Origin of the sequence: Mitsuaria sp. GD03876 (assembly GCF_029840635.1) — a bacterium.
GTDB lineage: Bacteria > Pseudomonadota > Gammaproteobacteria > Burkholderiales > Burkholderiaceae_C > Roseateles.
The window spans coordinates 1-54,704 of record NZ_JAOCCU010000021.1; the positions used below are offsets into that span (position 1 = coordinate 1).

Sequence of the window (54,704 nt, forward strand, 5' to 3'; positions counted from 1 at the left end):
AGAGCCCCCCCGGCACCGATCTCCATGGCGTGCACGGCATCCGCCGCCACGACTGGCTGCCGCTGCCCACGCTGCTCGGCTTCGCGCTGGCGGTGATCACGATCGTGGTCAGCGCGATGTTCTCGTGGCGCTCGCAGCAGGCGCAGTCCGACTCCGCCGACGCGATGGCCCGCACGCTGGTCGTGCAGGAGCAGATCCAGGCGCTGGGCTCGGCGATGAAGGACGCGGAGACCGGCCAGCGCGGCTACCTGATCACCGGCACGGACACCTACCTCGTGCCCTTCAACACCGCCCAGGTGACCATCCCCGCGGCCACCGAGCGGCTGCGCGCCAGCTTCCAGAACTACCGCCCGCAGCTCGGCCGGCTCGAGACCGCGGAACAGCTCTTCAAGGCCAAGCTGGCGGAGATGGAGGAGTCCATCGCCATGCGTCGCCGCGGCGAGACCGAGGCGGCGGTGAAGACGGTGCAGGGCGACCGCGGCCGCATCCTGATGGAGCGCATCCGCACCCTGCTGGGCGAGATGGAGCGCGAGGAACGCGACCGCGCCGGCGAGCGCCGCGCGCTGTGGGATGCCTCGGTGCAGCAGACGGTGATGGTGATCTGGGGCGGCTCGGCGCTGCTGCTCGTGCTGACGGCCGTGGCCGCGGTGCTGAGTTCGCGCGCCTACCGGGCCGCGAAGATCGAGGAATGGATCAAGGCCGGCCAGGCGGGCCTGGGCGTGGAGCTGCAGGGCGACCCGCACGTGGAGCGGCTGGCGGACATCGCCACCAGCTTCCTGGCCCGCTGGACCGAGGCGCGCGTCGGCGCCTTCTACGTCGCGCAGGACGACGGCACTTTCCTGCGGGTGGGCGGCTACGCGCTGCCGATCGCCGCGGACGGCGCGCCGCCGTCGGTGCGCGGCGGCGACACGCTGGTGGGCCAGGCGGTGCGCGACCGCCGGCCCTTGCATGTGACGGGGCTGCCGGCGGACTACCTGCCGGTGAGCTCGTCGCTGGGCCGCGGCGACGCGACCGAGCTGCTGATCGCGCCGGCGGGCGTGGACCGCCGCGTGCAATGCGTGATCGAGCTGGGTTACCTGCACCGCGTCGGCGAGGCGGAGCGCGAGCTGCTCGCCCGCGTCGCCGAGCCGATCGCGATGGCGCTGCGCTCGGCCAAGGACCGCAGCCGGCTGGAGGCGCTGCTCGAGGAAAGCCGCCGCCAGGCCGAGGAGCTGCAGATGCAGCAGGAGGAACTGCGCGCCTCCAACGAGGAGCTGGAGGAGCAGGGCAACGCGCTGCGCGATTCGCAGCTGCGGCTGGAGCGCCAGCAGACCGACCTGGAGGAGAGCAACACGCAGCTCGAGGAGCAGGCGCGGCAGCTGGAGCTGCAGCGCTCGGAGCTGACGCAGGCGCAGGCGCTGCTGACCGAGCGGGCCGAGGCGTTGGAGCGCTCCAACCAGTACAAGAGCGAGTTCCTGGCCAACATGAGCCACGAGCTGCGCACGCCGCTGAACTCGACGCTGATCCTGGCCAAGCTGCTGTCGGACAACAAGGACGGCAACCTGAGCGACGAGCAGGTCCGCTTCGCGCAGACGATCACCTCGGCCGGCAACGACCTGCTGGCGCTGATCAACGACATCCTGGACCTGTCCAAGATCGAGGCCGGCAAGGTCGACATGCAGATCGAGCGCGTCTCGCTGCCGCGCCTGCTGCAGCAGCTCACGCAGGTCTTCGCGCCGGTGGCGGCGCAGCGCAACCTGGCCTTCGGGCTGCAGCTGGCGCCGGGCACGCCGGAGTGGATCGAGACCGACGAGGCCCGGCTCGGCCAGGTGCTCAAGAACCTGCTGTCCAACGCGCTGAAGTTCACCGAGCGCGGCTCGGTCCGCATGGAGGTCGGCGCGACCTCCGACGGCCGCGTCGCCTTCTCGGTGCGCGACACCGGCATCGGCATCCCGCCGCACCAGCAGGCGCTGATCTTCGAGGCCTTCCGACAGGCCGACGGCAGCACCCACCGCAAGTACGGCGGCACGGGGCTGGGGCTGTCGATCTCGCGCGACCTGGCGCGGCTGCTGGGCGGCGACATCCACCTGCAGAGCCAGCCGGGGCAGGGCTCGACCTTCAGCCTGGTGCTGCCGGTGAGCCATGAGGCGCCGTCCGAGGAGACGCGGCCCCGCCCGCTGTCGCCGGCGCAGGCGCCGCTGCCGGTGCCGCCGGCGTTCGACGCGGTGCTGCCCGACGGGGCCGGCGAGGCCGGCGAATCCGGCGAGCGGGGCGATGCCCAGACGATGTCGCTGCTGCGCGAGCCCGCGCCCGCGGCGCCCGAGCCGCGGCTGCCCCAGCTCGACGACGACCGCCTGTCCTGGGTGCCCGGCGACCGCGCGATCCTGGTCATCGAGGACGACCAGCGCTTCGCGCTGATCCTGCGCGACCTGATCCGCGAGATGGGTTTCGTCTGCCTGATGGCGCACACGGCGGAGAACGGCCTGTCGGTGGCGCAGCGCTACGCGCCCAGCGCGATCCTGCTGGACATGAACCTGCCGGACCACTCCGGGCTGGGCGTGCTGGACCGGCTCAAGCGCGAGCCGCTGACCCGGCACATCCCGGTGCACGTGATCTCGGTGGCGGACTACACCCACGAGGCGCTGGAGCGCGGCGCGATCGGCTACGCCTTCAAGCCGGTCCAGCGCGAGGAGCTCGAGTCGGCGCTCAAGAAGCTGGAGGCCAAGTTCTCGCAGCGCCTGCGCACGGTGCTGGTGGTGGAGGACGACGCGCGCCAGCTCGACAGCATCCGCCACCTGCTGGCCGCGGACGAGGTCCGCATCCAGGGCGTGGCCACCGCGGCCGAGGCGCTGGCGGCGCTGCGCGCGTCGACCTTCGACTGCATGGTCATGGACCTGAACCTGCCCGACATGAGCGGCTACGACCTGCTCGACCAGATGGCGCTGCAGGAGGACGTGGCCTTCCCGCCGGTAATCGTCTACACCGGGCACACGCTGTCGCCGCAGCAGGAGCAGCAGCTGCGGCGCTACTCGCGCTCGATCATCATCAAGGGCGCGCGCTCGCCGGAGCGGCTGCTCGACGAGGTCACGCTGTTCCTGCACCAGGTGGAGGCGCAGCTGCCGCCGGAGCGCCAGCGCATGCTCAAGGAGGTCCGCGCGCGGGACAACATGCTGGAGGGCCGGCGCGTGCTGATCGTCGAGGACGACGTGCGCAACATCTTCGCGCTGTCGGCGGTGCTGGAGCCCAAGGGCGTGAAGGTGGACATCGCGCGCAACGGCCGCGAGGCGTTGGAGCGGCTGGCCGCGCCGCTGTCCGGGCCGGACGCGAAGCCGGCGGTGGACCTGGTGCTGATGGACATCATGATGCCGGAGATGGACGGCTACACCGCGATGCGCGAGATCCGCGCGCGGCCCGAGCTCAAGCGGCTGCCGATCATCGCGCTGACCGCCAAGGCGATGAAGGACGACCAGGAGCGCTGCATGGCCGCCGGCGCCAACGACTACATCGCCAAGCCGCTGGACATCGAGAAGCTGCTCTCGCTGGTCCGCGTCTGGATGCCGCGCTGAGGAGCGCCGGCCGATGACGTCGCACGGCTCGTCGCAGGAACAGGACATCGAGGTCCGGCTGATCCTCGAGGCGATCTACGAGCGCTACCACTACGACTTCCGCGACTACGCCGGCACCTCGCTGCGCCGACGCCTGCGCGTGGCGACGCAGCGTTTCGGCTGCGCCAATCTGTCGCAGCTGCAGGGCCGGCTGTTGCGCGAGCCGGAGGTGTTCCGCTCGGTGCTGGGCGAGCTGACGGTGCAGGTCAGCGAGATGTTCCGCGACCCGGAGTACTTCCTGGCGCTGCGCGAGCAGGTCGTGCCGGTGCTGCGCACCTTCCCGTCGCTGCGCATCTGGGTCGCGGGCTGCAGCGCCGGCGAGGAGGCCTACTCGATGGCCATCCTCATGAAGGAGGAGGGGCTGCTGGAGCGCACGCTGATCTACGCGACCGACATCAGCCAGGAGGCGCTCGCGCAGGCGCAGGCCGGCGTGTACCGGATGGACCTGGTGCCGGGCTTCTCGGCCAACCACCGGGCCGCGGGCGGCATTGGCTCGCTGTCGGAGCACTACACCGCGGCCTACGATCATGTGCTGCTGGACAAGTCGCTCAAGGACCGCATCGTCTTCAGCGACCACAGCCTGTCCACCGACAGCGTGTTCGCCGAGGTGCAGCTGGTGTCCTGCCGCAACGTGCTGATCTATTTCAACCGCGCGCTGCAGGACCGCGCCTTCGGGCTCTTCACCGAGGCGCTGTGCCGCAACGGCTTCCTCGGCCTGGGCGCGCGCGAGACGCTGCGCTTCTCGCCGCACGCGCCGGCGTACGTGGAGATCGCCGCGAAGGAACGGATCTACCAGAAGCGCGCCGGGTGATCCGCCGGCCCCTAGAATCGCGCCCCATGCAAGCGACGCGGACCTCCATCAAGCGCCTGGCATGGCTCGTGGTCGCCACGATCCTGCTGGCGGCGATGCTGCCGTCGCTGTCGCACGCGGTGCTCGCCAAGCAGGGCGCCACCTACGCCGAGATCTGCTCGGCGACCGGCGCGAAGTTCGTGCTCGTCGACCTCGGCGCCGATGCCGGCGCCGACGCGGGGAACGCCCCGGCGCCGACGAAGGCGTCGATGGACTGCCCGTACTGCGCCATCCACCACGGCGCGCCGGCCTTGCCGCCGGCCCCGGTCGCGTGGACGCCGCCCGATGCGCTGAAGTTCGCGCAACCCCGGCTCTTCCTGACCGCGCCGCGCCCGCTGTTCGCGTGGGCGCCGTCGCTCGCGCGCGGACCGCCCGTCCTGGCCTGACCTCGCCGTGATTCCCTGAGCGCGGACGCGCGTCGCCGCGCGCGCCAGGGCCCCGAGTTCCGACCGGACATTTCCATGTTGAACACCGACATGAGCCGTCGCGCCGCGCTGCTGAGCGCGCTCGCGGCGCTCGCCACCGTGGCTGCCTGCCAGGCCAAGGATCCGCCGTTCCACGGCGTCAACCTCACCGGCGCGCCGTACGGGCGCGACTTCTCGCTCAAGGACCCGGATGGCCGCACGCGCCACCTCGCCGACTTCCGCGGCAAGGTCGTGCTGCTGTTCTTCGGCTTCACCCAGTGCCCCGACGTCTGCCCGACCGCGCTGACCCGCGCCGCGGCGGTGCGCCAGCTGCTGGGCAAGGACGCCAATCACCTGCAGGTGCTGTTCGTGACGCTGGATCCCGAACGGGATTCGCCCGAGGTGCTGCGCAGCTACACCGAGGCCTTCGATCCCGGCTTCCTCGGCCTGTGGACCGACCTGCCGGGCACGTCGGCTGTCGCGAAGGACTTCAAGGTCTACTTCGAGAAGATGCCGACCGGCTCGAGCTACACGCTGGACCACTCGACGCTGAGTTTCCTGTTCGATCCGCAGGGACGGCTGCGCGTGGCCGTGCGGCACGAGATGAGCGCCGCCGACGTCACCGAGGACGTGCGGCAGCTGCTGATTCCCTGACGCCGCGAGCGGGCGCGGTGCTCCGGCGCCGCGCCTTCCCGCGCATTGCCTTCATCCCTGTTTCATTCATTCGCATTCGACGTCTTTCGTCGACAAGGACCCACCATGCTGACCACCGCTTTCCGCTTCGTTCCCGCAATCGCCCAGGGCGCCAAGTTCGCCGCCATCGTCGCGGGCGCCACGCTCGCCTGCGCCGCCCAGGCGCAGGTCACCGTCACCGATCCCTGGATCCGCGCCACCGTCGCCCAGCAGAAGGCCACCGGCGCCTTCATGCAACTGGTCGCCGCCAAGGACACCCGGCTCGTCGCGGTCACCACCCCGCTGACGCCCAAGGCCGAGGTCCATGAGATGGCGATGCAGGACAACGTCATGCGCATGCGCCAGGTGCCGGCGGTCGAGCTGCCGGCCGGCCAGCTGGTGGCGCTCAAGCCGGGCGGTTATCACGTGATGCTGCTGGACCTGCCGCGCCAGGTGAAGGCAGGCGAGACCGTCGCGCTGACGCTGGTCTTCGAGGACAAGACCGGCGCGCGCCAGAGCGTCGAGGTGAAGGCGCCGGTGCGCGCGCTCAACGCGACGATGAAGATGGCGCCGATGGCGCCCAAGGCCGACAAGGAGGCCGGGCATGGCGAACATGCCCATTGAGCCCGCGCCTGCCCTCGATCGCGGTGGCGCGGTCCGGGACGGCCCGGCGCGCGACGCGCGGCAGGCGACGGACTCGTCACTGTACCGGCGCGTGTGGCGCTGGCACTTCTACGCGGGACTGGTCTGCCTGCCGTTCCTGTTCCTGCTGGCGGTGACCGGGGCGCTCTACCTGTACAAGGATCCGATCGAGGCGTGGCTGCAGGCGGACCTGCGCGTGGTTCCGACACCGGCTCCGGCGACGCGAGGAGCCTCGGCGGCCGCAACCGCAACCGCAACCGCAACCGCAACCGCGGCAGCGGTGCCGCTGGACGCCGAATCGCTGGTGGCGCGCGCGCTCGCCGCGCGGCCCGGCGACGCGCTGAAGCTCATCCCGGCGCCAGCGCCGGGACGGAGCGCCGAAGTGGTCGTGCGAACCGGCAAGGGCACCGTCTCCGTCTACCTGGACCCCGCCAGCGGGACGGTGCTTGGCGAACGGCGCGAGGACCGCCAGCCGATGACGCTGATCAAGCGCGTTCATTCGCTGGCCATCGCCGGGCCGCTGGCCAACCACTGGATCGAGATCGTGGCCGGATGGGCCGTGGTGCTGGTGGTGTCGGGGCTGTTCCTGTGGTGGCCGCGCGGCCGCGCCGGCGGCGTCGTGTCCGTGCGCGGGCGGCCGTCGCAGCGGTTGTGGTGGCGCGACCTGCACGCCGTCACTGGCGCGATCGCCGCCGTGGCGATCGTGTTCCTGGCGATGACGGGCATGCCCTGGTCGGCGTTCTGGGGCCAGCAGTTCAGCCGCCTGACCAACGACTGGGGCGTCGGGCTGCCGCGCTACCTGTGGGCGAAACCGGCCTCGACGCCGCTGCTGTCGGACCTCGGCGACACGCCGTGGACGCTGGCGCAGGCGCGGCTGCCGGCGTCGCCGGACGGCGGTGACGGACACGGAGGACACGACGGCCATGGCGGACACGACGGCGGCGGTGGGCGCGACGGCGGCGGTGGGCGAGGCACGGCCACCCCCTACGTCGAGCCCACCATCGGGCTGAACCAGGCGATGGGCCTCTTCGCGCGGCTGGGATTGCCGCAGGGAACGCCGATCGGCCTGCCGCAAGGCCCGAAGGGCGTGTACACCGCGATGTCGATGCCCGACGACGTCACCGGCCAGCGCGTCGTGCACCTGGACCGCTACACCGGCGCGGTGCTGGCCGATGTCGGCTACCGGGACTACGGCATCGCCGGTCGCGCCGTGGAGTGGGGCATCCAGATCCACACCGGACGGCAGTTCGGCGCGGTGAACCGGCTGGTGATGCTGGGCGGCTGCGTGGCGATCGCGCTGCTGTGCGTGTCGTCGCTGGCGATGTGGTGGAAGCGCCGTCCGCGCGGCCGCCTCGCGGCGCCGCCGCGGCGCGCGGGCGACCGCGCCGCCTGGGGCGCGATCGCCGTCGGCGCGGGGCTCGGGTTGGTGTATCCGCTGCTGGGCGCGTCGATGCTGGTGGCGGCCGTGGTCGACGCCGTCGTGCCGCGTCGCTGGCACGAGCGGTTCGGCCTCTGAGGTCGCGTGCGGACGTGGGCCCCGAGCTTGCCGAATCTCCTGCAACGGACCCTCCGGTCCTTGCAAAGGAGCACCTCATGGCGACCAGCAGCATCCTCGGCGGCACCCCGGCCCCCGAGCAGTCCAAGGGGCACGGCACCGACGCGCTCGGTCCGAGCGACAGCTCGGACAGCGGCAGCGACGTGCTGGGCGAACGTCAGATGAGCACGGGCGCGGACGATCCCGATGAACTCGGCGCGACGCCGGCGGAGAAGGGCAGCGACACCGATCGCTTCGGCACCGGCGAGCGCGCCTCGGCGACACCCGGCAGCACGCCGGACGCGGCGGACATCCTGCCCGACCGCGTGAGCCGCGAGCCGTCGGCGGATGACATCGACGCATCGATCGACGTGGAGGACCTGGCCAGCGGCGACGACCCGTCGGCGGGGCCGGATCCGGAACATGCCGATGACGCCGATGAAGCCGAGGACGACGACGGTCAGCGCTAGCGACGAACTGGCAGGCGGCTCACTGGCTCACTGTGGGGCCGCTCCCGCTCCTCGAACTTCCTCGCCCCGCTTGCGGGGAGAGGGCCAGGAGTGAGAGAGAAGCTGCCGGCAGCGCCCGCGCGCCGCCGGCGCCGCTCAGCCGCGACGGGTGCGGGCCCGGCGCGGCGAGGCCGTCCATCCGCCGCACCGGGATGTCGGCGACGAGGCGCACTCACGGGCGAGCGGCAGGTCGACGGCAGAGGTGGCGATGTGGCGAATGGCTGGCATCGCGGCAACGATGGCAAGCACTGTGCCCAGGAGGGCCCTTGCCCAGGCCTGCAATCAGGCCTGCGATCAGGCCTGCGATCAGGCCTGCGATCAGGCCGGCGATCGGGCCTGCAGGGCCTGCGATCAGGCCGCGCCGACCGCGTAGATCGACGCCAGCACGCCCAGCGCGAGCGCCGCGAGCCACAGCCGCATCGGCGCGGGTTCGTTGCGCGGACGGCGTTGCTGATGGCGATGGGCGAGGAAGCAGGTGACCGACGCGCCGCCGGCCAGCAGGAACACGAGCGCGAAGCCCAGTCCCTCGACCGACCGCCCGTGATGCGCCGCCAGCGCCAGCACGATCTGGCCGAGCATGAGGCCCGCCACGCCCGAGGCGGCGGTGGAGGAGAGGGCGGAAGCGGCGGCGGAACGGGGGGAGGGCGACATGACGAGGACTCGGGGCGACGTTGCGGGAGGCGACGCGCGATTGTCCCGTCGGCCTCCGCTCGCGATGCGTTCGAAAAGCGCTCGCCAAGCGCAGTAATTCGCGTCCACCCGATCCGGTTTTCGTGCCGTCGCCATCGAAGTGAAAGGCCTTTCAGCGTGGTGGCCGGCCCCCTTGAATGCGGGGTCGTTCCAGGCACGCCCGGGTCGATTCGTCGCACCTTCGCGGTACATCGGCGGCGGGGCCCGTTTTTATGTGGGTGGACGCACAGACTCCCTCTGGAGGGGGTGGTGAACTTCGGCGTCCGCGATGTGCGGACATCTCTCTATCGGAGCAACCACCATGACCCTGCCTTTGCTCTCCCGCAAGCCTGTGGCGTTCCAGCGCACCCTGCTGGCTCTCGCCCTGGCCGCTGCCAGCGCCAGCGCGTCCGCGCTGCCGCAATTCACCTGGGACCCGGGCGTCGCCGGCCTGAACGGTAGCGCGTTCACCGCCGACAACCTGCTGGTGTCGAACTACTCGACGATCACCTTCGGGGCCGGCAACTCGTTCACCGAGTCGGGCTACCTGGCGATCAGCGCCGCCCAGCTCGGCGGCCTGACGCTGCCCTCCAACGGCCTGAACTCCGACTACGGGTTCTACATCCAGTTCAGCGGCGCCGGCACGCTGCAGGAAAACGGCAACCCGGGCTCGGTGTCCACGCGCGGCACCCTGACCTCGCTGACCTACACCCTGTACGGCTACAACGGCACCTCGACCTTCGGCTTCACCGGCAACACCCCGACGGAGAGCGCCTCCGGCGAAGTGGCGCTGGCTTCCGGCCAGCTGGTGCTGGGCACGGTGGCGACCACGCCGCTGGGCGACGGCACGTTCAACCCCTCGGCCAACGCCAAGCTGACGATGAACTGGCTGGTGGACGGTTTCCAGACCTCGCTGCCGCTGTACAACATCGCGCTGACGTCGTTCTCGAACACGACGTCGCAGGTGGAGCCCTTCGCGGGCGGTTTCCGCATCCGCCAGGGCGGCGGCTCGATCAACTTCGCCGCGGCCGTGGTGCCGGAGCCCTCGACCTACGCGATGCTGATCGCCGGCCTGGGCGCGATCGGTTTCGTGGCGCGTCGCCGCACCCGGTCGGAGAAGTGATCGCGGGACCGGCCTCGACGAGAGGCCGGTTCAAGGCAAGCGCCGGGACGTCACAAGGGCATGCGGGTGCCCGAAGTCCCGGGGCTTGTGGTCCTCAGGCCTGCACGGCGGCGGACGCGAAGGTGGCAGAGGTGGCCGCGTTCGCGCCGTCCGGGTCCTGGGGCAGCAAGCGAAGGAAGTCCTGCTTGAGCAGGGCGTAGCACTCGCAAGCCCGGGCCTCCAGCCCCGGCCGGTCCAGCACCGCGATATGTCCGCGGGAGTAACGGATCAGGCCGGCGGCCTGGAGGCGCTGGGCGCTTTCGGTGACGCCCTCGCGGCGCACGCCCAGCAGGCTGGAGATCAGTTCCTGCGTCACCGACAACTCGCAATGCCCATGCTGACGGTCCAGGCACAGCAGCAGCCAGCGGCACAGCTGACGTTCCAGCGAATGGTGACGGTTGCACACCGCCGTGTGCGCGACCTGCGTGAGCAGGGACTGCAGGTAGCGCAGCAGGCGCTGCGTGGCGGCGCCGCCCCGGGTCAGCTCCTCGCGCACCATCGGCACGCGCATGCGGAACGCCAGGCCGGCGCGCTGCACCACGGCGCGGCACGCGGGGGACTCCCCGCCCATCGCCGCGGCCAGGCCGGCGGCGCCTTCCGAACCGATCATCGCGACCTGCGCCGAGGCGCCGGAGTGTGTCGTGTGGATCAGCGACACGATCGCGGTGATGGGGAAGTAGACATGCAGGGCCGGGCTGCCGGCCTCGAACAGCACGCGACCCTTCAGCAGCTCGACGGTCTCGAGCTGGCCGGACCAGCGCGCCTGGTCTTCCGGCGGCATCTGCGCGAGCAATTGGTTGGCGCGCGGGGACGACGCGGAAGGAGTTGCGGCAAGGGACAGGGACATCGAATCGCTCCTGGAACGGGACATCTGTTCCAACCGAAACCCATGGCAATCCCCGTGCCCATTGGCATCACGCCGTCGTGACAGGTGTGCCAAGAGGTTTCTTCATCCCCCACCAACGACCGAGGAAAGACCCATGAATCGATCGATCATCCGGTTCCCCCGCGCGCTGCAGGCCGGCGTCGCGGGCCTGGCGCTCGCGCTGTCCGCCGGCGCGGCGCGCGCGGAGAGCATCCTGTTCGTCGGCAACAGCTTCACCTACGCGCAGGGCTCGGCGGTGATGCAGTTCAGCCCGGGGTCGGTCACCGACCTCAACGGCTCCAACATCGGCGGCATCCCGGCGCTGTTCAAGGCCTTCACCGTGCAGGCGGGGCTGGACTACGACGTGAGCCTGGAGACGGTCGGCGGCAGCGGGCTGGACCTGCACTACAACACCAAGATGGCCTTGATCGACAAGCCGTGGGACCGTGTCGTGCTGCAGAGCTACAGCACGCTGGACGCGGCGCATCCGGGCGATCCGGCGACGCTGATCAAGTACTCCGGCCTGCTGGCCGACGCGCTGCACGCGCGCAACGCCAACGTGAGGATCGACCTGATGGCGACCTGGTCGCGCGCGGACCAGACCTATCCGCCCAGCGGCGCCTGGTACGGCCAGTCGATCTACCGGATGGCCGAGGACGTGTACGCCGGCTACCGGCAGGCGGACCTGGCGTCCGACCGCATCCAGGGCGTGATCCCGGTCGGGCTGGCCTGGAACCGGGCGATGGCGCAGGGCTTCGCCGACACCAACCCGTATGACGGCATCGAACCGGGCAAGGTCAAGCTCTGGGCCAGCGACAACTACCACGCCAGCGTCTACGGCAGCTACCTGGAGGCGCTGACCGTCTTCGGCAAGATCACCGGCCTGGATCCGCGCAGCCTGGGCGCGGGCGAGACGGCGGCGGCCCAGCTCGGGCTGACGCGGGCGCAGGTGACGACGATGCAGCAGCTGGCGTTCGAGCAGCTCGCGGCGCCGGTGCCGGAGCCGGCCAGCTGGGCGCTGGCGATCGCCGGCGTGGGCGCCTTGCTGGCCTGGCGCCGGCGTCAGCCGGCGGCGGGCGCGCGCGCCTCGAGCACGTAGCCCATTCCGCGCACCGTGTGAAGCAGCGGCTCGCCGAAGGGCTTGTCCAGCTTGCCGCGCAGGCGGCGCACGGCGACCTCGACGACGTTGGTCTTGCTGTCGAAGTTCATGTCCCAGACCTGCTCGGCGAGCTCGGTCCGGGACAGGACCTGGCCCTCGCGGCGCAGCAGCAGCGTGAGCAGGCTGAACTCCTTGGGCGTCAGGTCCAGCCGCTGGCCGCAGCGGTGGACCTTGCGGCGCAGCAGGTCGACCTCGAGGTCGGCGATCTTCAGGACCGTCGCCTCGGCCGGCGGCGGCGCGCCATTGGCCCGGCGCAGCAGCGCCTGGATGCGCGCCACCAGTTCGGAGAACGCGAAGGGCTTGACCAGGCAGTCGTCGGCGCCGGCCTGCAGGCTGTGCACGCGGTCCTCCACCTCGGGGCGCGGGGTCAGCATCAGCACCGGCAGCGCGCGGGTGTGGTCCTGCTGGCGCAGCGCGGCCAGCACGGCCAGGCCGTCGATGCCGGGCAGCACGCCGTCCAGCAGCACCAGGTCATAGGGCGACTCGCTGGCCAGGTGCAGCCCGTCGACGCCGTCGCGGACCACGTCCACGACGAACCCCTCCTGCGTCAGGCCGCTGCGCAGGTAGTCGCACAGGGCTTCCTCGTCCTCGATGACGAGCAGTTTCATCGTGATGTTCAAAGCAAGCGTTGGCGTGCTCCGGCAAATCGCGCGCCATGGCGCCCGGACAGGGTCGCTGCGCTATCGGGTCAGCACGAGCACCATCACCCAGTCGTTGGACGATCCGCTCTCCGTCCGGCTCTCGTCGATCTTGCCGGTCGCCGTCTTGCGCCGCGTCCGTGTCACCGAGTTGCCGACATTGCCGCCCACGGATTCGAGCGTCTTGCCATCCGGGCTGACCTTGCTGACGACATCGCAATGCGAATCGAACGGGTACAGGCCTCGATCGCCGTCGTACCGCGACATCACGTCGGCAAAGCTGCGCACCCGCGGCGTGCGCGAGTAACACACCAGGTCGCCGACGCGGGGCTTGATCCATCCCGGATCGCAAGGGAGCTGCCGATAGGTCGTGTCGGGCCGCCCGACATGGTCGATTGCGCTGCGCATGTACATCGCGTGCGAGGGCGACCCTTCGAACTCGTTGGCGTCCAACCCGTTGATCTTGAACATCGTGCTGATGAAGACGGCGGACCACGCCGTGGAATTGATCGCCGAGCGCCTCAGCGAAGCGACGATCCTAGCCAGCCGGTCGGGATCGCCGACGAAGGCGGCCGACACGGCGGCGATCTCGTTCTGCGCGTTGGCCATGCGCTTGGCCGGCGGCGTCCCCTGCTGGACCGCGTAGGGATAGGAAAGCACGCTCACGCTGTTCGTCGCGACCCAGTACTGATAGACCTTGTCCCAGCTGAGCAGGTGGCTGGTCGGGGTCTCGGCCACCAGGTCGTCGTCGGCGGCCTCGGTGATCTTGCCGCGCCCGAAGCGGACCCACTCCGCCTCGGCGAAGCTCGCCAGGCCCTGGGCCAACGGCGAGGCCGGCGCCCCGGCGGCGTGGGTGCAGGCGGTCTTCAGTTGATCCAGGTCGGGCGCGGCCATCAGCGGCGAGGCGACGCAGAGCAGGAGGAGGGCTGGTTTCATCGTTGCGGTCCCGGGCAGACGGGCATGGCCCCGCAGATGTCGAAGGGACGGTCGGAGAGACCGACGTCGGATGCGCGCACACGGCTCTGGGCGATCCAGCCGGCGAGGGCGCCGCGGTCCTGGCGCAGCTGGTCGTCGCCATCGATGAAGTAGGTGGCATCCCGCCCGGACAGGTAGCTGCGCGACCCGGGCTGGGTCAGGTTGAAGATCCCCGAGGCGACCTTCCTGACCTGCCAGGGCTTGGCGTCCGCCGGCACCGCCTTGACGAACCGGGCGACGAGCGCGCGGTCGAGCCGCGGATATTGCAGGGAGCGCTCGACGAAGAACGCGAAGTCGATCTCCGTGACGGTGGCGCGCCCCGCCGCCTTCCAGGCGGCCACGTAGTCCGCGACTTCTCCGAGCCGCTTGCCGCCGGGTCCATAGAAGAACTGGTCGTAGATCAGGCGCGCTCGCGGCTGCTCCGCGAGTTGCGCGAAGATCAGCTGGAAGCGGTCGCGTCGCGCGGGATCGCTCGCCAACGGTTGGAGGAGCTGCCTGGCGTCCTCGCAACCGCGCGCGCCCATCAGCGCCGCGAACAGGGGCTGTTCGGGAAGAAGCGCCTCGTGCAGCGCCGGACTCAACGACGCGTCGGCCGCCAGGACCTTCAGGACCTTCTGCAGGGTGCAGCCTCGACCCGCGGTCGCGCGGAACGGGCCCCAGGTGAACAGCGAATCCGGATCGGCGCTGCGTCGCTCGCCGTCGCCGCTCATGTCCCAGAAGCTGCGGTCGTAGTCCGGCGTCAGCGGCGACGCCCGCATGTACAGGATCCGCGCGCGCTCAGGCACGGTGGGTTCGTCCTGCGGCAGCAGCTGGGCGTACGCCGCCTCGAGCGCGGCCGGATCGGCCGACGGGGCGCCGGTGCAAGTGCTCAAGGCCTTCATCGCGTCCATCGTGGTGGCGCCGAAGCGCTCGGGCGCGATCCGGACCATCGCGGCGAGGCTGGGATCGGCCGCCGGGCACTGGTCCAGGCGTTGCGCGAGCGCCGTGTTGTAGCGGGACAGGTAGCCCCAGCGGCTGTCGACCAGGGACCAGGGGCGGACCTGCCCGTCGCGCTCGTAGCGAGGCAGGCGGGCGACGATCGATTCGGCGGCGAGTGCGGCGCCGCAGGTCGCGAGCATCAGGCTCGCCAGCACGATTCGCGAGGCAGGCACGGTGGGCAGCTCCTCTGGGCGGGCAGGGCTCACTCGGGCCGAAGGAAACACTCCATGTCGGCCAGGAACAGCGCGGCCTTCATGCGCATCAGCCGCGTGGACGCGTCGGCATTGGTGTCCTTCATGGCGGCGCCGTACTCGGACAGCGCCGCCCTCACGGCCGTCACGACCTTTTCGCGGGAGGTCCTCGAGGACTGGGCCGTCAGGCCTTGTTCCGCGACCACCGTCTGTGCCGTGTTCGCCACCCCGGACACGCCGCTGAAGAGCGCCGCGGTGACCTTGCTGCCGCCCCCGGAAAGAATCCCGGGAGCGATCACGCTGCCGGCCAGCGCGCCGGTCAATGCGATCCAGACGGAGTAGCGCGCGCGTTCCTTGGCGTCGCCCGACAGGCTCGCCAACGTCTTCGTGCAGATGTCCTTGACCAGGAGATAGGCGTTGTCGAGCTTCTGCTGCGCATCCGCCGGAATGTCGTTGTTGACCGTGGATGTCGTCGCCACGGCCGCCAGGGCGCTGGTCTTGAGCTGGAGTTCAGCGAAGCTCACGGCCGGGGTCGACGTGCCGCTTGTCGTGGCCGGGGACGGGTTGGACAGGGCGGTCGAACTCGTCGTCGTGGACGGCGTCACTGGCGGCGGCGTCACCGTGGGCGTCGCGACGGCGCCGGAGGCCGGCACCGGCGCGGCGGGCAAGGCCTCGACCCGCGGGGCGGCGGGTTCCGCCTGCGCGAACGCCGTGCCGCCGTTCATGGCGGCGAGTAGTCCGACGGCCAGGACGGCATGCATGCTGTTCATCGCGCCTCCTTCTCGACGCGCGATGATGCCGAGCGCCTCCCGTCCTGGCATCCCCTCCCTTGATGAGGGGTTGGCGGTCACGCCACCTTCGGCAGCTCCTTCAACAGCTTGTCCAGCGTGACCGGGTAGTCGCGGACCCGCACCCCGGTGGCGTTGTAGATCGCGTTGGCGACCGCCGCCGCCACGCCGCAGATGCCCAGTTCGCCGACGCCCTTGGCCTTGAGCGGCGAGGAGATCGGGTCGGTCTCGTCCAGGAAGATCACCTCCTGGTGCGGGATGTCGGCATGGACCGGCACCTCGTAGCTGGCGAGGTCGTGGTTGACGAAGAAACCGCGCCGCTCGTCGACGTGCAGCGCCTCCATCAGCGCCGCGCCGACGCCCATCGTCATCGCGCCGATCACCTGGCTGCGCGCCGACTTCGGATTGAGGATGCGCCCGGCCGCGCACACGGCCAGCATCCGCCGCACGCGGACCTCGCCGGTGTACGCGTCCACGGCCACCTCGCAGAAGTGGCCGCCGAAGGTCGACTGCTGGTACTTCTTGTCGAGGTCGCCGAACTCGATCCGGTCCTCGGCGGCGAGGCCCTCGACACCGGCCACCTCGCCCAGCGGCATCCGCTTGCCGCCGCCGCGGATCTCGCCGTCGGCGAAGACGGCGTCCCTGGCGTCCAGGCCGGCCTTGCGGGCCACCGCCTCGCGCAGCGCCACGCAGGCCGCGTACACGCCGGAACACGAGCTGTTGCCGCCCCACTGGCCGCCGGATCCGGCCGAGACCGGCAGCGCCGAGTCGCCCAGCCGCACCACGACCTGCTCCAGCGTCACGCCCATCATCTCGGCCGCGGTCTGCGCCAGGATGGTGTAGCTGCCGGTGCCGATGTCGGTCATGTCGGTCTCGACGGTGACGATGCCGCGCCGGTCCAGCCGCACGCGCGCCGCGGACTTCATGACCAGGTTGTTGCGGAACGCCGCCGCCACGCCCATGCCGACGAGCCAGCGCCCGCCCGGACCCTCGCGCCGCTGGCCGGGGCGGCCGCGGCGGCTCCAGCCGAAGCGCTCGGCGCCGGTGCGCAGGCACTCGGTCAGCCGGCGCTGCGAGAAGGGCCGCTCCGGCTTCTCCGGGTCGACCTGCGTGTCGTTGACGATGCGGAACTGCACCGGGTCCATCCCCAGCCGCTCGGCCATCTCGTCGACCGCGATCTCCAGCGCCATCAGCCCCGGCGCCTCGCCCGGCGCGCGCATCGCGTTGCCCTCGGGCAGGTCCAGCACCGCCAGCTTCATCGCCGTCATCCGGTTCGCGCCGGCATACAGCAGCCGCGTCTGCGCGACGGCGGTCTCCGGGCTGCCGCCGGGCAGGTCGCCGGACCAGCTCTCATGCGCGATCGCTGCGATCCTGCCGTCCTGGCCGGCGGCGATGCGGATGCGCTGGATCGTCGCGGGCCGGTGCGTGGTGTTGTTCATCATCAGCGGGCGCTGCAGCGCGACCTTGACCGGCCGGCCGGAGGCCTTCGCGCCGAGCGCCGCCATCAGCACGTCCGCGCGCAGGAACAGCTTGCCGCCGAAACCGCCGCCGACGAAGGGCGAGATCAGCCGCACCTTGTCGCGCGGCAGGCCCAGCGTGCGCGCCAGGTCGCCGCGGCCCCAGTCGATCATCTGGTTGGCGGTCCAGACGGTGAGCCGGTCGCCCTCCCACACGGCCAGCGTCGCGTGCGGCTCCATCATCGCGTGCGACTGGTCGGGCGTGGTGTAGGTCTGGTCGATCTTCAGCGGCGCGCGCGCGAAGGCGGCGTCGAAGTCGCCGACCTTGGTCTCGGCCGGCGTGCCGCCGGGGCCGTCGTCCGCCTTGGGCGGCTTGGCCTGGTCCTTGGCCTTGGCCAGGCTGAAGGCGCCGGCCTCGGGCGCGTAGTCGACGCGGATCAGCGCCGCGGCCGCGCGGGCCTGCTCGAAGCTCTCGGCGACCACGACGGCGATCGCCTGGTGGTAATGCGCGATGTCCGGTCCGCCCAGCAGCGCGGCCGTGTTCATCCTGCCCTTGCCGAGCTTGCCGGCGTTCTCCGCGGTGACGACCGCCAGCACGCCGGGCGCGTGCTCGGCGGCGGCGACGTCCATCCTCGCGATGCGGCCCTTGCCGATGCCGGCGCCGACGACGAACCCGTAGGCGGGATTCTTCGCGACGTCATGGCGTTCGTAGGCGTAAGGCGCGGTGCCGGTGGTCTTGCGGGGGCCGTCGATCCGGTCGGTCGGCTTGCCGACGACGCGGCCCTGGTCGATGGGGTTGGTGGTGGCGGGCGTGTCGAATTTCATGCGGTCCTCCCGGCCTTGGCCTGGGCCAGCACCGCGGCGAGCGTGCGCTCGACCAGCGGCAGCTTGAAGGCGTTGTCGGCGGTCGGCGTGGCGCCGGCGAGCAACGCGCGCGCGGTCGCCGCCGCGCCCTGGCGCAGCGAGGGCTCGGCGGCCTCGACCCGCCAGGGCTTGGGCGCGATGCCGCCGACGGCGATCCGCCCGCCGCCGTCGCGCTGCACGATCGCGGCGATCGACACCAGCGCGAAGGCGTAGGACGAGCGGTCGCGGACCTTGTGATACAGCTGCGTGCCGCCGGCCGGCTTGGGCAGGGACACCGCGGTGATCAGTTCGCCGGGTTCGAGGGCCGTCTCCACCTGCGGCGTCGCGCCGGGCAGGCGATGGAAGTCGGCGATCGGGATGCGCCTGGGCTGGGCGTCCGGACGCATTGTCTCGACGGTGGCGTCGAGCGCGCGCATCGCGACCGCCATGTCGCTCGGATGCGTGGCGATGCAGGCATCGCTGACGCCGATGACCGCCAGCTGGCGGCTCATGCCGCCGATGGCCGAGCAGCCGCTGCCGGGCTGGCGCTTGTTGCAGGGCTGGTCGGTGTCGTAGAAGTAGGGGCAGCGGGTGCGCTGCAGCAGGTTGCCGGCGGTCGTCGCGCGGTTGCGCAACTGGCCGGAGGCGCCCGCCAGCAGCGCGCGCGACAGCACGCCGTAGTCGCGCCGCACCCGCGCGTCGGCGGCCAGGTCGGTGTTGCGCACCAGCGCGCCGATGCGCAGGCCGCCGTCGGCCGTCGGCTCGATGCGGTCCAGGCCGAGGCCGTTGACGTCGATCAGGTGCGCGGGCGTCTCGATCTGCAGCTTCATCAGGTCGAGCAGGTTGGTCCCGCCGGCGATGAAGCGCGCGCCGGGCTGCCTGGCGGCGGCCGCGATGGCCGCGGCGGGCGACGCGGCGCGTTCGAAGGTGAAGGGCTTCATGCGGGCCTCCGGTCGCTGGCGCCAGGGGCGGGGATGCCGGCCACCTCGGCCATCGCGTCGACGATGTTCGAGTAGGCGCCGCAGCGACAGAGGTTGCCGCTCATGCGCTCGCGCAGTTCGTCCAGGGAGAGCAGGGGGCGCGCGACGAGGTCCGGCGTGACATGGCTGGGGATGCCGGCCTTGATCTCGTCGAGCACCGCCACCGCTGAGCAGACCTGGCCCGGCGTGCAGTAGCCGCATTGGTAGCCGTCATGCCGCACGAAGGCGGCCTGCATCGGATGGAGCTTCTCCGGCGTGCCCAGGCCCTCGATCGTGGTGATCGCGGCGCCCTCGTGCATCACCGCCAGCGTCAGGCAGGCGTTGACCCGGCGTCCGTCGAGGTGGATGGTGCAGGCGCCGCACTGGCCGTGGTCGCAGCCCTTCTTGGTGCCGGTGAGCTGCAGGTGCTCGCGCAGCAGGTCGAGCAGCGAGGTGCGGTTGTCGACGACCAGCGTGTGCGGCTGGCCGTTGACGGTGAGCGTGACGCGGGTGCTGGCCACGAGGTTCTCCTGAGGGGGCGCGCCGGGGCGGGACGGGATTTGCGCGACGGCCTCGAGCGGCGCGCCGGTGGCGGCCGCCGCGCCCGCGCCGGCGATCAGCAGACCGCGGCGCGAGATCGCGCCGGCGTCAGCGTCGCACGGGCGGGCTTCGGGGGGAGACAGGGAAGACGCGAGGTCCATGCTGGGGGCTCCTGGCTGGGCGGGGAGGGGCGAATCCCACGGGCGGCAATCCCGATGCCCGCGGCCGAGGCGGCGCCGGCGTCGAGGCCCGGATTGGGCGAATGGCGGACGATCGGGCGCCTGCCGCGTCGGTGTCATCCCCCGGGTTGAGGATCTGGGGATGGTCCGCGGTGACCGCGATCGCGCAAGATCGCCTCGGGCCCCGAGCCCGCCGAAGAACGACACGAACACCAGGAGGGAGTTCCGATGACCGATCCGCAAGGCGTGCCGGTGGACGATCCGGCGATGACGCGATGGAACGACGCGCTCCGCGCGCGGGACCGGCTGCATGAGGCGATGGGCCTGCAGGGGGACCGGCACGGGGCGGTGAAGCCGGCGTCCGACACCCCGGCCGCCCCCTACGACCTGGAGCCGGAAGCGCCCCGGGCGCTGTCCCTGGCCAAGCTGCTGCAGCTCAGCGGCGCGCCGATGCCGCCGGAGATCCAGGCGACCGTCGGCGAGCACGAGGCGCTGATCGTGCTCCATGGCCTCACGCCCTTCCATGCCGAGGGCGCCCGTCCGCAGGAGATCTGGGGGATGGGGTACTCGGCGGTGCCCAAGGACTGCGACGCGGCGCGCACGGTGTCCTTCGAACCCTCGGACCGGGTGATCAAGGCCATCGAGGTCAACCAGACGCTGGCGATCGACCTGGACGTCCATGGCCGCATGGTGGCCGGCGTGCCCGAGGCCGGCGCCGGGCCGGCGCTGCCGCTGGCCGCCGGGCTGGCCGGCGGCGCCAGCACGCGGCAGGGGTTCGCGCTGTCGCTGCAGCTGGAATGGTCGGCCGTCGAGGTGCAGGCCGGGCCGGTCGGCAGCGGGGGCGTGCGCTGGAACCTTTACCGCCAGGGCCGGCGCATCGACCGCTATCACCGCCTGATGCACACCTTGCTGGTGCCCCGCGGCACGCGCACGCTGACCTTCGAGGTCGACACCTGGGTGCGGCGGCAGGGCCTGTTCGGCGGCTTGCTGGGCACGCGGCACTGGCAGTCGCCCCGGCGCGAATTCACCCTGAACGTCGAGACGGTGCCGGCGTGACGGTCGAGGACGGCGGGGATCTCGTCGCGCTGCTCACCCGGCTGGTGAAGACGCCGCCGGCGGAGCGGGATCGGCTGGTGCGGCTGGTGCCGGGCTACCGCCGCCTGGCGTTCATCGATGCCTTGCTGGCGGCGGCCGCCGAGACGCCGGAGCTGCAGGAACTGGCCCATGCGGTGCTGCGGGTGACCGCGCCGCAGGAGCCCGAGCACCTGGCGCGCTACGCCAACCTGACCTTCGACTGGCTGCGCCAGCTGCCCGCGGGCGACGCCCGTGTCGAGACGGCGTTGTCCGAGCTGGAGCAACTCGCGCTGCGCGACGGGCACGCGATGATCGCCGCGCATGTGCAATGGTGGCGGCTGGACGAGGCGCTGGACCGGGGCGACCGGGCCCGCATCGACGCCACCGCGGATGCCCTGGCGATCCGGTGCGCCGAGATCGCCGCCGAACCCGAGGAGGTCTTCCCCACGTCGGCGCGCAAGGTCATGGCGAACCATCTCTATGGGGCCGCCCGGTCCGGCTACTACGCGGAACGGGATCCCGCGGCGGTCCTGCGGCTCACGACGGCCGCGCGGCGGCTGGCCGACCTGCCCGAGCCGACGCGGCTCTCGGCCATCGTGCACATGCGGCTCGGGCAGCACGAGCTGGCGCGCGACGCGCTGCGGCGACTCGTGGACACGGGGGAGGCCAGCGGGATGGATGCGTTCAACCTCGGCTCGACCCTGACGGCGATCCCGGGCGCGACGGGCGCCGCGGAGGCGTTCGCGCTCGCGGTCTCGCTCGTGCCCGGCGACGCGCTCTACGCGCTGCATCACGCCAGCGCGCTGGCGGACGAAGGCCGGCTCGACGAGGCGGATGCCGCCGCCCGGCGCGCGCTGCCGGTATGCGCGCGGATGGTGCTCGAGGACGACCGGGTCGCGCCCGTCGACCGCCGGCGCTTCTCCGGCAAGGGCAAGGAGCGGCGCACGTTGCGGGAACAGATCCTCACGATGCGGGTCATCGTGCTGGACCAGATGCGCACGCATGACCGGCCCGATCTGGCCCGGCGCCAGGCCGAGGATCTGATGCGGGACGAGGACGAGCCCGCGCGCCTGGCGGGACGCAGCCGGATGTCGCTGCTGCAGTGGGAGCAGGGCGAGCACGAGGCGGCGCTGCAGGGCTTGGACGCCCTCATCGAGGAGGGCCTCGATGCCGCCGGGTTCCTGGCGCTGGGCGCGCGCTGGCGTTGGGATCTCGGCCGGACCGACGAGGCGCTGCGGCAGCTCGAGCGCGCGGTCCGTCTGGGCGAGCACGCCGAGGACGTCGAAGCGTTGCTGCGCGAGATGCGAGCCGCGATGCCCGGCCACGAGGGCGTGCGCAAGGCGCTGGGCTGCCTGTTGGCCATCCCCGGCAGCGGGCAGCGGGCCGAGGCGCTCGCGCTGCTCGAGGAGATCCCCGAGGCGGAACCGTCGGATGCGCTCGCGCTGTTCCGGCGGGGCCTGGCCCGCTGCTGCGCCGAATCGTTCCCCGACGCGGATCGTCCGTCCATGCCCGAGGACCTGCACGACGCGCTGAAGGACATCGGCACCGCGGCGGTGCTGGACCCCCAGGACGCCGAGATCCGGCTCGCCTGGCTGTGGCTGGTGGACCGCCTCGCCTGCGAGCCGTTGTGGCTGGGCCTGATCACGGAACTCACGCGGGCGCCGTGGGGCGCGACGGCGGTCTCGCCCGCGGTCGCCCAGGCTCTGCGGGACCTGCGCGACACCAAATGGCGGGGCGTGCGCAAGCGCCACCGGGAGGCCGCGACCCAGCTGACCGAGGTGCAGGCGCGCCTGCGGGCCGAGGGCCTGCTGACGCTGGCGATGACCTGCCACCTGTGGATCGCGGACAACCTGATCCGCCTGCATGAGCTGGAGGAGGCCGGCGACCACCTCGCCGCCTATGACCGCGGCTTCGACCGGGTCTGCTACCGGCCGCTCTCGCCGGCCCTGCGGCCCGTGGTCGAGCAGATGCAGGACGAACACGCGGGATCGCTCGCTCCCGTGCGGACGCTGGACATGGAGTTCATGCATGTCCAGACGATCGCGGCGACGGCCTACGCGGTGAACCGGACGATCATGAAGGCCGAACTGCTGTCGCGGCTGGGACGTGCCCGCGATGCGCTGGCGGTCATCGAACCGCTGGAGCGCGAGCTGCTCGAGGGCGACGCGGGCGTGGTGGCGCGGGTGCTGCCCGGCGCCGAGAACATCGCCATCCTGCTGCGCGAGGCCGGCGAGCACGCGCGGGCCCTGGCCGTCATCGACAAGGCGCGCCCGCTGGCGCAGGACCTCCTGGGCGTCAAGCTGGACTTCTTCCGGGGCACCCTGCTGATGGCGCAGGATCGCGAGCCGGAGGCGATCGACTGGTTCGAGGCGATGCTGGCCCGGACCGCCGAGGACGAGGCACACCGCGACGGCCTGCTGTTCAACCTCGCGGAGCTGCATGCCCGGCAGGATCGGCCCGGGCGCGCGCTCGAGCTGCTGGCGCCGGTGCTGGCCAAGCCCCGGGCCTCGGACCGCTTCGCGCTGATCATCGAATCGCTGGCGATGCGGATCCAGGCGATGCTCGAACGGCTCGACCTGGCGGTCGGCCATGCGCGCGAGGTGCTGGCGGCCTTCTTCCGCATGCGCGACGCGTTCGCGCGCATCGAGGACCGGCAGCAGCTGGCCGGCGAGCATGGCGAGCAGATCGACCTGGTGCTGCGCGTGCTCGTGATGTCGAAGCGCCCGCACGAGGTGTTCGCGGCCGTCGAATCGCTGCGTGCCCGCTCCTGGGAGGAACTGCGGCTGCATCGCTCCGAGACGCCGGGCGAGCAGGACCTGGCGCTGGACGGGCAGATCGACCGGCTCGACCGCATGGACGCCTTGTTGCGCCGGCTGCGCCGCGGCCTGGAGCGGCTGGGGCCGGACTATCGCGACACGGTCGCGCTGGCGCGGCTGCGCGACCTGGACCCCAAGCTGTCGCTCTTCGAGCGCGAGCCGGCCTCCGCGCCGGATCCTGAACCCGGCGCGCCGGACCGTGCGCGCGTGCGGTCCGAGTCGATCGACCACTACCTGACGCTGTGCGAGACGGAACGGACCCGGCTCCAGCGCGAACGCGACCGGCGCCGGCGCGGCCGCCGCGCCGACGGAGACCACGCCCGCGATGCTGTCGCAGGCGCTCGCGACGGCGAGCGCCGATGGGCCGCGCTGCGTGTTCGTGCAGATGCTGGTGTTCGGTAGGACCTTGGCGATCCTGCGGGTCGCCTCGGACGACCCCGAGCCACGGCTGTCGGCCTCGATCCAGTTGCCCGACGAACTGCCGTCGCTGGACGAGCTGGCCGCGGATCCGAACCTGCCCGACATGCTCGATGACGGGCTGGGGCGCGCGCTGGCCGCGGCGGTCGTCGATCCGCTGCTGGCGGACATCGCGCCGGGCGATCGCGTGGTGCTGTGCACGACGGCGCCGGCCTCGCGCGTGCCCTGGCATGCCTTGCCGCTGGCCGATGGCCGGCCCTGGGGAGCGCGCAACGTGATCTCGCAGGCGCCCAACGCGACGGTGCTGGTGCGCTGCCTGTCGCAGGCGCGGCCCGACGGCGCCGCGCTGGTGATCGGCGATCCGACCGGGGACCTGCCGCGCGGACGCGACGAGGCGCGCGCGATCGCCGAGGCGCTGGGCGTGACGCCGTTGCTCGGGGGCGAGGCCACGCTCGGCGCGGTGGCCGCGGCGCTCGCGGGCCAGGCGCCGGCGCTGCTGCACTTCGCCTGCCATGGCGACGTGGACGAGGTCGACAGCACCCGTTCGGCGCTGTTGCTGGCGCCGGAGGATCCGTCCGACGACGGCCGGCTGACGGTGACCGCGCTCGGCGGGGCCGCGCTGGCCGGCACGCGCGCGTTCCTGAGCGCCTGCGACCTGGCGGTCGCGGACGGCCCCACACGCACCGAGGTCTTCGGCATGCCGCGGGCCTTGCTCGCGGCGGGGGCGGGGGCCGTGGTGGCGGGCATCTGGCGCGTCGACGACACCGCCACGCAACTGCTGATGCAGCGATGCCACCGAGACATGGCCACGCAGCCGCTGGCCGATGCCCTCGCAAGCGCGCAGCACTGGCTGCGCGGGCTCACGGTCGCGGACGTCGTGGCGATGGCCGAGGCGGCGCTGGCCGCGGAGCTGCCGCAGGACCGGCGGGCGCGGCTGCTCCGGCACATCGCCGTCGAGCAGGTGCGGGCGGGCGACCTGCCGGCGGCTGGCGCCACGCTGCGACGGCTGCTGGCGGACACCGACGAGGACCTCGCGCCCGCCGAGCACGCCCAGGCGCGCCACTACCTGGCCCTGCTGGCCGACGTCGGCGATCCGCTGGCGCCGCCGGACTACGCGATGCGGCCCTTCGCGCCGATGCGCCTGTGGGCCCCCTTCGTCGTGACGGGGGACTGGCGCTGACGCCTCAGCGATGCGCCTGCAGCCATTCCTCGACGGACTTGGCGCTGGTGCCGACGGCGTCGACCGCGTGCCGCAGCAGCTCCGGCGACACGCCGAAGCGCTCGCCCCAGTAGCGCAGTTCGTAGTCGTCCTGCACGTTGACGCGGTGCCGGTCGCTGCTGTGCGGGCTGGACGTTTCCTCGGTCATGACGATCTCCCTGATGTCATCGGGTCCCGGCCGTTCGCGCCAGGGGCGCGTCGCCTCAGGCCGGCTTGCGCGACGGCGGCACGCGGCTGCTGTCCTCGCCGTCGAGCGTCGCCCCGGGATCTTCCTCCCCGGCGACCGATTCGTCGAACGAATGGTCGGGCACGGCCGGCGGACCCGGGTCGTGCGGCCGGGGCGGGGCGGGGCGGGCGCCCTCGGTGCCGGGCGCCGGCGCGGGGCCGGAGGGCGTGTCGATCGCGTCGACGGGCGTGGGCGCGTCGGACCCGACGGAGGTGGACGGCGCGTTCGTGGCGTTCATGGCGTTCCCCGGGATGCTGGTGGCCGAGACGAAACGCCGCTTGCCGGCGCGCTTGGCCATGGTCATCGCCGTCTCGGCCAGGCGCATCAGCGACTCGGACTGGCGGCCATGGTGCGGGGCAAACGCGATGCCGATGCTGGCGGTGATGCTGGCATGGGCGCCGTCGGGCAGCCGGACCGGTTCCGCGACGGCCTCCAGCATGCGGCGCAGCGCCGGCTCGGCCTCGTGCTCGGCCCGCAGCGCGCCGAGCAGGATCGCGAACTCGTCGCTGCCCATGCGGGCGACCAGGTCGTGGTTGCGCACGCCGCCGAGCAGCCGCTGGGCCACGACGCGCAGCACGACGTCGCCGGCCTCGTGGCCGAACTCGTCGTTCAGGTCCTTGAAGCCGTCCAGGTCGACCCAGCACACGGCCACCAGCCCGACGCGCTCGCCCAGCAGCGTGAGCGCGCCGGCCAGCCGCTCGGTGAAGCGCACGCGGTTGGGCAGGCCGGTCAGCGCGTCGTGCACGGCCAGGTGCTGCGCGGTGGCTTCGCTTTCCTTGAGCGCGGTGATGTCGACCATCATCCACAGCGACTCCTGGGCCGACACCGACGCGCCGCTCAGGTCGATCCACACCGGCGTGCCGTCCTTGCGCCGCATGCGCAGCTGGCGGCGGTAGCGGCGGCCGGACTCGATGGCCGGGTAGGCGGCCTCGCCGACCTCGCGGAAGGTGGTGTCGTCCAGGTAGAGCTGGCGGGTCGGCTGGCCGATCAGCTCGCCGGGCGCGTAGCCGAACAGCGAGGCCAGCGCGCGGTTCTTCCAGACCACGGTGCGGTCGCGCAGCCGCATCATGCCGACCATGTCGTTGTCGAGCATCAGCGCCTGTTCCAGCGCCAGCCGCTGCAGGCCCGCGGCGGCGCGCCGGTCGCGGCGCTGCTGCAGGAACACCAGCGCCGAGCAGCCCAGCACCGTCAGGATCACCAGGCCGGCCAGCGCGCTCTGCTGCAGCGCCTCGCCGCGCCAGGCGGCGAGGAAGTCGGCGGTGCTGGCGCCGGTGAAGATCGTCAGCGGGTAGCCGCGCACCTGGCGGTAGCAGGTGATGCGCTCGATGTTGTCGAGCTTGGTCTTGGTCATGTACCAGCCCTGCTGCGGGTTGGTCGCCATCTTGCGCATCAGGTCCTCGGACACGATCACGTCGCCGACGCCGCGGATCGAGTGCGGTTCCGCCGCCGAGTAGCGCGCGATCAGGCGCTGGCTGCGGGTGCGCAGCGAGATCGCGCCCTCGGCGCCGATGGTCAGGCCCTTGAAGCTCTCGATGAAGTGCTCGGTCGACATCGACGTGTAGACGACGCCGGCGAAGACGCCGTCCTCGGTCTCGAGCCGGCGGGCCACGACGATGGCCCATTTGCGCAGCACGCGGCCGAACAGCGGTTCGGAGATGACGGCGGCGTCGCTGTTGCGGGCGCGCTGGAAGTAGTCGCGGTCGCCGACGTTGACCGAGTTCTCCTCGCCGGCCAGGCCGTAGATGACCTGGCCCCGCGCGTCGGTCATGCGGATCGCGTCGACCTGCGGCAGCAGGCTGCGCTGGTCGGCCAGGGCGCGTTCCATCGCGCGCTTGAGCTGCTCGGGGCTGCCGGGGGTGCGGCGGTACTGGAGCGCCAGCGTGGCCAGCGCGTTGTCGACCTGCTTGAGTTCGGCGCCGATCTCGATGCTGAGGCTGGCGGCCAGGTTCTCGGTGGTCTCGCGGGCGCGGGTCAGGTCGGACTCGCGCCCGGCCTGCAACGCCAGCCAGGTGGCCGCGACGATCGCCCCGGCGATGACGAGGTTGCCCGCCGCCAGCCACAGGGCCAGCCGGGTCAACGGTCGGGGGGCGTAGGAGGAGGGACGTTCCATCGGAGGGCGCGCGGGCGAAGCGGCCATCGTAACCGGGACATACAAGCTCGTGACTTTGTTCACTGGCTGCCACCGGTGGTGGTCACCTACCGTGCCTGCCAGACACGACCAACACGCCTGGGCCTTCGACGGACAAGACCGTCGAGCACCGGGTGATCAGGGGAATCACTGCGGATGGACAGGGCCATTGGATTCAGGCCATGGGAAGTCACGGCCATGACCAACGAGGCCGTGCTGGCGATGCACGCCGAGGAAGCTCCCTTCCTCTGGGCGTCGCGCGATCACGCCGTCCAGGCTGCCCACTACACGCTCGACGCGCTCGTGCGCCTGGATGACCGTGTGCAGGCGCATCTGGAGGGTCTGCAGGTGGATGCCGGCGCCGGCGCGCGACATGCCCGAAGGGCCCTGGCGACACTGGACGCCGGGACTGTCTTCATGGTGGGCGCGCTGGCGTTCCAGGGCGATGAGCCAGATCGGGTCCGTGACGCGTTCGCGGCCGCCAGCGGCTTGCCGGACGGCCGTCGGCCGCTGGCGAGCGCCCTGGCGTGGCAGGACGATGCCGCTTCGCGGCGCTGGCGCGACCGCCTGCTGACGTCGTCTTCCCCGCAAGCCCGCCGCGTCGCCATGGACGCGTCGCGTCTGTGCCGGAGCACGACCGTCGCCGAGGTGCTCGATGCCCTCGCCGACCGGGACGCGCACGTCCGCGCCGCCGGTGCCCGAGCGGCCGGTGAATGCCGCCTGGAAGGTGCGATCGGGGCGCTGCGTGCGCTCCTCCGGGACGCTGACGATCTCTGCCGGTTCCGGGCCGCCTGGTCGTTGACCTTGCTCCACGATGCCGATGGTCTCGCCGCCCTGATTCCATTCTGCGAGCACCCGGCGGTCGCCTGGGGGGCGATCGAACTGAGCCTGCGCGTGCTTTCCCTTGAACGAGGTCGGGAGCTGGCGCGCCGGCTGGCCGGGGCGCCGTTCGCGCGAGCGCTGGTGATCGGCGCCACCGGCGTCATCGGCGACCCGCAGGCGCTGCCGTGGTTGCTGGGCCAGATGAACGATCCGGCCGTGGCGCGCGTCGCCGGCGAGGCATTCAGCGGGATCACCGGCGTCGATCTCGACCGGGACGACCTGTCGAAGGACGCCCCGGACATCGATGACGCGCAGGCCGCCGACGACGCGCAGGCGTCCGACGCGGTGGACGACGACATCGCGGCGATGCCGCCTCGTCACCAGGACAGCCTGCCCTGGCCGGACGTGGACAAGCTCAAGGCCTGGTGGGACCAGCACCGGGATGAGTTTCATCCCGGACAGCGCCATCTGTGCGGGCAACCGGTGTCGGCAGCCCAGGCCCGGCGTGTCCTGAAGCAGGGCCGTCAGCGCGATCGGGCCGCCGCGGCACTCGAGCTGTCGCTGCTGGAACCGTCCACGGTGCTGTTCGACGTCCGCGCGCGCGGACGTCTGCAAAGGAAACGGATGGCGCCATGGAGTTCGTGAACGAAACCGGCGTGCAGGCCGGATGGACCCTGGGTTTCGATCGCGAGGGTCGCGAGTTGATCGTGGTCGCCATCAAGGCGACCTTCGACATTCCGCGCGCCGGCGAGGCGCCGATGCTCTCCGCGGTGCAGGTGCCGCTGATCGAATCCGACGAGTTCAGCGGCGATCCCGGCTGGAGCGCGCCGGTGAGGGAAGTGGACTTCGCGCATCGCAAGCCCCGATGCGACGTGCTGATCCACGGCAGCGCCTACGCGGCAGGGCAGGGCACTTCGCGCGTCGTCGTCGGTGTCGGCGTGTCGACGATGAGCAAGGCCTTCATCGTGACCGGGCCGCGGCAATGGCGCCGAGGGGTGCTCGGCATCACGCCGGGCCAGCCGGAGGCGTTCACCCGCGCGGCGATCAGCTACGACAACGCCTATGGCGGCACCGATTCCGCCGAGGACTCCAGACCGGTCAAGGCCTACCGGACCAACCCGGTGGGCCTCGGCTACCGGCCGTACCAGCACGGCATCGACGGCACGCCGATGCCGGTCACCGAGGAGCTCGACGCTCCCGTGACCGAGACCGACGGCCGCTACCGGCCGATGTCCTTCGGTCCGATCGGCCGGAGCTGGTCGCCCCGGGCTGCGCTGGCGGGCACCTATGACGACGCCTGGCGAGATCGTCGCGCGCCGTTCTGGCCCGCCGATTTCGACGATCGCTACTTCCAGTCGGCGCCGCAGGACCAGCAGATCGCCCATCCCGTCGGCGGCGAGGTGGTGACGCTGCGCCACCTCACGCCGGATGGTCATGTCGCGTTCGCGTTGCCGAGGATGCCGATGCCGGTGCGCTTCGTGCCGCACAAGGGTCGCGAGCAACTCATGGCCGCCGTGATCGACACGCTCGTCATCGAACCTGACGAGGGGCGCTTCACGATGACCTACCGGGCCAGCCAGACGATGCGCCGCAGTTGCTTCGACCTGCGCCAGGTCATCGCGGGCGAACCCACCGCCGCGTGGTTCCGCGCACGCCGTCTTGGCAACAAGCCCTACTACAGGAGCCTGGCCGATCTGGTCAGGAGCCGCCGATCATGAGCGCGTCGACCCTGCCGGCGCTCTCCGTCCTGGCCAGCGGCCTGGTGACCTGCCTCGGCTTCAACGGCCCGGCGAGCCTCGCGGCCATGCGGGCCGGCGTCCGTCACGTGCGGCTCACCAACCTCTGGGATGCCTCCGCCGGCGAGTACGTGGCGGCGGGCAAGGTCGACCTGCCGCAGTGGTGGCCCGGCGCCGGCAAGCTGGCCGACCTGGTGGCGCCGGCCATCGGCGAATGTCTCAAGGCCGCGACGGACGCCACGCGGACCGAGGCCAGGCGCATCCCGCTGTTCCTTGTCTTGCCGCGCCCCGATCGCCCCCATCTCCAGGCGCGGCTGGACGAGCGGCTGCTGGAAGAGATCGGCTTCAAGCTGGGTCTGCCGCTGCATCCCGACAGTCGCCTGTTCCCGGCGGACCGGGCGGCCACGGTCTCGGCGCTGGTCGCGGCCCGGCAGTGGCTGTCGGACAGTGCCGAGCCGTACTGCGTGATCGCCGGCGTCGACAGCCTCATCGAACCGAAGCTCGTCGACGAGCTGTTGAGCCGCCGGCGCATTCTCAGCGGGGACAACTCCAACGGCTTCTCGCCGGGAGAGGCGGCGTCCGCCGTGCTCGTCGGCCGCGAGGGCCACGGTTTCGCCGACGAGCTCCAGATCCTCGGGTGGGGCTCCGGCCACGAGCCCGCGACGCCGGATTCGGAGGTGCCCCTGCGCGGCGACGGGCTGATCGAGGCGATCGGACAAGCGCTCCAGGCGAGCGGCCTGTCGATGCAGGAGTCGCATTTCCGCATCTCCGACCTGAATGGCGAGCACGATCGCTTCAAGGAGATGACGTTCGCGATGCTGCGCTACGAGCGTCACCCCCGGCCTCTGCTCAACGAGCTGTGGCATCCCGTCGAGCACGTCGGTGAAGTGGGCGCGGCGATCGGCCCGCTGCTGCTGGCCGTGGCGCTGCATGCGGGGCAGAGGGACTACGGCGTCGGATCGACCGCGTTGTGCACCTTGTCCAACGACGACGGTGCCAGGGCCTGCGTCGTCACGCGCTTTCGCCGACTGGCGGGTCACCTTCCGGCCGGGAGTCCGAGATGAGCAGGAAGGTTTACGCCAACGGCCGCGAGATCTCGGCGAAGAAGGACGACAACAAGGCGATCTGCTCCATGCCGGACGTCTGCCTGTCGCCCCCCGGCCCGCCGGCCGGTCCGATTCCCATCCCGTATCCCAACACCGCGCAGGCGAGCGACACCGACGGGGGATCCCGCAGCGTGAAGATCGGCGGCGGCGAGGTCGGGCTGAAGAACGTCTCCACCTACAAGAAGAGCACCGGCGACGAGGCCGCGACGAAGTCGTTCGGCATGAGCGTGATCAGCCACAACATCCAGGGTCCGCTCAAGCACGCGGCCTGGTCCATGGACGTGCGCATCGAGGGTCAGAACGTGATCCGGCACATGGACATGACCACGCAGAACCACTCCAACCCGGGTTCGGTGCCTGGCATCGACATCGCGAGCATGGCCGCGCCAGGCGGGGACGCCGAGTGCGTGGAGCTGGAGAAGATGGCGCGGCAGGCGGTCACCGACGATTTCGTCGACAAGGAGATCCCCGGCAACGTCGCGCTGGTGAACAGCAAGACTTCCGGGGGAGCGTTCTACAAGGCGGTCCAGCCGGACAATGCGCAGATCATTCACTCCGGCAAGGCCGCCGGGTACGCCAAGCCGCATGGAGAAGCCAACCACCCCTGCGACGGCAAGGCGCACAACTCCAATTCGCAGGGCAATCGCGATCATTGCGAATGCAAGATCCTGCACAAGGCCAGCGGCGAGGGCATGAGCGGTGGCGGATCGATCACCATGCGGATCAACTGGAACACCGACGGCGCCCTGTCGGACAGTCCGTGCGGCGCCTGCATGGGGTCGTTATGCGATGCGGCAGCCAGCTGCGATGTCGAGATCTACCTGTGCAACGGGCCGCCTGACAATATGAAGAAGCAGAAGGCCCCTTGCCACACCGTCAACCACAAGGACGGCTCCCAATCCCACAAGTGGCAGTCCAAGCGCTGGACCAAACACAAATGAATCGTCGACCCCCTCCCCATATCGCGGAAGCTGGCGTGCCGTTCACGCCGCCGGACTACCCCTGGACGCACCAGACCAGCGAGGAAGTCCTGTTCCACCAGCCTCGCATCGCGCACAGGATCGGTGAGATGTCGGCCCGCGCGGCGCTGGCGTTCTCCCTCGGCGCGCTGGAATGGACGCTGTGGCGCCTGCACAAGGCGCTGCCCGACGACCGGACGTTCCAGTTCCTGGATGCCGCCTGGGCGGGCCTCGTCGACTGGCGCTATCTCGATGCCTTCATCGACTTTCCCTGGGAGGAGACTTTCGACCGCGAGATCGCCGGGCCGCTCGCCGCGTCGTTCTTCTGCCTCGAGGAGGCCTTCGCGGATGCCCGGGACGACAAGCCCTTCATCCACCATCCGGTCTCGATCTCCGAGGTGGCGCTTCGCGTCTGCGGCGTGCCGGACGCATTCAAGTCCTGGCGCCGCGTCACCATCGACCGGTTGATCGAGCGGGATCCCAAGGACTACTCGGCCAGACTTGGTCACGCACTGCCGCGCGACATCGTCAATCCGACCTATGCCAATTCCGAGCCACGGGACGGCGAAAGGATTGCCGCCTACCTGGCATCGCTGGACTGGCAAGCCAATCCGTACCTGGGCAAGCCTGACGAGATGAAGGCCGACGGCTTCGAAGGAGAACCCTATCGCTGGCCCGCGAACGGCTCGCCGACGCCATGACGCTGCCCATTCCTTCGTACGTCCGGATCGAGGGCATCGGCACGCCGGAGATCCGCTTCCGATGGGATGACTGGAACGTCGAGGCGGTGGACATGCCGGTCGATGAGGCGCTGCAGGCACGTCTGGCCGCGATGTCGCAACGCGCGGTGGCCGCCTTCACGATCGGGGCCAGCGAGTGGCTGATCCATCGGTTCTCCGGCCTGGCGAGCGACACCTTGCCGCGCCAGTATCTGGAAGCCGCCTGGGCCCAGCTCTGCGACTTCCACTACTCGACGCACTTCGACGTCGATACCGATCAATGGCGGGGACCGGTCCGAGGGCCGATGGGGACCGCGATTCGCCGGGTCAAGTTCGCCTTGCGGCAGGCCGACGTCGAAGGCAACCCGGAGTGGAGCGCCTGCCGGCTGTCGAAGCTGATCGAGCACGTGCTGCCCGATGCCACGCCCTACCTGGCCTGGCGAGACCGGATCATCGACCGGTTCGTGGCGCTCTATCCGTTCAAGAAGGGCGATTCGCTGGGAGATCCCGTGCCCTGGCAGTTCGCCGATCCGGCGCATGACGCGCGACTGGACGACGCGGAGGCGCTGCTCGCCGAGTTCATCCGCGGACTGGAGGGCAGGCAGAACCCGTTCATGAACTCGCCGGAGGTCATGGTGGCGCAGGGCTTCAAGCGGACGCCCTATCGCTTCAGCCTGGCGGAGGATCGGCAGGCCCGCTGGGAGTGGTAGGCGCGCCAGCCGCGGAGACGCCGGTCGACGCGTCAGTTCAACTGCACCGACCCACCGCGGATGCGGTTCACGCCGGTCGAGCGGGTCGAGACGTAGCTGCCTTCAATGAACACTTCGCCGGTCCGGGTCAACGTGATGCTGGCCTTGCCGCAGCGCAGGACCATCTCCTTCTGCGCGCTGACGACCAGGCGTTGACCATCGGCGTCCACCTGCACCTCATCCGGCCGCTCCCTGAGCGGCCAGGCCTCCTGGCCCCGCAGGACGCCGATCACGATGGGCTTGGCAGGATCGCCCCCTTCGAAGGCCAGAAGGACCTTCGTGCCGATGTGGTCGGCGTGCAGGTCGACGACGCTCCGGGCACGCAAGGCCGATCCGAGCGGCAGGCTCGGATCGATCACCATGGGCGTGGCGCCTTGATCCGCCAGGGCGACCAGTTCACCCACCTGGACAGCCAGGCCGGAGACCGCCGCCGCTGGGGTCCAGCCCGTTTCGAAAGGCTCTCTGCCGCTCATATGCTTGCCTTTGGTAGTACCGGGTCACGGTACTGGCAGCCGCCCGAGGGCAATAGCGACCAAAGTCACGCGGCGGTGGCACGCCGGAACGTGTCGCCAACTTCAACCCCTTTCCCTTGGATCACCATGCCCACGCTCACCTCTCCCGCGTACATCCGGCAATCCGGCGCCGCCGATCAGGCGATCGGTTATGAATGGCGCGGCACGGCCGACTTCAACAAGGAGAACGAGAAGCTCGCCAAGCAACTCGTGACGATGAGCGCCAGGGCTTGCCTGGCATTCGCGGCCGGCTTGGCCGAATGGGTCGTCTGGCGGCTCGAGGGCCGGAGCGACTTCGGCGCGCCGTTGCAGATGATCGAGGCGGCCTGGGTCGCGCAGCTCGACGCGCGCTACGTCAAGATCCCCACGGAGTACGAGTTCGCCGAGCGCAGCGGCCCGGTGGACGGTGTCCTGCTGGCGACGAAGGACCTGCTCGAAAGCGCGCTCCGGTCCTACAACACGCCTTCCGCGAAGAACCTGTTCGGCAAGACCGTCTACCTCTATCAACTGGCGCGGCATGTCGTGCCGGACACCAAGCCGTTCGACGTCTGGGTGAAGGCGTCGATCGCGCGCCTGAACGCGATCTATCCGAGGGTCGATACCGACGTCAAGGGCGAGCCCGTGCCCCGCGAAGCCGTGGACACGACGGCCGAGTTCGGCAAGGAGGCCGCGCCGGAGCAGCTGTCGGCCTTCCTGCGCGGCATCGAGCCAGCCTCGAATCGCTACCTGCGCACGCCGGAGGAACTGGTGGCCGCGGGCTTTGCCGGCACGCCTTACCAGCTGGGCTGAGGCGCGCTGAAACGCCTCGCCGATCGGGCGATCAACCGCGGCCCAACTGCCTCTCCAACCCCTCCAGCACCCGATAACACGGCAGCACCTGCGCCACGCTCGCGTTGGGCTCGCGGCCCTCGCGGATCGCCGCGACGAATTCGCGGTCCTGCAGCTCGATGCCGTTCATCGACACGTCCACCTGGCTGACGTCGATCCTCTCGTCCTTGCCGGTCATCAGGTCGTCGTAGCGCGCGACGTAGGTGCCCGTGTCCCCGATGTAGCGGAAGAAGGTCCCCAGCGGCCCGTCGTTGTTGAACGACAGCGAGAGCGTGCAGATCGCGCCGTTCGCCGCCTTGAGCTGCAGGCTCATGTCCATCGCGATGCCCAGCTCGGGATGCACCGGCCCCTGCAGCGCGTTGGCCTGCACCACCGGGCTGCCGCATTGGTACGCGAACAGGTCCACCGTGTGCGCCGCGTGGTGCCACAGCAGGTGGTCGGTCCAGCTGCGCGGCTCGCCCAGCGCGTTCATGTTGGTCCGCCGGAAGAAATAGGTCTGCACATCCATCTGCTGGATACGCAGATCGCCGGCCGCGATGCGCCGGTGCACCCATTGATGGCTCGGGTTGAAGCGCCGCGTGTGGCCGCACATCGCCACCAGCCCGGTCTCGCGCTGGCGCCGCGCCACCGCCTCGCCGTCGGCCAGCACGTCGCACAGCGGGATCTCCACCTGCACGTGCTTGCCGGCGTCCAGGCAGGCCAGCGCCTGGCTCGCGTGGAGCTGCGTCGGCGTGCACAGGATCACCGCGTCGACGTCGTCGTGCCGCAGCGCCTCGTCGAGCTCGGTGCCGGCGTGCGCGATGCCGTACTTCGCCGCCGTCTCGCGGGTCTTGCCCAGGTCCCGGCTGATCAGCGACACGACCTCGACGCCGTCGATCAGCCGCAGCGCGTCCAGGTGTTTCTGGCCGAAGGCGCCGGCCCCGGCCAGCGCGATGCGAAGGGGTGCGTTCATGCGTCCTCGAGGATGAGATGGCCCACCGCCGTGTTGGACGCGGGCACGTGATAGAAGCGGTGCGCCACGCGCGGGGCCGGGCCGCCGGCCAGGTCGCCCATCGCGCCGCGCGCGATCAGCCACATGACCAGCTCGATGCCCTCGGACCCGGCCTCCCGGACGTAGTCCAGGTGCGGCAGCTCGGACAGGCCGCGCGGGTCGGCGATCAGGCGGTCGACGAAGGCGTTGTCCCACTCGCGGTTGATCAGCCCGGCGCGCGGGCCCTGCAACTGGTGGCTCATGCCGCCGGTGCCCCAGACCTGCACGTTCAGCGGCTGGTCGAAGGACTCGACCGCGCGCCGGATCGCCTGGCCCAGCTGCAGGCAGCGCCGCCCCGACGGCACCGGGTACTGCACGACGTTGACCGCCAGCGGGATCACCGGCACCGGCCAGGTCGGCGCGTCGACGGGCTGCTCGCCGAACAGCAGCGACAGCGGCACCGTCAGGCCATGGTCGACCGTCATGCGGTTGATCAGCGTCAGGTCGAAGTCCTGCTGGATCACGCTCTGCGCCAGGTGCGCGGCCAGCTCGCCGTGGCCGGTTACCGGCGGCACCGCGCGCGGCCCCCAGCCCTCGTCGGCCGGCTCGTAGCGGTCGGCGGTGCCCAGCGCGAAGGTCGGGATCATGTCCAGGCTGAAGGCGTTGGCATGGTCGTTGTAGACCAGCACGATCGCGTCGGGCCGGTGCTCGGCCATCCAGCGCCGCGACGGCGCATAACCGGCGAACAGCGGCGCCCAGTACGGCTCGGCCGTGCGGCCCTGGTCCATCGCCACGCCGATCGCCGGCACGTGGGAGGTGTAGACGGAAGCGCTGATGCGCGCATGCGTGCTCATCGGCGCGGTCCTTTCGTGTCGTGTCGCGTGTCCTGCCGGGTGTCGCCGGCCGTGGCGCCGGTCGCGTCCGCGGCCGCCTGCGGCGTCACCGGCGCGCGGCGGGGCGTGCCGTCCGGACGGCGGCCGCCGGCCAGCATCATGTCGCGGTAGTCGCCTTCGCTCATGCCGGTCATGCCGGCGGCCATCTGCTGGTAGCTGCGCCCGTCGGTCGCGCCGATCTTGGCCAGGAAGTAGATGTTGCCGCCCAGCCGGATGCACTGGTTCAGGTCGCGTGCCAGCACGGCCTCCTTCTGCGCGGCGGTCATCGGCCATTCGTCGAGGTAGGCGCGCTCGTCGGCCTTGAAGCGCGCGCGGTTCTCCGCCTTCATCAGCGACATGCAGAACTGGTTCAGCCAGTACCCCTTGCGCGCCTGGTCGGCATCGAAGATCGTGGTGCCGGGAATGTCCCGGTAGGGCTTGTCGAGCGGCATGGGGGTCTCCTGCGGTCTCCTCGGGGTGTCGGTGCCACGCATCAGCGGATGGCCTCCGGCCAGTACAGCCGCATCGGGTTGTCCACCAGCAGGCGCTGGCGCAGCGCCTCGGTCGGCGCGATGCGCGGGATCACGTCGACCAGCAGCCCGTCGTCGGGCATGTGGTCCTTCAGGTTGGGATGCGGCCAGTCGGTGCCCCACAGCACGCGGTCCGGGAAATCCTCGACGACGCGCCGCGCGAAGGGGACGACGTCGCGGTAGGGCTCGCGCTCGCCGGCCAGCGCGGGCGGCCCGGCGACCGACAGCCGCTCCGGGCAGGTCACCTTGCTCCAGACGAACGGGTGCTCGCGCAGGAAGCGCAGGAACAGCGCGAACTCCGGGCCGTCGACCGGCTTCGTCACGTCCGGCCGTCCCATGTGGTCGACGACCACCGTGGTTGGCAGCGCGCTGAAGAAGTCCCACAGCTCGGGCAGGTCCGGCGCCTCGAAGTAGAGGACGACATGCCAGCCCAGCGCCTTGACGCGATGCGCGATCTCCATCAGCTCGTCGCGCGGCGTGAAGTCGACCAGCCGCTTGACGAAGTTGAAGCGCACGCCGCGCACGCCGGCCTCGTGCAAGGCCTCGAGCTCCCGGTCCGTCACCGCGCGCCGCACCGTGGCCACGCCACGGGCCCGGCCGCCGGAGGCCCGGCAGGCATCGACCATCGCGCGGTTGTCGTCGCCATGGCAGGTCGCCTGGACGATCACGTTGCGGCTGAAGCCCAGCCGGTCGCGCAGCGCGAAGAGCTGGTCCTTGCCCGCGTCGCAGGGCGTGTACTTGCGCTCGGGCGCGTAGGGGAACTCGGCGCCCGGGCCGAAGACATGGCAGTGCGCGTCGACCGCGCCGTCGGGCAGCTGGAAGCGGGGCACCGAGGGATCCTGGTACCAGTCGAGCCAGCCCGGCGTCTTGTCGAAACCGCCGGTGGTGGGAAGCGTCATCGCGGGGTCCTTGGTCGAGATCAGGTCTTGGGGCGCGCGAGGTGCGCGAGCAGCCGGTCAGCCTCGGTGCGCCAGTCCGGACTGCGGCCGAAGCCGGCATCGGCGCGCTCGCCGAAGACGCCGTCCTCGGTCAGGTCGGCCATCCAGGCCTGGCGCTCGGCGGTGCCCTCGGCGCTCCAGGGCGTGAGGCCGGCGTCTCGGACGGTCTCGGCGACCTCGCGCACTTCCTCGCCGCGGCGCCGGCCGTGCTGGATCACGCGCTGGAAGAAGTAGGCCGCTTGCTTCTCCCAGTCGATGCCGGGGAAGGTCTCCCGCAGCGAGGCCAGCACCGCGTCCTCGACGCCGTAATGGCGCGCGCTGGTCAGGCTCTCGATGACCATGGCCTCCAGGCCCTTGATCATCACCGAGCGGCACATCTTGGTCGCGCTGACGACGCCCAGCTCGGCGCTGCCCACGGTCGGCGCGAAGCCCAGCCGCTTGAGCAGCGGCTCGATCGCGGCGGCATGCGGGCCGCCGAGCAGCAGCGGGACCTTGATGCGGTACGGCGGCACGCTGGTCATCACCGCGCCTTCGACATAGCGGCCGCCTCGCGCATGGACCGCCTCGGCCGCCTCGCGCTTGGCCTTGGGCGAGGCCGAGTTGAAGTCCAGCACGACCGTGCCCGGTGTCAGGCCGGCGGCGGCCGCGCGCGCGGCGTCGACCGTCTGGCTCGCGGTCACCGCGCTGACGACCAGGTCCGCCGGCGTCGCGACCATCGTGGCGGACGTCATCAGCTCGACGCCGAACTCGACCGCGTGCTCGCGCATCCGGTCGGCGTCGGTGGACGGCGATTCCAGCTTCAGGTCGTAGGCGCTGACGGCGACGCCGGCGGCACGCAGGTCTTCCGCCAGCAGGCGTCCGACCTCGCCATAACCGACCAGGCCGATGCGCAGGTCCTTGAGGTCCTGCGCGTCCTTCGGGTCCGGGACTGCCGCGCTCATGTCAGTCCAGCGCGATGTTGAGCCGCTTGATCAGGTCGGCGTACTTGGCCGACTCGGACGAGATGAAGGTCATGTACTGCTCCTTCGTGGTGGGGAAGAGGTCGTAGCCGAAGGTGGCGTAGCGCTCGCGGATGTCGGGCTCGGCCAGCGCGGCCTCGATGTCGCGCTGGATCTTTTCCTGCACCGCCTTGGGCAGGCCGCGCGGCGCGGCGATCGTCGTCCAGCCGGTGACCTCGTAGCCGGCGGGGCCGCCGGACTCGCTGACGGTGGGCAGGTCGGGGAAGGCGGGATGGCGCTTCGGCCCGGTGACGGCGATGAACTTGATCTTGCCCGCGCGCTGCAGCGGGCCCGCGGTGGCCATCGAGCCGAGCGCGAAGTTCAGCTCGCCGTTGGCCACGGCGGTGTAGAGCATGCTCGTCTCCTTGTAGACGACGTGCGTCATCTGCGTGTGCGTCATCGCCTCGAGCTGCGCGGCGCCCAGGTGTACCGGGTTGCCCACCGACCAGGACCCGTAGTTCAGCGCGCCGGGGCGGGCCTTGGCGTCGGCCACGATGTCGCCGACGGTCTTGTACTTGCTGTTGGCCGGCACGCCGACGAAGAAATAGGTCTTGAACAGCGGCGCGATCGGATCGAAGTCCTTGACCGGGTCGTAGGGCAGCTTCTTGAACAGGTGCGGATAGACGACGAGGTGGACGTTGTCCAGCTGGATCAGGTCGTGGCCGTCGGTGGCGCCGCGCTTGAAGGCGTCGATCGCGATGAAGCCGTTGGCGCCGGGCTTGTTCTCGACGATCACCGGCTTGCCCCACTTCTTGGACAGCTTCTCCGCGACGACGCGTGCGACCGTCTCCGGGCCCGCGCCGGGCGGGAAGGGCGTGATGATGCGCACGGGCTTGGTCGGCCAGTCGGCGCCGGGCGCCGCCTGCGCCGCGGCCAGGCGAGGCAGGGCGGCGGCCAGCAACGCGGCGGCGAGGGTCAGGCCTTGCGCCAGGCGCAGCCGGCGCGAACGGCGGGAAATGGAAGCGGTCATCGTTGTTGTCTCCGGGTTTCTGACTTCTGGTTTCTAGCGGTCAGTCGATGTAGCGCAGTCCGGCCTTGGCCAGCGGCTCGCGCATCTTGTAGAGGTCCAGGCCGAGCACGCCCGCGGCGAACTGCTCGCGCTTGGCGCCCTCGTTGGCTTCGCGGGCGGCGGCGGCCTCCAGGGTCTTCGACGCCATCGCGGCGGGGACGCAGACGATGCCGTCGTCGTCGGCCACGACGACGTCGCCCGGATGCACCAGCGCGCCGGCGCAGACGACCGGGATGTTCACCGAGCCCGGTGTCGCCTTGATCGTGCCCTTGGCGGAGATGCACTTGCTCCAGACCGGGAAGCCCATCTCGTTGAGGGTGCGGACGTCGCGCACGCCGGCGTCGATGATCAGCGCGCGCGCGCCGCGGGCCTTGAACGAGGTCGCGAGCAGGTCGCCGAAGTAGCCGTCGGTGCACTCCGCGGTGACGGCGGCGACGACGAGGTCGCCTTCCCGGATCTGCTCCGCCGCGACATGCAGCATCCAGTTGTCGCCGGGCTGCAGCAGCACGGTGACGGCGGTGCCGGAGACGGCGACGCCGGACTGGATCGGCCGCATGTAGGGCTTGAGCAGGCCGACGCGGCCCATCGCCTCGTGCACGGTGGCCGCGCCGAAACGGCCGAGGGCGTCGGCGGCCGCGCGGTCGGCGCGGGCGATGGTGCGGTAGACGACGCCGAGTTCGTACATGGCGGGTTCCTTCTGGTGGAGCGGGTCAGGCGCTCGGCACGAACAGGCCGAGCCGGCGGCGCAGCGCGTCGTGCGCCGGGGAGGCGAAATCGTCCACGACGCGCTGGGCGGTGGCGGGTTCGCCGCTGGTCGTGGCGACGCCGGCGGTGAAGCGGGTGACGATCTCCAGCCCGGGCGGCATCGGGCCGAGCACGGCGACGCCGGCCTGGCCCTGGAGCTCGCTGAGCTGCTGGAAGCCGAGGTCGACCTCGCCCTGGGCGAGCATCGTCGCGACCGGCACGCCGGCGGGCGACTGGCGCAGGCGATCGCCGAGGCGTTCGCGCAGGCCCCAGCCGTCGAGCAGCTTCAGCAGCGCCTGGCCGCTCGGGCCGGTGGAGTACCCGATGGCGCCGGCGCCGAGCAGAGCTGCGCGCAAGGCTTCCGCCGTGTCGACCGCGGGCGCGGTGCGGCCGCCAGGGGCGGCGACGACCATCGGCGAATCGGCGATCGCGCGCAGCGAGCCCGGCCGCAGCCGGCCGGCCGCGAGCAGGCGCTGCATCGCGTCCTCGGCCAGGACGACGAGGTCCAGGTCCTCGCCGGCCTCGACGCGGCGGGCGGCGTCGACACCGCCGATCGACTCGAAGCGGATCTCCAGGCCGTGCGCGGCGGTGTGGGCGGCGGACAGCGCCGCCAGCAGCGCGCGGGTGGCCATCGAGGAAATGCCGGCGAGGGGTGCGATCACGGGGTGGTCCGGGTGGGTCCAGGGAGGAGGGCGTCGAATTGCGGCGGATTCTGGTCCGGTCGGGCCAGACGATCCAGTTCTAGCTTCCACTAGCTGATATTCCGATCGGGCATGGCCCGGATGGAGCAGCCATGCCGGTTCGTGAGAGCATCGGCGCATGAACCTGACCCAACTGGAGACCTTCGTCCACGTGGCCGAACACGGCAGCTTCAGCAAGGCCGCGATGGTGCTGGGCGTGGCGCAGCCGGCGCTGAGCCGGCAGGTGCGGGCGCTGGAGACCGAGCTGCACGAGACGCTGCTGCTGCGCAATGGGCGCGGCGTCGAGCTGACCGAGGCGGGGCGGCGGTTGTTGCAGCACGGGCAGGACATCCTGAACCTGGTCAGCCATGCGAAGGACGACCTGCGCTCGCGGCGCAGCGAGCCGGTCGGGCAGATCACGATCGCGATGCCGCCGACGCTGGCGCGGCTGCACACGCTGGCGCTGATCCGGGCGTTCCAGGCGGAGATGCCGCAGGCGCGGCTGACCATCATGGAGGGGTTCTCGGTCCACCTGACCGAATGGCTGCTGACGGGGCGGACCGACCTGGCGCTGGTCTACAACCCGGAGCCGATGCCGGCGCTGGAGATCCTGCCGCTGCGGCGCGAGCGGCTGTGCCTGGTCAGTCCCAAGGACCAGGCGCCGGCGCGGCCGCCGACCTTGTCGCAACTGTCCCGGTATCGGCTGGTGATGCCGCAGCGGGGGCACATCTTCCGGTCGCTGATGGAGCAAGCGGCGGCGATGGCGGGCGTGCAGCTCGACGTGCGATGGGAGGTGGCGAGCGTGCCGGCGATCCTGGACTGCGTCGCGGCGGGCATCGGCCATGCCGCGTTGGGCGAGGACGCGCTGCGGATCTACGAAAGGCCGGAGCGTCTGGTCACGACGCCGTTCGCGCGGGCGGACATCCAGAGCACGCTCTGCCTGGTCACGCCGACCAGCAAGCGGGCGACGCCGTTGATGCAGCGGACGGCGGGGGTGCTCATGAGGATGGTGGGGGAGGCGGGGCGTTAGCCACCGTCTTCACGTTCAGCCTCGCGCACGCCGTCGCCGCCAAGACCCAGTCGTGCCACTTCCCGCTTTCCGCGACGAGTGGGACTTGCCACAGCAGCGTGACGAGTGTTTCGGAGGGATCGAAAAGCACCAGGCAGTCATGCTCGGCCTGCTGGGCGGAGCGATAGACCACGCCGTCGAGCCCAAGCTCGGCGATGGATGCCGCCAGTTGCTGCGTCTCCTGAATGCGCGTCGATTGGAGTACGGGGAAATGCGCCGGAAACGGGCGAAGGTCGGCAACGCGCAACTGATGGCAGGTCTTCACCGCAATCAGTTCTTTCGCCACCAGGTCGTCGACAAGCACCTCCACCAGCTCCCGGCGGAACACGGCCTCGTAAAGGGCCGTCTGCGGTCGCTGTCCCAGGTACGCAATGGGACGGTCGCCCAGGTCGAAACGACCGGACAGTGTTGACCCGCCATACATCTTGAGCGGTCCTCGCTGGATCGTCATCGCACGAACCTCGGAGAGCTGCACGCGGTAGAGCGTCGATCCCGCCGGCACTGTGTGGACGGTCAGCTGTCGAAAGTCGGACAGGGTCATGCGGATCTACCTGTGACCCCATTCGGCATCGGCCAGGACGTACTCCAGGTGGCCCCGTTCAATCGCCGCCCTCGGGGTCATTCCCCAGAGACCCTCCGAGGCGCTTTCGAGAAACCTGAGGAAGCCATAGGGCGTGTAGTGCCGGCGTGCCGCCTTGATCAGAGGCAGGTGAGACCACAGCGGTTCGAAGAACTGCCAGTAGGGCAGTCGGAGCTCTCCCGACGCGTCGGTCAACGCGAGTGCCCGGCCGTCTTGGATCAGTGCCAGGACATCCGCCTCGGCGAGCTCGGTCATCGTCGAGATCTGCGCCACGGTCAGCAGGTCCGGATCCGAGAGTCGATCGCGATGGCTGCGGCTCCAGCGCGCCTGGAAGTCGAGCCCATCCGCCCTGTCGGGCAGCGGGACGTGGGGGCATCCGGGGATCTTGAGCGCTTCGGTGAGACAGGGGTTCGGCGGAGCCGGAGAGTGATCGATGAGCCTCATGAAGTCATCCATGTTGAAAGTCGCGAATGGCGAGCATGCTGGCGTCGACGAGATGCCGAAGCAAGCCAGCCGGCGGGTGCCGACCCGGAAATCTGAAGACCTGTTGACGTGGCTCAAACTCCTCGGGCGACGTCGTCATGCTGCGCGCGTCGGCCCCGCGGCGCATCGCCCGGAACGGGGCGCCGGAGGGGGCCATCGAAAGGGGGGAGTTGTTCGACCGGCGGTGGCGGTCCTGCAGCGATCAAGCGGGATCAGGCCGCCTTCGCCGCCGCGCGCTCATGCGCGTCCATGCGCTCGCAGCTGTCGCAGCCATGGCAGCGGTCGAAGCCCGCGGCTTCGTCGAAAGCCTCCAGGATCAGTCGCCAGCGGCAACGCCCGCTCTGCGCGTACGACACCATCTGCTCCAGCCGCTGCCGGTCCTGTCCCGCCTTGGCCTCGTAGCGGGCCACCGCCTCGGCCAGCGCGTCGGCATCTCCCGGCGGCGGATCGACCGGCAGGAAGGCCGCCTCCCGCGCCGCGATCCAGCCTTCCTCGACCAGCAGGCCCGTCAGCACCTTGAGCTTGTTGCGCGGCCGGCCCAGCCGGGCGTGCAGGGCGTCGATGGTCCAGCCGGCGTCGTCGGGCGCGGCCGTCGCCAGCGCGTTCACGACCGCCTGCGCATCGGCCGGCAGCGGATACCGGCCGTTGAGGAAGAACTGCTGCACCGCCCGATCGCCGGCGACGAACAGCAGCGTGCAATCGGCGCGCTCGCCGTCGCGGCCCGCGCGTCCGGACTCCTGGTAGTACACGTCCAGGCCGGCCGGCAGCTGGTAATGCACGATGCGCCGGATGTCGGGCTTGTCGATGCCCAGCCCGAACGCGTTGGTCGCGACCATCACGCGCGCCTCGCCCCGCATGAAGCGGTCCTGCGCCTCGTGGCGCTGCGCGGCGCGCAGGCGGCCGTGATACAGCGCCGAGGCCACGCCCGCGCCCAGCAGCGCGTCGTGCACCGCCTCGGCGGCCTTCACCGTGGCGGCGTAGACGATCGTCGATGGCATCCCCGCGCCCGGCGTGATCGTCGCGGGCTCCTCAGGCGCAACGGGCTCTCCGGGGTCCCCGCGCTCCGCCGCATCTGCGTCTTCGAGCAGCAGCTCGAGCAGTCGACGCCGCTTGTCGTCCTCGTCCACCAGCGGCTCGACGCGGTAGTGGAGATTGGCCCGGTAGCTGCCGCCGACCAGGCAGCCGGCGGCCGGGATGTCGAGCTGCCGGGCGATGTCCTCGACGACCTCCGCGCTGGCCGTCGCCGTCAGCGCGAGCACCGTCGGCCGGCCCAGGCGCTCGCGCGCCTCGCCGATGCGCAGGAACGCGGGGCGGAAATCGTGTCCCCACTCGGAGATGCAATGCGCCTCGTCCACGACCAGCAGGTCGGTGGGCCGCTCGGCGAGGCGGTCGAGCCAGTCGCCGTCGGCGAGCCGCTCCGGCGTCAGCAGCACGACCTGCGCGGTCCCGTCCAGCGCCGCGGCTTCCTCCGCCGCGAGCGCGGCCGCGTCGAGCCCGCTGTGCACCTGCGCGCAGGCGATGCCCAGGTGGCCCAGGCGCTCGCACTGGTCCTTCATCAGCGCGATCAGCGGCGACACGACGACGGTCCGCCCCGGCAACAGCGCGGCGGGCAACTGGTAGCACAGCGACTTGCCCGCACCGGTGGGCATCACCGCCAGGGTGCCGAGGCCGCGCATCACGCGGTCGATGACATCCCGCTGTCCCGGCCGCCAGGCGCGAAGCCCGAAGCGCCGCAGTTGCTGCTGGAGGGTTTTTTCGGACGGAGGACGGCGGCGTGACGGCATGAGGGCGGCGTGTCCGCAGGCGTGTGATGGACCCGCGGGAAGGGGGAGGGACCGCGCTCCAGAGCAAACGGTGCGCCCACCGGCCCAGGCGTCGTGCCCATGGCGCCGTCGCCGTGTTCTCAGAGCGGGCACCCGGGTTGCCGTATCCCGGCATGCCGCCCGCGATGCGCCGTCAAGCCGCCCGCGGGCACCGATTCACGAGATCACGGAGATCCGCATGATCAGCACCATCCTGCTCGTCGTCTTGATTCTGTTGTTGCTCGGCGCGCTGCCGACCTGGCCGCACAGCCGCGGCTGGGGCTACTACCCCAGCGGCGGGCTGGGGCTGGTCGTGCTGATCCTGATCATCCTGCTGTTGATGGGCTACATCTGACGGCGCACGGGACCCGGTAGGCCGCGCGCGCCGACCCGCCGATGTCGGGGGCGGCGTCCGTGGCGCCCGCCGTTCAGGCGCCCAGCAGCGACTGGCCGCAGACCCGCAGGACCTGGCCCGTCAGCGAGCCAGCACCCGGCGACGCGAGGAAGGCGATCGCCTCCGCCACGTCCGCCGGCGTGCCGCCTTGCTTGAGCGCGTTGAGCCGGCGACCGGCCTCGCGCACCATCAGGGGCATGCGGCGCGTCATCGCGGTCTCGATGAAGCCCGGCGCGACCGCGTTGATCGTGCCGCCCAGTCCGTCCAGCGTTGCGGCCCGCGCGGCCGCGTAGCCGATCAGCGCGGCCTTGGAGGCGCTGTAGTTCGTCTGCCCGGCGTTGCCGGCGATCCCGCTGATCGAGGACAGGCAGACCTCCCGCGCGCCCGGGTTCAGCAGGCCCGCCTCATCCAGCCGCGCGTCGATCGCGAGGATCGCCGCGAGGTTCACGCCCATCACCGCGTCCCATTCGGCCGGCGTCATCCGCGCCAGCGTCCGGTCGCGGGTGATGCCGGCGTTGTGCACCAGCACGTCGAGCCCGCCCAGGCGCCGCGCCGCGTCGGTCAGTTCGTCGAGCGCGCCCGCGGCCGTCAGGTCGGCCGCCAGCAGCGAGCCGTTGATCCCGCGCGCGAGGGCCTCCAACGGCGCGCGCGCCGCCGGCACGTCGACGCACAGCACGCGCATCCCGTCCAGCGCCAGCCTGCGCGCCGTGGCGGCGCCGATGCCGCCGGCAGCGCCCGTCACCAGGGCCACGCGAGCGCGCGCCGCGATCGGCGCGAGGTCGCCCGCGCCGTCCTGGGCAGGCTTGCGCCACGACAGCACCTGCCCCGACACATAGGCCGAGCGATCCGTCGCGAAGAAACGCAGGGCGCCCGCGAGCGACGCGGGCGACGCCGCGCCTTCCTGCAGCACCAGCGCATTGGCGGTGGCGCCGCGGCGACCGATCTCCTTGGCCAACGCGCGGATGAAACCTTGCACGGCCTGCAGGCAGGCGGCCTCGGCGGCGCTGGCCGCGGCGGCGGAGGTCAATGCCAGCACGCGCGCGCCGGGCGCGAGCCGCGTGAGCGCGAATTGCGTCTGCTCGAACAGCGCGCGCAGCGCCGCGACATCGCGGCATCCGGTCGCGTCCACGATCAGCGCGCCGATCGCGGCGCCATCGCTGGCCCCGCCGCCTTCCGCGGCGATCGCCGCCAGCAACGAGGGCAGGGGCGTCGCGCCGCCGGGGGCGATCGCGAGCACCGATCGGCCCGCGAGTTCGTGGTCGTTCCACGCGTCCTGTCGCCGCGGCAACGGCACCGGTTGCGGCAGGTTGAGCGCACGCGCGACGCGTCGACCCAAGGGGTGCTGGACGAACGAAAGCAGGCGGTCGGTCATGGGTGTCAGGGTGCGAGCAGCGGCCAGGAAAGGACGCCGTGTAGGACAAGGGCGGGCCGCAGTGTAGGCGGGGCGGCAGAGATGACGAAACGGTCATCCCCGTGTCCGTCTCATGTCGCGTTCACCCTCGTAGAGTGGATTCCAAGGCGTTTGAAACGCGCGCCGACGCAGCGGGATACCGGCTCCGACCGGTCGGTCGAAAGCAGGAAGGCTCACCCGCGTGCAGGACCACTTTTCAATCGAAGGAGATTCAGATGCGTCACCTCAAGAAGCTGTCAATCCCGATCGGCGTCGCCGCGATGGCGGCCGCGCTGGCCTTGCCGGCCATCGCGCAGGTCGAGGAGGAAATCATGTCCGGCCCGAAGTCGCGTGACCAGGTGGTCGCCGAGCTGGAACAGGCCCGTGCCGATGGGTCGCTCGAGAAGCTGCAGGGCGAGCACAGCTACGCGCCCGACTTCGACGAGGCCAAGGGCATGGATGTGCAGTACTCCAATCACCAGGCCGATGCCGACGTGACGGTGGGCATGTCCGCCGACACCGGCACCGAGGTGAACTTCTCGGCGCCGGCCGCGGGCGGCCGCACGCGCGCCCAGGTGATCGAGGAGTTGGAACAGGCTCGCGCCGACGGTTCGCTGGACCGGATGTGGAGCGAGCAGGGATATGCGCCGGAGTTCGAGGCGGCGCATTCGTCGAGTCCTTGAACGCTCCCGATGCCTGGCATCGGCCGCGACGGTCCGCCAGTCGGGTCCGAGCGAGACAGTGCCGGCCCTCGTGACCGAAGGATGGACGTGGGATGACCCGACCAGGAACGAACGGTCATCCGACTTCGAGCAACGGGGCTCCCATTCGGGAGCCCCGCTTTCATGGGCGCGCCGGAAGCAGCGCGGCGCCGAAGCCGATTCGCCTCACAGACGCGTGACGTCGATGACCGCCTGCGCGAACGCCTTCGGCGCTTCCTGGGGCAGGTTGTGGCCGATGCCGCCGGTCAGGTCGCGGTGCTCGTACTTGCCGGCGAACTTGGCCCGGTAGGCTGCCGGCTCCGGATGAGGCGCGCCGTTGGCGTCGCCCTCCAGCGTGATCGCCGGCAGCGTGATCCGCGGCGCGGCGCCGATGCGGGCCTCGATGTCGTCGAAACGGGATTCGCCGTCGGCCAGTCCCAGCCGCCAGCGGTAGTTGTGCACGACGATGGCCACGTGGTCCGGGTTGTCGAAGGCGACGGCGCTGCGGCGGAAGGTGGCGTCGTCGAAGCGCCATTGCGGCGAGGCCAGCTGCCAGATCAGCTTGGAGAACTCGGCGCGGTACTTCTCGTAGCCGAGGCGGCCCCGTTCGGTCGCGAAGTAGAACTGGTACCACCACTGCAGCTCGGCCGCGGGCGGCAGCGGCTGCTCGTTGACCTTGCGGCTCACGAGCAGGTAGCCGCTGACGGAGACCAGCGCCTGGCAGCGCTCCGGCCACAGCGCGGCGAGGATGCCGGCGGTGCGCGCGCCCCAGTCGCAGCCCGCGACGATGGCCTTCGGGATGTGCAGCGCGTCCATCAGCGCGATGGCGTCGCGCGCCAGCGCGCCTTGCTGGCCGTTGCGCGGCGTGTCCGCCGACAGGAAACGCGTCGAGCCGTAGCCGCGCGCGTACGGGACGATGACGCGGTAGCCGGCCGCCGCGAGCAGCGGCGTCACGTCCTCGTAGGTGTGGACGTCGTAGGGCCAGCCGTGGAACAGCAGCACCGGCGGGCCGTCGGCCGGCCCGGCCTCGACGTAGCCGACGCGCAGGTCGCCGGCGTCGATGTGCTTGAGCGTGCCGAAGGCCGGCGTGATCGCGAGCGCGGCGGCATCGGCGGGGCCGGTCGCCGCGAGGGCGGACGCGGGCAGCAGGCCGCCCAGCGGCAGCACCGCGGCGGCCGAGGCGGCGGCGCCCAGCGAGGCGCCCAGGCGGAGGAACTGGCGGCGGGGGAGCGTGGTGTCGGTCATGTCGGGTCTCGGGATGTGGTGGGGACCTGTGCAGTGGACCCGCGCGATGTATCCCCGGCTTGTCGATCAGGAGGCGGATTGCATGGCGCCGTCGCTGGAGCGCCGTCCGATACATGGACATACAAACCCGATCTCTGACATCGATCAATCGGCCCCCTGGCTTTGCGGGTCCCGCCTTCCTAGCCTGCCCGCTCCGGGCGCATGGGGCGTCCGGAGCCAGGGGGCACAGGCCCGAAAGAGGTTCCGATGATCGATCTGTCGCTGGATGAAGTCGTCTACTTTCCGTCGCTGCGGACGCTGTCCGCGGAGTTGCGTGGGCTGCATGAACTCGACCGGGCGCGCAAGCGGCGGATGCTGCCGTTGATGACGCTGGTGCCGGCGGCGCGGATCCCGGAGCTGGGCGACTTCCGCCGCGCGGCCTCGCAGGCGGGGGAGGTGATGCAGGACCTGCCGCACCTGATCGACCTGGGCCGCGCGCCGCTGCAGCACGCGCTGGCCTGGCGGCGGCTGGCGGATCCGTCGCTGGGGTTCCGCGCCTGGCGGGAGTTCGCGCGGGGACACCGGCAGGCGGTGCCGGTCGTGCAGCTGACCGATGGCGCGGGCGATCGCGCGATCGCGCAGCAGGCCGCGTGGATCGAGCGCGATTTCGGCCTGGCCGTGTTCCGGCTGCGCGGGCCGGTGCCGCTGACCGCGACGATGGAACGCGCGATCGACGGCCTGATGGCGCCGGCGCGGGCGATCGTGGTCATGGACTTCACGACCGAGCGGGAGTGGTTGCTGGGCTGCGCGGGCACCGGGCGCGAGCTCATCGCGCGCTGGCGGGCGCGGTGGCCGGGGCTGCGCGTGGTGGCGATGGGCAACAGCTTCCCGGCGACCGCGCAGTGGGTGGGCAAGCCGCCGGTGGGGGAGATGCCGCGCTCGGGACGGCTGGCGATCCTGGAGCGGGAGCTGCACCGACGGCTGGGGGATTGGCCGGTCGTGGACTACGGCGACCACGGCGCGGTGCATGCGCCGAGCGAGCCCGGGCCGGAGCTCACGCCGGGGCTGGTGCGCATCGACTATCCGTGGCAAGGCGAGTGGCGCTTCGAGCGGCGCCGCCGCGAGACCAGCGACGAGGCCAATCGCGAGGCAGCCTTGGCGATCGTCGAGGCGGCGCCGTCGTTCGGCGAGCGCGGCCTGTGGGGCGAGCACGAGATCCAGGAAGCGTCCAACGGGCGGGTCTACACGCGAGGGCGCGAGGCATGGACGGCGGTGCGGGTCAACCTGCACCTGGCGACGCAGGTGGACGAGATGCTGGCGTTGCGGTTGTCGGGCGACACGACTCATCCCCGGGAGCTCGATGCCTCGTCCGAGTCGAGTTGAGCGCAGCGCGACAGGTCCGGGTCATGGAACCGGGCGCGGGGTCTTCCTACAGTGAGGACCTCGCTTCGCAAGGAGAGTGCGGTGTCGATGTCGAGGATGGAAATGAACGGCCGGATCGTCATCCCGAAGGACATCCGCAAGGCCGTGGGTGCCAAGCTCGGGACGCGGTTCATCTGGGAACTCCAGGAGGACGGGAGCATCAGAGTCTTGGCGAAGACGAAGCGACCCCGGGTGGAGGAATTGCCGCCCGATTCCGAAGATCCAGAGAGTGGAGAGACCGATATCTGACCGGGATCCTCGAAACACGGAACGGCAGTCGCGTTTCCATCGAAGCAATGAGCCCATTTCGCTGATGGCCGGTATCGATACCAACGTCCTGGTCCGCTGCATCGTCCGGGACGATCCCCATCACAAAGACCCATGGAGACGTCGTCGGCCTAAGGACTTGAGAACCGGTGCAGCGTCGCGCTCCGATAGGTCTCGCCGGGGCGCAGCACCGTCGATGGCCAGTCCGCGCTGACCGTGCGGTTCGGCGAGTCGGGGTTGTGCTGGGTCTCCAGGCACACCCCGTCGCCCTGGCGATGGAACTCCCCGCCGCTGCCCAGCAAGCTCCCGTCGAGGAAGTTCCCCGAATAGAACTGCATCGCCGGCTCCGTCGTCAGGACCTCCATCGCGCGCCCCGACACCGGATCGCGCAGCCGCGCCGCGAGGTGCATCCGGCCGTCGAAGGGCGCATCCAGGACCCAGTTGTGGTCGTAGCCCTTGCCCCGCTGCAACTGCGGATGCGCTTGCCGCAAGCGCGATTCGATGACCCGCGCCTCGCGAAAGTCGAAGGGCGTGTCGGCCACCGTCGCGATCGAGGTCGGGATCAGGCCGCCATCCACCTCGCAATAGCGGCTCGCCGCGATCTGCAGTTCATGCCCCAGCGCCGACCCGCGCCCCGCGAGGTTGAAGTAGTCGTGATGCGTGAGGTTCACCACCGTCGGACGATCGGTCGTGGCCTCGTACTCGATCTGCCACCCCATGTCCTCCACCAGCCGATACCGCACCGCCACCCGCAGCCGCCCCGGGAAGCCCTGGTCGCCATCCGGGCTGTCGAGATCGAAGCGCAGGCAGTCGTCGCTTTCCGCCTCGGCCCGCCAGAGCAGCCAGCCGAATCCGCGTGTGCCGCCATGCAGGCAGTTCGTGCCGTCGTTGGCCACCAGCGCATGGCGTTCGCCGTCGAGCCGGAAGGCCGCCTGCGCGATCCGGTTGCCGTAGCGTCCGACGATCACGCCGAAATGCGGATTGCGCAGCAGGTAGTCCTCGAGCGTCGGCAGCCCCAGCACCACGTTGGCGACCTCGCCGCGCGCATCGGGCACCTCCAGCCGCGTCACGATCCCGCCCAGCGTGATCGCCGACAACCGCAGCCCGCGGCCGTTGTCCATCACGTACTCGTGCACCGGACGCCCGTCGGGCAGGTGGCCGTAGACCCGTCGTTGAATCGGCTTCATGCGCGAAACCGGTGAGGCGCCAGGCCGCGATGGCCTTGCGGGTCGAGCTCGAACAACGCGCCGGCCAGCGCCTCGTGCTCGCATTGCCTGCGTGCGGTCGTGACGAACAACCGGTCCAGCGCCGGACCGCCGAACACCGGGCAGGTCGGCTGCGAGGCCGGCAGCGGCCGCCGCAGCGTCTCGCGTCCCTGCGCGTCGAACCGGACCACGACGCCGTCGCCCCAGATCGCCGACCACAGGCCGCCATCCGCGTCGACCGCCGCGCCGTCCGGCTCCCCGCCGTCCATCGGCAGCTGCACGAACACGCGTCGCTCGCCCAGCCGCCCATCGGCGTGATAGTCCATCGCCCAGATCGTCCGGGTGGGGGAGTCGGTGTAGTACAGCGTCCCCCCGTCGGGGCTGAAGCTCAGCGCGTTCCCGACGATGCCCGGCGGCAACGGCAGGCGCTCCACGTGCAGGCCGCGGCCGATGCCCACGCCGGTCATCGACGCGCGGTAGTAGCCGCCGACCGCCGCCCCGTGCGGGTTGAACATGCCGAACACGAACCGGCCCTGCGGATCGCAGCGCCCATCGTTGATGCGGGTGCGCGGCTCGTCGGGCTCGACCGGCGCCAGCGGACCGATCTCGCCGCTGGCGAGATCCAGCAGCGCCACGCCCGAGGCCAGGCCGAGCACCAGCAATCCCGGCGTGTCGCACAGCGCGAAGCTGCCCAGCGGCTCCGGCATCGCCCAGTGCGTGACGCGTCCGTCGCCCGATCCCTCCAACGCCTGCCACCGCGACAGCCGGTGGCTGTCGATGTCGGTCCAGTACAGCGCCTGCTCCCGGTCGCACCAGAGCGCGCATTCGCCCAGCCGCTCGCGGCAGTCGACATGCACCCGGGCCTCCGGCGCCTGGCCGGCGATCGCCGCCACCGCGCTCATGCCCAGCCTCCGTCGACGATGTAGTCCTGCGCGCTGCACATCGCGCTGTCGTCGGCCGCCAGGAACAGCGCCATCGCCGCGACGTGATCAGGCATCAGCGGCTGCTTCAGGCACTGGTTGGCGTCGATCTCCTGCTTCGTCTCGTCGTTGACCCACAGCGCGAGCTGTTTCTCCGTCATCACCCAGCCCGGCACCAGCGTGTTGACGCGAATGTTGAACGGCCCGAGGTCGCGGGCCAGCGAGCGCGTCAGCCCCTGCACGCCGGCCTTGGAGGTCGTGTAGGCCGCCATCCCGCCCTGCATCAGCATCCAGCTGAACGAGCCGAAGTTGACGATGGAGCCGCCACCCAGCGCCTTCATGTCGGGCGCCACCGCCTGCGCGGCGAAGAACTGGTGCTTGATGTTGACGGCGATGGCCTGGTCCCAGAACTCGGGCGTCACGTCCTCGAGCGCATGGCGCTTGTCATTGGCGGCGTTGTTCAGCAGCACCTTGAACGGTCCGCCGAGTTGCTCCCGCAGCGTCGCGATCGCGGCGCGCAGCTGCGCGATGTCGGTCAGGTCGGCGGCGACGAAGGCGCTGCCCGGCAGCCGCGCGGCCAAGGCCTGGCCGGCCTGCGCCGCGATGTCGATGAAGCCCACCCGCGCGCCCTGGGCGGCGAAACGTTCCACCAGCGTCGCGCCGATGCCGGTGGCTCCGCCGGTGATGAGCACGCGCTGGTCGCGCAGGCTGGGATAGAGGGCGCTGGTCATGTCGTCTCCGTGGCTGCGGGCGCGAGTGTCGCGCCTCTTCGTGTCGGGTCCCGGCATCGGCGGCCGCGTGTCGGCCGTCTCCGGAAGCGCGATTCTATAAGTCAGACTATTTGACCGGTCAAATGGCCTTGAATGAGGGTTTGCACCGATACGGCGATTTAATAAGTAATACTTTAATTCGAACCCAACAAGAATCCCAAGACCTCTGGAGACACCATGAGCCTGAGCTTCCCGCGTCCGTACAAGGGCGTGTTCCCGGTCGTGCCGACGACGTTCAACGAGCAGGGCGGCCTCGACCTCGAGAGCCAGAAGCGCTGCGTCGACTTCATGATCGACGCCGGGTCCAACGGCTTGTGCATCCTGGCGAATTTCTCGGAGCAGTTCGTGCTCGGCGACGACGAGCGCGCGGTGCTCACGCGCACGATCCTGGACCACGTGGCCGGCCGCGTCCCGGTGATCGTCACGACCACGCACTACAGCACCCAGATCTGCGCCGAGCGCAGCCGCATGGCGCAGGAACTGGGCGCCGCGATGGTGATGGTGATGCCGCCGTACCACGGCGCGACGCTGCGCGTGGGCGAGGCGGCGATCCACGCGTTCTACGCGCGCCTGTCCGACGCGATCGACATCCCGGTGATGATCCAGGACGCGCCGATGTCGGGCACGCCACTGCCGCCGCCGTTCCTGGCGCGCATGGCGCGGGAGATCGAGCAGGTCCGCTACTTCAAGATCGAGACCGCCGGCGCCGCCAGCAAGCTGCGCGAGCTGATCGAGCTGGGCGGCGATGCGATCGAGGGCCCCTGGGACGGCGAGGAGGCGATCACGCTGCTGGCCGACCTGGATGCCGGCGCCACCGGCGCGATGAC

General features: G+C 71.1%; 53 protein-coding genes (1 of these 53 running past the window's edge). 25 read left to right on the forward strand and 28 right to left on the reverse strand.

The genetic code is table 11. The features are described from left to right. Window positions 1-104: 104 nt before the first annotated feature. From N5D62_RS14570 to N5D62_RS14600, 7 genes are all read left to right on the forward strand, one after another. Entirely contained in the window at window positions 105-3,545 is a 3,441-nt protein-coding gene (locus N5D62_RS14570; protein WP_347881815.1) for a response regulator, read from the forward strand. A 13-nt stretch (window positions 3,546-3,558) separates the two neighbouring features. Then, window positions 3,559-4,395, forward strand: coding sequence for a CheR family methyltransferase (locus N5D62_RS14575; RefSeq protein ID WP_279758559.1), 837 nt, complete (start codon window positions 3,559-3,561; stop codon window positions 4,393-4,395). A gap of 26 nt (window positions 4,396-4,421) precedes the next feature. Then, on the forward strand, window positions 4,422-4,820 hold the full coding sequence (locus N5D62_RS14580) for a DUF2946 family protein (protein WP_279758560.1): 399 nt from the start codon (window positions 4,422-4,424) through the stop codon (window positions 4,818-4,820). A 75-nt stretch (window positions 4,821-4,895) separates the two neighbouring features. Then, on the forward strand, window positions 4,896-5,492 hold the full coding sequence (locus N5D62_RS14585) for an SCO family protein (protein ID WP_279758561.1): 597 nt from the start codon (window positions 4,896-4,898) through the stop codon (window positions 5,490-5,492). A 105-nt stretch (window positions 5,493-5,597) separates the two neighbouring features. Further along, window positions 5,598-6,134 carry a copper chaperone PCu(A)C gene (locus N5D62_RS14590; RefSeq protein WP_279758562.1) on the forward strand — a complete coding sequence of 179 codons (537 nt, stop codon included), beginning with the start codon at window positions 5,598-5,600 and terminating at the stop codon, window positions 6,132-6,134. Beyond that, window positions 6,115-7,668 carry a PepSY domain-containing protein gene (locus N5D62_RS14595; RefSeq protein WP_279758563.1) on the forward strand — a complete coding sequence of 518 codons (1,554 nt, stop codon included), beginning with the start codon at window positions 6,115-6,117 and terminating at the stop codon, window positions 7,666-7,668. The genes N5D62_RS14590 and N5D62_RS14595 overlap by 20 nt, the downstream gene beginning before the upstream one ends. A 77-nt stretch (window positions 7,669-7,745) precedes the next feature. Beyond that, the gene (locus N5D62_RS14600; protein WP_279758564.1) at window positions 7,746-8,156 is read left to right on the forward strand and encodes a hypothetical protein; all 411 of its coding nucleotides are present in this window, start codon (window positions 7,746-7,748) and stop codon (window positions 8,154-8,156) included. A gap of 390 nt (window positions 8,157-8,546) precedes the next feature. On the opposite strand, the gene N5D62_RS14605 is transcribed toward N5D62_RS14600, so the two are convergent. After that, entirely contained in the window at window positions 8,547-8,846 is a 300-nt protein-coding gene (locus tag N5D62_RS14605) for a hypothetical protein (protein WP_279758565.1), read from the reverse strand. 340 nt (window positions 8,847-9,186) lie between these two features. Here N5D62_RS14605 and pepA point away from each other — a divergent pair, with 340 nt between their 5' ends. Next, a complete protein-coding gene (gene pepA, locus N5D62_RS14610; protein ID WP_279758566.1) occupies window positions 9,187-9,987 on the forward strand; it encodes a flocculation-associated PEP-CTERM protein PepA in 801 nt (266 codons plus the stop codon). A 94-nt stretch (window positions 9,988-10,081) separates the two neighbouring features. Here the strand turns inward: pepA and N5D62_RS14615 are convergent, their stop codons facing one another. Next, window positions 10,082-10,873, reverse strand: a complete 792-nt coding sequence (locus N5D62_RS14615) for a Crp/Fnr family transcriptional regulator (protein WP_279758567.1) — start codon at window positions 10,871-10,873, stop codon at window positions 10,082-10,084. A gap of 133 nt (window positions 10,874-11,006) precedes the next feature. On the opposite strand from N5D62_RS14615, the gene N5D62_RS14620 reads away from it, so the two are divergent. Continuing rightward, entirely contained in the window at window positions 11,007-11,990 is a 984-nt protein-coding gene (locus N5D62_RS14620; RefSeq protein ID WP_279758568.1) for a DUF4886 domain-containing protein, read from the forward strand. Here the strand turns inward: N5D62_RS14620 and N5D62_RS14625 are convergent. From N5D62_RS14625 to paoA, 7 genes are all read right to left on the reverse strand, one after another. Then, window positions 11,954-12,658: a heavy metal response regulator transcription factor gene (locus N5D62_RS14625; RefSeq protein ID WP_279758569.1), complete on the reverse strand. Its 705-nt coding sequence runs from the start codon at window positions 12,656-12,658 to the stop codon at window positions 11,954-11,956. The two genes, N5D62_RS14620 and N5D62_RS14625, sit on opposite strands and share 37 nt — an antisense overlap. 72 nt (window positions 12,659-12,730) lie before the next feature. Then, window positions 12,731-13,624, reverse strand: coding sequence for a DUF2272 domain-containing protein (locus N5D62_RS14630; protein WP_279758570.1), 894 nt, complete (start codon window positions 13,622-13,624; stop codon window positions 12,731-12,733). Continuing rightward, on the reverse strand, window positions 13,621-14,814 hold the full coding sequence (locus N5D62_RS14635; RefSeq protein WP_279758571.1) for a hypothetical protein: 1,194 nt from the start codon (window positions 14,812-14,814) through the stop codon (window positions 13,621-13,623). Before N5D62_RS14635 ends, N5D62_RS14630 begins: the two co-directional genes overlap by 4 nt. A gap of 29 nt (window positions 14,815-14,843) precedes the next feature. Continuing rightward, window positions 14,844-15,683 carry a hypothetical protein gene (locus tag N5D62_RS14640; RefSeq protein WP_279758572.1) on the reverse strand — a complete coding sequence of 280 codons (840 nt, stop codon included), beginning with the start codon at window positions 15,681-15,683 and terminating at the stop codon, window positions 14,844-14,846. Continuing rightward, a complete protein-coding gene (gene paoC / locus N5D62_RS14645) occupies window positions 15,680-17,902 on the reverse strand; it encodes an aldehyde oxidoreductase molybdenum-binding subunit PaoC (RefSeq protein WP_279758573.1) in 2,223 nt (740 codons plus the stop codon). The genes N5D62_RS14640 and paoC overlap by 4 nt, the downstream gene beginning before the upstream one ends. Continuing rightward, complete coding sequence (locus tag N5D62_RS14650) at window positions 17,899-18,861, reverse strand: xanthine dehydrogenase family protein subunit M (protein WP_279758574.1); 963 nt, start codon at window positions 18,859-18,861, stop codon at window positions 17,899-17,901. The genes paoC and N5D62_RS14650 overlap by 4 nt, the downstream gene beginning before the upstream one ends. After that, the gene (gene paoA, locus N5D62_RS14655) at window positions 18,858-19,580 is read right to left on the reverse strand and encodes an aldehyde dehydrogenase iron-sulfur subunit PaoA (RefSeq protein WP_279758575.1); all 723 of its coding nucleotides are present in this window, start codon (window positions 19,578-19,580) and stop codon (window positions 18,858-18,860) included. The genes N5D62_RS14650 and paoA overlap by 4 nt, the downstream gene beginning before the upstream one ends. A gap of 246 nt (window positions 19,581-19,826) precedes the next feature. Here paoA and N5D62_RS14660 point away from each other — a divergent pair, with 246 nt between their 5' ends. From N5D62_RS14660 to N5D62_RS14670, 3 genes are read left to right on the forward strand one after another with little or no spacing between them, the layout of a single operon-like run. Next, the gene (locus N5D62_RS14660) at window positions 19,827-20,654 is read left to right on the forward strand and encodes a hypothetical protein (RefSeq protein ID WP_279758576.1); all 828 of its coding nucleotides are present in this window, start codon (window positions 19,827-19,829) and stop codon (window positions 20,652-20,654) included. Continuing rightward, window positions 20,651-23,890 carry a hypothetical protein gene (locus tag N5D62_RS14665; RefSeq protein WP_279758577.1) on the forward strand — a complete coding sequence of 1,080 codons (3,240 nt, stop codon included), beginning with the start codon at window positions 20,651-20,653 and terminating at the stop codon, window positions 23,888-23,890. Before N5D62_RS14660 ends, N5D62_RS14665 begins: the two co-directional genes overlap by 4 nt. Further along, entirely contained in the window at window positions 23,814-25,085 is a 1,272-nt protein-coding gene (locus tag N5D62_RS14670) for a CHAT domain-containing protein (RefSeq protein ID WP_279758578.1), read from the forward strand. Before N5D62_RS14665 ends, N5D62_RS14670 begins: the two co-directional genes overlap by 77 nt. Window positions 25,086-25,089: 4 nt before the next feature. Here the strand turns inward: N5D62_RS14670 and N5D62_RS14675 are convergent, their stop codons facing one another. Both N5D62_RS14675 and N5D62_RS14680 read right to left on the reverse strand, forming a co-directional pair. Beyond that, a complete protein-coding gene (locus N5D62_RS14675) occupies window positions 25,090-25,272 on the reverse strand; it encodes a DUF3606 domain-containing protein (RefSeq protein WP_279758579.1) in 183 nt (60 codons plus the stop codon). A 55-nt stretch (window positions 25,273-25,327) separates the two neighbouring features. Beyond that, window positions 25,328-27,460, reverse strand: a complete 2,133-nt coding sequence (locus N5D62_RS14680; protein ID WP_279758580.1) for a diguanylate cyclase — start codon at window positions 27,458-27,460, stop codon at window positions 25,328-25,330. A 216-nt stretch (window positions 27,461-27,676) separates the two neighbouring features. On the opposite strand from N5D62_RS14680, the gene N5D62_RS14685 reads away from it, so the two are divergent. Genes N5D62_RS14685 through N5D62_RS14710 form a run of 6 tightly spaced genes read left to right on the forward strand, consistent with a single transcriptional unit; the run spans window position 27,677 to window position 33,530 of the window. After that, on the forward strand, window positions 27,677-28,945 hold the full coding sequence (locus N5D62_RS14685) for a TIGR02270 family protein (protein ID WP_279758581.1): 1,269 nt from the start codon (window positions 27,677-27,679) through the stop codon (window positions 28,943-28,945). Continuing rightward, window positions 28,933-30,018, forward strand: a complete 1,086-nt coding sequence (locus N5D62_RS14690; RefSeq protein WP_279758582.1) for a DUF2169 domain-containing protein — start codon at window positions 28,933-28,935, stop codon at window positions 30,016-30,018. The genes N5D62_RS14685 and N5D62_RS14690 overlap by 13 nt, the downstream gene beginning before the upstream one ends. After that, on the forward strand, window positions 30,015-31,100 hold the full coding sequence (locus N5D62_RS14695) for a hypothetical protein (RefSeq protein WP_279758583.1): 1,086 nt from the start codon (window positions 30,015-30,017) through the stop codon (window positions 31,098-31,100). Before N5D62_RS14690 ends, N5D62_RS14695 begins: the two co-directional genes overlap by 4 nt. After that, window positions 31,097-32,083 (forward strand): DUF4150 domain-containing protein, encoded by a 987-nt coding sequence (locus N5D62_RS14700; RefSeq protein ID WP_279758584.1) that lies wholly within the window; start codon window positions 31,097-31,099, stop codon window positions 32,081-32,083. The genes N5D62_RS14695 and N5D62_RS14700 overlap by 4 nt, the downstream gene beginning before the upstream one ends. A 35-nt stretch (window positions 32,084-32,118) precedes the next feature. Continuing rightward, window positions 32,119-32,802 carry a hypothetical protein gene (locus N5D62_RS14705; RefSeq protein WP_279758585.1) on the forward strand — a complete coding sequence of 228 codons (684 nt, stop codon included), beginning with the start codon at window positions 32,119-32,121 and terminating at the stop codon, window positions 32,800-32,802. Continuing rightward, complete coding sequence (locus tag N5D62_RS14710; RefSeq protein ID WP_279758586.1) at window positions 32,799-33,530, forward strand: hypothetical protein; 732 nt, start codon at window positions 32,799-32,801, stop codon at window positions 33,528-33,530. The genes N5D62_RS14705 and N5D62_RS14710 overlap by 4 nt, the downstream gene beginning before the upstream one ends. Before the next feature lie 32 nt (window positions 33,531-33,562). Here N5D62_RS14710 and N5D62_RS14715 read toward each other — a convergent pair whose 3' ends face one another. Further along, a complete protein-coding gene (locus tag N5D62_RS14715; RefSeq protein ID WP_279758587.1) occupies window positions 33,563-34,042 on the reverse strand; it encodes a DUF6484 domain-containing protein in 480 nt (159 codons plus the stop codon). Between the two features lie 126 nt (window positions 34,043-34,168). Between N5D62_RS14715 and N5D62_RS14720 the strand changes: the two genes are divergently transcribed. After that, window positions 34,169-34,870 (forward strand): hypothetical protein, encoded by a 702-nt coding sequence (locus tag N5D62_RS14720; RefSeq protein WP_279758588.1) that lies wholly within the window; start codon window positions 34,169-34,171, stop codon window positions 34,868-34,870. Between the two features lie 31 nt (window positions 34,871-34,901). Here the strand turns inward: N5D62_RS14720 and N5D62_RS14725 are convergent, their stop codons facing one another. The 8 genes from N5D62_RS14725 to N5D62_RS14760 are packed head-to-tail and all read right to left on the reverse strand — an operon-like array spanning window position 34,902 to window position 41,632. Continuing rightward, window positions 34,902-35,861 carry a Gfo/Idh/MocA family oxidoreductase gene (locus tag N5D62_RS14725; protein ID WP_279758589.1) on the reverse strand — a complete coding sequence of 320 codons (960 nt, stop codon included), beginning with the start codon at window positions 35,859-35,861 and terminating at the stop codon, window positions 34,902-34,904. After that, window positions 35,858-36,733: a class III extradiol dioxygenase subunit beta gene (locus N5D62_RS14730; protein ID WP_279758590.1), complete on the reverse strand. Its 876-nt coding sequence runs from the start codon at window positions 36,731-36,733 to the stop codon at window positions 35,858-35,860. The genes N5D62_RS14725 and N5D62_RS14730 overlap by 4 nt, the downstream gene beginning before the upstream one ends. Beyond that, window positions 36,730-37,203, reverse strand: a complete 474-nt coding sequence (ligA, locus tag N5D62_RS14735) for a protocatechuate 4,5-dioxygenase subunit alpha (protein WP_279758591.1) — start codon at window positions 37,201-37,203, stop codon at window positions 36,730-36,732. Before ligA ends, N5D62_RS14730 begins: the two co-directional genes overlap by 4 nt. A 41-nt stretch (window positions 37,204-37,244) precedes the next feature. Then, complete coding sequence (locus N5D62_RS14740; protein ID WP_279758592.1) at window positions 37,245-38,180, reverse strand: amidohydrolase family protein; 936 nt, start codon at window positions 38,178-38,180, stop codon at window positions 37,245-37,247. Window positions 38,181-38,200: 20 nt separating this feature from the next. Continuing rightward, on the reverse strand, window positions 38,201-39,160 hold the full coding sequence (locus N5D62_RS14745; RefSeq protein ID WP_279758593.1) for an NAD(P)-dependent oxidoreductase: 960 nt from the start codon (window positions 39,158-39,160) through the stop codon (window positions 38,201-38,203). A 1-nt stretch (window position 39,161) separates the two neighbouring features. Then, window positions 39,162-40,187, reverse strand: coding sequence for a tripartite tricarboxylate transporter substrate binding protein (locus N5D62_RS14750; RefSeq protein WP_279758594.1), 1,026 nt, complete (start codon window positions 40,185-40,187; stop codon window positions 39,162-39,164). Between the two features lie 40 nt (window positions 40,188-40,227). Then, window positions 40,228-40,911, reverse strand: a complete 684-nt coding sequence (gene ligK, locus N5D62_RS14755) for a 4-carboxy-4-hydroxy-2-oxoadipate aldolase/oxaloacetate decarboxylase (RefSeq protein WP_279758595.1) — start codon at window positions 40,909-40,911, stop codon at window positions 40,228-40,230. A 25-nt stretch (window positions 40,912-40,936) separates the two neighbouring features. After that, a complete protein-coding gene (locus tag N5D62_RS14760; RefSeq protein ID WP_279758596.1) occupies window positions 40,937-41,632 on the reverse strand; it encodes a substrate-binding domain-containing protein in 696 nt (231 codons plus the stop codon). Between the two features lie 157 nt (window positions 41,633-41,789). Here N5D62_RS14760 and N5D62_RS14765 point away from each other — a divergent pair, with 157 nt between their 5' ends. After that, window positions 41,790-42,680, forward strand: coding sequence for a LysR family transcriptional regulator (locus tag N5D62_RS14765; RefSeq protein WP_279758597.1), 891 nt, complete (start codon window positions 41,790-41,792; stop codon window positions 42,678-42,680). Here the strand turns inward: N5D62_RS14765 and N5D62_RS14770 are convergent. From N5D62_RS14770 to N5D62_RS14780, 3 genes are all read right to left on the reverse strand, one after another. Beyond that, window positions 42,649-43,260, reverse strand: a complete 612-nt coding sequence (locus tag N5D62_RS14770; protein ID WP_279758598.1) for an RES family NAD+ phosphorylase — start codon at window positions 43,258-43,260, stop codon at window positions 42,649-42,651. The genes N5D62_RS14765 and N5D62_RS14770 overlap by 32 nt on opposite strands. Window positions 43,261-43,266: 6 nt before the next feature. After that, window positions 43,267-43,860: a hypothetical protein gene (locus N5D62_RS14775; RefSeq protein ID WP_279758599.1), complete on the reverse strand. Its 594-nt coding sequence runs from the start codon at window positions 43,858-43,860 to the stop codon at window positions 43,267-43,269. A 134-nt stretch (window positions 43,861-43,994) separates the two neighbouring features. Then, window positions 43,995-45,566 (reverse strand): RecQ family ATP-dependent DNA helicase, encoded by a 1,572-nt coding sequence (locus tag N5D62_RS14780; RefSeq protein ID WP_279758600.1) that lies wholly within the window; start codon window positions 45,564-45,566, stop codon window positions 43,995-43,997. Between the two features lie 217 nt (window positions 45,567-45,783). On the opposite strand from N5D62_RS14780, the gene N5D62_RS14785 reads away from it, so the two are divergent. Further along, complete coding sequence (locus N5D62_RS14785) at window positions 45,784-45,939, forward strand: DUF3309 family protein (protein WP_279758601.1); 156 nt, start codon at window positions 45,784-45,786, stop codon at window positions 45,937-45,939. Between the two features lie 73 nt (window positions 45,940-46,012). Here N5D62_RS14785 and N5D62_RS14790 read toward each other — a convergent pair whose 3' ends face one another. Then, complete coding sequence (locus N5D62_RS14790) at window positions 46,013-47,350, reverse strand: 3-oxoacyl-ACP reductase (RefSeq protein WP_279758602.1); 1,338 nt, start codon at window positions 47,348-47,350, stop codon at window positions 46,013-46,015. 254 nt (window positions 47,351-47,604) lie between these two features. Between N5D62_RS14790 and N5D62_RS14795 the strand changes: the two genes are divergently transcribed. After that, complete coding sequence (locus tag N5D62_RS14795) at window positions 47,605-48,051, forward strand: DUF4148 domain-containing protein (RefSeq protein ID WP_279758603.1); 447 nt, start codon at window positions 47,605-47,607, stop codon at window positions 48,049-48,051. Between the two features lie 204 nt (window positions 48,052-48,255). On the opposite strand, the gene N5D62_RS14800 is transcribed toward N5D62_RS14795, so the two are convergent. Beyond that, entirely contained in the window at window positions 48,256-49,314 is a 1,059-nt protein-coding gene (locus tag N5D62_RS14800) for an alpha/beta hydrolase (protein WP_279758604.1), read from the reverse strand. A 246-nt stretch (window positions 49,315-49,560) separates the two neighbouring features. Between N5D62_RS14800 and N5D62_RS14805 the strand changes: the two genes are divergently transcribed. Beyond that, window positions 49,561-50,676 carry a hypothetical protein gene (locus tag N5D62_RS14805; RefSeq protein WP_279758605.1) on the forward strand — a complete coding sequence of 372 codons (1,116 nt, stop codon included), beginning with the start codon at window positions 49,561-49,563 and terminating at the stop codon, window positions 50,674-50,676. 102 nt (window positions 50,677-50,778) lie between these two features. Beyond that, a complete protein-coding gene (locus N5D62_RS14810; RefSeq protein ID WP_279758606.1) occupies window positions 50,779-50,964 on the forward strand; it encodes an AbrB/MazE/SpoVT family DNA-binding domain-containing protein in 186 nt (61 codons plus the stop codon). A 149-nt stretch (window positions 50,965-51,113) separates the two neighbouring features. On the opposite strand, the gene N5D62_RS14815 is transcribed toward N5D62_RS14810, so the two are convergent. From N5D62_RS14815 to N5D62_RS14825, 3 genes are read right to left on the reverse strand one after another with little or no spacing between them, the layout of a single operon-like run. Next, window positions 51,114-52,169, reverse strand: a complete 1,056-nt coding sequence (locus tag N5D62_RS14815; RefSeq protein ID WP_279758607.1) for a galactose mutarotase — start codon at window positions 52,167-52,169, stop codon at window positions 51,114-51,116. Beyond that, the gene (locus N5D62_RS14820; RefSeq protein ID WP_279758608.1) at window positions 52,166-53,089 is read right to left on the reverse strand and encodes an SMP-30/gluconolactonase/LRE family protein; all 924 of its coding nucleotides are present in this window, start codon (window positions 53,087-53,089) and stop codon (window positions 52,166-52,168) included. The genes N5D62_RS14815 and N5D62_RS14820 overlap by 4 nt, the downstream gene beginning before the upstream one ends. Continuing rightward, window positions 53,086-53,838, reverse strand: coding sequence for an SDR family NAD(P)-dependent oxidoreductase (locus N5D62_RS14825; protein ID WP_279758609.1), 753 nt, complete (start codon window positions 53,836-53,838; stop codon window positions 53,086-53,088). Before N5D62_RS14825 ends, N5D62_RS14820 begins: the two co-directional genes overlap by 4 nt. A 216-nt stretch (window positions 53,839-54,054) precedes the next feature. Here N5D62_RS14825 and N5D62_RS14830 point away from each other — a divergent pair, with 216 nt between their 5' ends. Then, a protein-coding gene (locus N5D62_RS14830) for a dihydrodipicolinate synthase family protein (RefSeq protein WP_279758610.1) crosses the window boundary here: on the forward strand, window positions 54,055-54,704 show its 5' portion. 280 nt of this gene lie beyond the right edge of the window; 650 of the gene's 930 nt are visible here — the first part of the coding sequence; the start codon lies at window positions 54,055-54,057; its stop codon lies beyond the right edge, outside the window.

What these genes read in the sequence shown, in the direction of transcription:
- N5D62_RS14575 (WP_279758559.1), top strand. Translation starts at nt 3,559, where the DNA reads ATGACGTCGCACGGCTCGTCGCAGGAACAGGACATCGAGGTCCGGCTG.
- N5D62_RS14580 (WP_279758560.1), top strand. Translation starts at nt 4,422, where the DNA reads ATGCAAGCGACGCGGACCTCCATCAAGCGCCTGGCATGGCTCGTGGTC.
- N5D62_RS14585 (WP_279758561.1), top strand. Translation starts at nt 4,896, where the DNA reads ATGTTGAACACCGACATGAGCCGTCGCGCCGCGCTGCTGAGCGCGCTC.
- N5D62_RS14590 (WP_279758562.1), top strand. Translation starts at nt 5,598, where the DNA reads ATGCTGACCACCGCTTTCCGCTTCGTTCCCGCAATCGCCCAGGGCGCC.
- N5D62_RS14595 (WP_279758563.1), top strand. Translation starts at nt 6,115, where the DNA reads ATGGCGAACATGCCCATTGAGCCCGCGCCTGCCCTCGATCGCGGTGGC.
- N5D62_RS14600 (WP_279758564.1), top strand. Translation starts at nt 7,746, where the DNA reads ATGGCGACCAGCAGCATCCTCGGCGGCACCCCGGCCCCCGAGCAGTCC.
- N5D62_RS14605 (WP_279758565.1), bottom strand. Translation starts at nt 8,846, where the DNA reads ATGTCGCCCTCCCCCCGTTCCGCCGCCGCTTCCGCCCTCTCCTCCACC.
- pepA (WP_279758566.1), top strand. Translation starts at nt 9,187, where the DNA reads ATGACCCTGCCTTTGCTCTCCCGCAAGCCTGTGGCGTTCCAGCGCACC.
- N5D62_RS14615 (WP_279758567.1), bottom strand. Translation starts at nt 10,873, where the DNA reads ATGTCCCTGTCCCTTGCCGCAACTCCTTCCGCGTCGTCCCCGCGCGCC.
- N5D62_RS14620 (WP_279758568.1), top strand. Translation starts at nt 11,007, where the DNA reads ATGAATCGATCGATCATCCGGTTCCCCCGCGCGCTGCAGGCCGGCGTC.
- N5D62_RS14625 (WP_279758569.1), bottom strand. Translation starts at nt 12,658, where the DNA reads ATGAAACTGCTCGTCATCGAGGACGAGGAAGCCCTGTGCGACTACCTG.
- N5D62_RS14630 (WP_279758570.1), bottom strand. Translation starts at nt 13,624, where the DNA reads ATGAAACCAGCCCTCCTCCTGCTCTGCGTCGCCTCGCCGCTGATGGCC.
- paoC (WP_279758573.1), bottom strand. Translation starts at nt 17,902, where the DNA reads ATGAAATTCGACACGCCCGCCACCACCAACCCCATCGACCAGGGCCGC.
- N5D62_RS14650 (WP_279758574.1), bottom strand. Translation starts at nt 18,861, where the DNA reads ATGAAGCCCTTCACCTTCGAACGCGCCGCGTCGCCCGCCGCGGCCATC.
- paoA (WP_279758575.1), bottom strand. Translation starts at nt 19,580, where the DNA reads ATGGACCTCGCGTCTTCCCTGTCTCCCCCCGAAGCCCGCCCGTGCGAC.
- N5D62_RS14660 (WP_279758576.1), top strand. Translation starts at nt 19,827, where the DNA reads ATGACCGATCCGCAAGGCGTGCCGGTGGACGATCCGGCGATGACGCGA.
- N5D62_RS14670 (WP_279758578.1), top strand. Translation starts at nt 23,814, where the DNA reads ATGCTGTCGCAGGCGCTCGCGACGGCGAGCGCCGATGGGCCGCGCTGC.
- N5D62_RS14675 (WP_279758579.1), bottom strand. Translation starts at nt 25,272, where the DNA reads ATGACCGAGGAAACGTCCAGCCCGCACAGCAGCGACCGGCACCGCGTC.
- N5D62_RS14680 (WP_279758580.1), bottom strand. Translation starts at nt 27,460, where the DNA reads ATGGAACGTCCCTCCTCCTACGCCCCCCGACCGTTGACCCGGCTGGCC.
- N5D62_RS14685 (WP_279758581.1), top strand. Translation starts at nt 27,677, where the DNA reads ATGACCAACGAGGCCGTGCTGGCGATGCACGCCGAGGAAGCTCCCTTC.
- N5D62_RS14690 (WP_279758582.1), top strand. Translation starts at nt 28,933, where the DNA reads ATGGAGTTCGTGAACGAAACCGGCGTGCAGGCCGGATGGACCCTGGGT.
- N5D62_RS14695 (WP_279758583.1), top strand. Translation starts at nt 30,015, where the DNA reads ATGAGCGCGTCGACCCTGCCGGCGCTCTCCGTCCTGGCCAGCGGCCTG.
- N5D62_RS14700 (WP_279758584.1), top strand. Translation starts at nt 31,097, where the DNA reads ATGAGCAGGAAGGTTTACGCCAACGGCCGCGAGATCTCGGCGAAGAAG.
- N5D62_RS14710 (WP_279758586.1), top strand. Translation starts at nt 32,799, where the DNA reads ATGACGCTGCCCATTCCTTCGTACGTCCGGATCGAGGGCATCGGCACG.
- N5D62_RS14715 (WP_279758587.1), bottom strand. Translation starts at nt 34,042, where the DNA reads ATGAGCGGCAGAGAGCCTTTCGAAACGGGCTGGACCCCAGCGGCGGCG.
- N5D62_RS14720 (WP_279758588.1), top strand. Translation starts at nt 34,169, where the DNA reads ATGCCCACGCTCACCTCTCCCGCGTACATCCGGCAATCCGGCGCCGCC.
- N5D62_RS14725 (WP_279758589.1), bottom strand. Translation starts at nt 35,861, where the DNA reads ATGAACGCACCCCTTCGCATCGCGCTGGCCGGGGCCGGCGCCTTCGGC.
- N5D62_RS14730 (WP_279758590.1), bottom strand. Translation starts at nt 36,733, where the DNA reads ATGAGCACGCATGCGCGCATCAGCGCTTCCGTCTACACCTCCCACGTG.
- ligA (WP_279758591.1), bottom strand. Translation starts at nt 37,203, where the DNA reads ATGCCGCTCGACAAGCCCTACCGGGACATTCCCGGCACCACGATCTTC.
- N5D62_RS14740 (WP_279758592.1), bottom strand. Translation starts at nt 38,180, where the DNA reads ATGACGCTTCCCACCACCGGCGGTTTCGACAAGACGCCGGGCTGGCTC.
- N5D62_RS14745 (WP_279758593.1), bottom strand. Translation starts at nt 39,160, where the DNA reads ATGAGCGCGGCAGTCCCGGACCCGAAGGACGCGCAGGACCTCAAGGAC.
- N5D62_RS14750 (WP_279758594.1), bottom strand. Translation starts at nt 40,187, where the DNA reads ATGACCGCTTCCATTTCCCGCCGTTCGCGCCGGCTGCGCCTGGCGCAA.
- ligK (WP_279758595.1), bottom strand. Translation starts at nt 40,911, where the DNA reads ATGTACGAACTCGGCGTCGTCTACCGCACCATCGCCCGCGCCGACCGC.
- N5D62_RS14765 (WP_279758597.1), top strand. Translation starts at nt 41,790, where the DNA reads ATGAACCTGACCCAACTGGAGACCTTCGTCCACGTGGCCGAACACGGC.
- N5D62_RS14770 (WP_279758598.1), bottom strand. Translation starts at nt 43,260, where the DNA reads ATGACCCTGTCCGACTTTCGACAGCTGACCGTCCACACAGTGCCGGCG.
- N5D62_RS14780 (WP_279758600.1), bottom strand. Translation starts at nt 45,566, where the DNA reads ATGCCGTCACGCCGCCGTCCTCCGTCCGAAAAAACCCTCCAGCAGCAA.
- N5D62_RS14785 (WP_279758601.1), top strand. Translation starts at nt 45,784, where the DNA reads ATGATCAGCACCATCCTGCTCGTCGTCTTGATTCTGTTGTTGCTCGGC.
- N5D62_RS14790 (WP_279758602.1), bottom strand. Translation starts at nt 47,350, where the DNA reads ATGACCGACCGCCTGCTTTCGTTCGTCCAGCACCCCTTGGGTCGACGC.
- N5D62_RS14795 (WP_279758603.1), top strand. Translation starts at nt 47,605, where the DNA reads ATGCGTCACCTCAAGAAGCTGTCAATCCCGATCGGCGTCGCCGCGATG.
- N5D62_RS14800 (WP_279758604.1), bottom strand. Translation starts at nt 49,314, where the DNA reads ATGACCGACACCACGCTCCCCCGCCGCCAGTTCCTCCGCCTGGGCGCC.
- N5D62_RS14805 (WP_279758605.1), top strand. Translation starts at nt 49,561, where the DNA reads ATGATCGATCTGTCGCTGGATGAAGTCGTCTACTTTCCGTCGCTGCGG.
- N5D62_RS14810 (WP_279758606.1), top strand. Translation starts at nt 50,779, where the DNA reads ATGAACGGCCGGATCGTCATCCCGAAGGACATCCGCAAGGCCGTGGGT.
- N5D62_RS14815 (WP_279758607.1), bottom strand. Translation starts at nt 52,169, where the DNA reads ATGAAGCCGATTCAACGACGGGTCTACGGCCACCTGCCCGACGGGCGT.
- N5D62_RS14820 (WP_279758608.1), bottom strand. Translation starts at nt 53,089, where the DNA reads ATGAGCGCGGTGGCGGCGATCGCCGGCCAGGCGCCGGAGGCCCGGGTG.
- N5D62_RS14825 (WP_279758609.1), bottom strand. Translation starts at nt 53,838, where the DNA reads ATGACCAGCGCCCTCTATCCCAGCCTGCGCGACCAGCGCGTGCTCATC.